This is a genomic window from Pseudomonas reactans, assembly GCF_013387025.1.
In the GTDB taxonomy this organism is placed as follows: domain Bacteria; phylum Pseudomonadota; class Gammaproteobacteria; order Pseudomonadales; family Pseudomonadaceae; genus Aquipseudomonas; species Aquipseudomonas reactans.
This window is the reverse complement of sequence record NZ_JACAQP010000003.1, coordinates 1-56,577: the sequence shown is the minus strand read 5'-3', so window position 1 is coordinate 56,577 and position 56,577 is coordinate 1. Positions and strand designations below refer to the sequence as shown.

The window sequence follows — 56,577 nt, the reverse complement described above, 5'->3', positions numbered from 1 at the left end:
GCGCGCGTCAAGGCAACAGCGATGAAAAACGAAAGAACATGGGGTAATACATGAAGATTCTGGTCACCGGCGCAAGCGGCTTCATTGGCGGGCGCTTTGCGCGTTTCGCCCTGGAGCAGGGCCTGGACGTGCGGGTCAACGGGCGACGTGCCGAAGGTGTGGAGCACCTGGTCAGGCGCGGCGCCGAGTTTATCCAGGGTGATCTGAATGATGCCGACCTGGTGCGCGACCTGTGCCGCGACGTCGAAGCCGTGGTGCATTGCGCCGGCGCCGTCGGCTTGTGGGGCAAGTATCAGGACTTTTACCAAGGCAACGTGCAGGTGACCGAGAATGTCGTCGAAGCCTGCCTCAAGCAGCACGTCGGGCGTTTGGTGCATCTGTCGTCGCCCTCCATTTACTTCGACGGCCGCGACCACCTGGGCCTGACCGAAGAGCAAGTGCCCAAGCGCTTCAAGCACCCTTATGCCGCCACCAAATATCTGGCTGAGCAGAAGGTGTTCGGTGCCCAGGAGTTTGGCCTCGAAGTGATTGCCTTGCGTCCGCGCTTTGTCACGGGGGCCGGCGACATGAGCATCTTCCCGCGCCTGCTGAACATGCAGCGCAAGAACCGCCTGGCCATCGTCGGCGACGGCCTGAACAAGGTCGACTTCACCAGCGTGCACAACCTCAACGAAGCCTTGCTCAGCAGTTTGCTCGCGCCGGGTTCCGCGCTGGGCCGGGCCTACAACATCAGCAACGGTGCGCCGGTGCCGGTGTGGGATGTGGTGAATTATGTGATGCGTCAAATGGAGTTGCCCCAGGTGACGCGTTACCGGTCCTACGGTTTGTCCTACAGCGTGGCGGCGCTCAACGAAGCGTTTTGCGCGATGTGGCCCGGGCGTCCGGAACCGTCGCTGTCGCGCTTGGGCATGCAAGTGATGAACAAAGATTTCACCCTCGACATCAGCCGTGCCAGGCATTATCTGGACTACGAGCCCAAAGTCAGCCTGTGGACCGCCCTCGACGAGTTTTGCAGTTGGTGGAAAGCCCAGGATCCTGGGTTCAAGTAAGCACACAAGCGGCAACACTTCGGGAACCGAATCTGGCGTTCCGGGTCGATCAGTGCGCCGGGAACGCGGTTTATACTCCCGTCGCTCGCCACTTCACCGATTCAGGGTTGATACATGCGCAACGATGCTAAAGACGACTTCGACAACGTTCCCAGCCTGCGGGCCGATGTCGGGGATGACGATGATTTCGAACCGACCCCGGCCACCTCGGTGCGCTCGCGCAACCCCCAGGTGGTCAAGGTCAAGAGCGCCAGCACCGGGCCATTGTGGGCGTTGATCGGCGCGCTGCTCATCGCCTTTGCGGGCCTGGCCTGGTGGAGCTTCCAGCAGATCTCCCTGATGGGCCAGCAGTTGGTGGCTACCCAGGAAAGCTTCGCGCGCATCAGCGAGGAAGCGGCGGGGCGCCTGCAGGACATTTCCGGCAAGGTCGTGGCCAGTGAGGCCAGCGTCAACAACGGCAGCGAAGCGCTGAAACTGCAGATCAAGCAGCTTGAAAGCCAGTTGCTGGAGCAGGGCAAGCAGCAGGTAGGTGTGGCCGGGCAAGCCACCGAGTTGGATAAGCGCCTGGCGCAGATGACCGCCAGCACCACCGACCTGTCCAACGCCAACAGCAAGCTGCAGGGCCAAGTGCAGGCGTTGACCGACGCCGTGGCGACACTTAAAGCGTCGCAAGGTGATGTCGGCAAGCGTGATGGTGAAATCAAAGAGCTTTCCGCTGACGTGGCCGCCTTGAAGAAACAGGGCAACCCGGGTGCCGCCATTGCCCGTATCGAGCAGGACCTTGTGGTGCTCAAGAGCGCCCAGGAGAACCAGCCGGCCAACAGCGATGCACCGACCAATAAAGAGTTCGACGTGTTCCGCATCCAGACCACGCGCAACATCACCACGTTGCAAAGCCAGGTGCAGAACCTGAACCAGCAACTTAACGCGCCGGCGAAGATCACCCCTCTCGGCCAATAAGGGTGTAATGGGAATGTCACCACTTGGTGACATTTCCCATCCCCTTCGTTACTTGCCGTCACCGCGCCCTTGTTTAGACTCCGGTCATCCCACAAAAAACAATAAGGGCTACCCATGACCACGCAACCACTGCCTGCCAGCAGTTGGCTGAACGCGCCTGCCCATCACGCCTGGCTCGCCGCAGAAGGCCAGCGCCTGCTGGCATTTGCCAAGGCGTCCCGACTGCCCGACGGCTTTGGCAACCTGGACGACAAAGGCCAATTGCCAGCCGATGCTCACGCCGAAACCATGAACACCGCCCGCATGACTCACAGCTTCGCCATGGCCTACGCCCTGGGGTTGCCGGGATATGCCGATCTGGTTGCACATGGCGTTGCTGCCCTCAGTGGCCCGTTGAGGGACGCTGAACACGGTGGCTGGTTTGCCACGCCCCACGCCCTTGATGGCAACCGTGGCAAGGCCGCCTACCTGCATGCGTTTGTTGCCCTGGCCGCCAGCTCGGCGGTGGTGGCTGGCGCGCCCGGCGCGCACACTCTTCTGACCGACGCCGTCCATATCATCGACCAGTTTTTCTGGAGCGAGGAGGAGGGCGTAATGCTCGAATCGTTCGCCCAGGACTGGAGCGGCGTTGAAGCCTATCGCGGCGCCAACAGCAACATGCACGCCACCGAAGCCTTCCTTGCGCTGGCCGATGTGACGGGCGATACGCGCTGGCTGGACCGCGCCTTGCGCATCGTCGAGCGGGTTATCCACACCCACGCCGCCGGCAATCAGTTCATGGTGATCGAGCATTTCGACACACACTGGCAGCCTTTGCTCGGTTACAACGAAGACAACCCCGCCGACGGCTTCCGCCCCTACGGCATCACCCCCGGCCACGGTTTTGAGTGGGCGCGGCTGGTGTTGCACCTGGAAGCCGCGCGCCTGCAAGCCGGGCTCGCCACCCCCGAGTGGCTGGTGATCGACGCCAAGGGCCTGTTCGCCAGCGCCTGCGAATATGCCTGGTCCGTGGATGGCGCCCCTGGCATTGTCTACACCCTCGACTGGAACCAGCGCCCGGTGGTGCGTGAACGCCTGCACTGGACCCACGCCGAAGCCAGCGCCGCAGCCCAGGCCTTGCTCAAACGCACTGGCGAGTTGCACTACGAAACCTGGTACCGGCGTTTCTGGGAGTTTTGCGAAACCCAGTTCATCGACCGTGTTCACGGCAGTTGGCACCACGAACTCAGTCCACACAACCAACCCAGCAGCAATATCTGGGGTGGCAAGCCGGACCTGTACCATGCCTGGCAAGCGGTATTGCTGCCTGCGCTGCCGCTGGCGCCAAGCATGGCCAGTGCCATCGGGGCTGGGCGCTATGTCACCAGATGGTGACATTTGTGCATCCCTTTGTTACCTGCGCCTGAAAAATCCATGTTTAAACTCCGTGCAGCGCAAGCCTAAGACTTGCATGCATAACAACAAGAAAAGGTACTCAGATGAACGCGATTAATCGCCTCGCCGTTGCTATTTCCATTGCCTCGTTGTTTCCCCTCAGTGCATTTGCCGCCGACTCGAAAGGGACGGTTGAAGTTGTGCATTGGTGGACCTCGGGCGGTGAGAAGGCGGCCGTAGATGTCCTGAAGGCCCAAGTTGAGAAAGATGGCTTCGTCTGGAAAGACGGCGCCGTCGCAGGTGGCGGTGGCGCCACCGCCATGACCGTGCTGAAAAGCCGCGCGGTCGCCGGCAACCCGCCCGGTGTTGCCCAGATCAAAGGCCCTGACATTCAGGAATGGGCGTCCACCGGCCTGCTCGACACCGACGTGCTCAAAGACGTCGCCAAAGAAGAGAAGTGGGACTCCCTGCTCGACAAGAAAGTCTCCGACACCGTGAAGTACGAAGGTGACTACGTCGCCGTACCGGTCAACATCCACCGCGTGAACTGGCTGTGGATCAACCCGGAAGTCTTCAAGAAAGCCGGTATCACCAAGAACCCGACCACCCTCGAAGAATTCTACGCAGCCGGCGACAAGCTGAAAGCCGCGGGCTTCATTCCGCTCGCCCACGGTGGCCAGCCTTGGCAGGACAGCACTGTGTTCGAAGCAGTCGTGTTGTCGGTGATGGGTGCCGATGGCTACAAAAAAGCCCTGGTCGACCTGGATAATGGCGCGCTGACCGGTCCAGAAATGGTCAAAGCCCTGACCGAACTGAAGAAAGTCGCGACCTACATGGACGTCGACGGCAAAGGCCAGGACTGGAACCTCGAAGCGGGCAAGGTCATCAACGGCAAGGCCGGCATGCAGATCATGGGTGACTGGGCCAAGTCCGAATGGACCGCCGCCAAGAAAGTCGCCGGCAAGGACTACGAGTGCGTAGCCTTCCCAGGCACCGACAAAGCCTTCACCTACAACATCGACTCCCTGGCGGTGTTCAAGCAGAAAGACAAAGGCACCGCTGCTGGCCAGCAGGACATTGCCAAAGTCGTGCTGGGTGAGAACTTCCAGAAAGTGTTCAGCATCAACAAGGGTTCGATCCCTGTTCGCAACGACATGCTGAACAAAATGGATTCCTACGGCTTTGACTCGTGCGCCCAGACCGCTGCCAAGGACTTCCTGGCAGACGCCAAGACCGGCGGCCTGCAGCCAAGCATGGCGCACAACATGGCCACTACCCTGGCGGTGCAAGGTGCGTTCTTTGATGTCGTGACCAACTACATCAACGACCCGAAAGCCGACCCGGCCGACACCGCCAAGAAATTGGGCGCTGCGATCAAGTCTGCCAAGTAACACAACCCATCTGTAGGAGCGAGCTTGCTCGCGAAAAACTCAAGATCACCGCGTTCATCCTGTATGCACGCGTTATCGTTGAAGTCCTTCGCGAGCAAGCTCGCTCCTACAGGGGACGGTTCATCTGCTAGTCCTTTTTCCCTGTACTGGATTTCCCCATGAGTTCTGTTGCTGTGTTCAGCAAAGCCTCGCCGTTCGATGCACTGCAGCGCTGGCTACCCAAGCTGGTGCTGGCGCCCAGCATGTTCATCGTGCTGGTTGGCTTCTACGGCTACATCCTGTGGACGTTTGTGCTGTCGTTCACCAATTCCACGTTCCTGCCCACCTACAAATGGGCGGGCCTTGCGCAATACGCGCGGTTGTTCGACAACGACCGCTGGTGGGTAGCGAGCAAGAACCTGGCGGTGTTTGGCGGGATGTTCATCGGTATCACGCTGGTTATCGGCGTGACCCTGGCGATCTTCCTCGACCAGAAAATCCGTCGTGAAGGCTTTATCCGCACCATTTACCTGTACCCGATGGCGCTCTCGATGATCGTCACCGGTACCGCCTGGAAATGGCTGCTCAACCCAGGCATGGGCCTGGACAAACTCCTGCGTGACTGGGGCTGGGAAGGCTTCCGTCTCGACTGGCTGATCGACCCGGATCGCGTGGTCTACTGCCTGGTGATCGCTGCTGTCTGGCAAGCCTCCGGCTTCATCATGGCGATGTTCCTTGCAGGCCTGCGCGGTGTGGATCAGTCCATCGTGCGCGCTGCACAGATCGACGGCGCGAGCCTGCCGCGCATCTACTGGAGCGTGGTGCTGCCAAGCCTGCGTCCGGTGTTCTTCAGTGCGGTGATGATCCTGGCGCACATTGCGATCAAGAGCTTCGACCTGGTAGCAGCGATGACGGCTGGCGGCCCGGGCTACTCGTCCGACCTGCCGGCGATGTTCATGTACTCGTTCACCTTCAGCCGTGGCCAGATGGGCATGGGTTCGGCCAGTGCCATCCTGATGCTCGGTGCGATCCTCGCGATCATCGTGCCTTACCTCTACTCCGAGCTGAGGACCAAACGTAATGACTAGTCTCGCCTCAAAATCACCTATCAGCCTGAGTCGCATCGCGATCTACGCGGTGCTGATTCTTGCCGTGCTGCTGTACCTGGTGCCGCTGGTGGTGATGCTGCTCACCAGCTTCAAGACCCCGGAAGATATCAGCTCCGGCAACCTGCTGAGCTGGCCGACCGTGGTTACCGGCATTGGCTGGGTCAAGGCCTGGGCCACTGTGGACGGTTACTTCTGGAACTCGATCAAGATCACCGTTCCGGCCGTACTGATCTCCACCGCCATCGGTGCATTGAACGGTTATGTGCTGTCGTTCTGGCGCTTCAAAGGCTCGCAGCTGTTCTTCGGCCTGCTGTTGTTCGGCTGCTTCCTGCCGTTCCAGACCGTGCTGCTGCCGGCGTCGTTCACCCTCGGCAAGATGGGCCTGGCCAGCACCACCACCGGCCTGGTGTTCGTGCACGTGGTCTACGGCCTGGCGTTTACCACGCTGTTCTTCCGTAACTACTACGTGAGCATTCCGGATGCGCTGATCAAGGCCGCGCGTTTGGACGGTGCAGGTTTCTTCACCATCTTCCGTCAGATCATTCTGCCGATGTCGACCCCGATCATCATGGTCTGCCTGATCTGGCAGTTCACCCAGATCTGGAACGACTTCCTGTTCGGCGTGGTGTTCTCCAGTGGTGACTCCCAGCCCATCACCGTGGCGCTGAACAACCTGGTCAACACCAGCACCGGGGCCAAGGAATATAACGTGGATATGGCGGCGGCGATGATCGCCGGGCTGCCGACCCTGCTGGTCTATGTGATCGCAGGCAAGTATTTCGTGCGCGGCCTCACGGCCGGCGCGGTCAAGGGGTAATCATGGCTACGCTTGAACTTCGCAATGTAAACAAGACCTATGGCGCCGGCCTGCCCGACACCTTGAAGAACATCGAACTGTCGATCAAGGAAGGCGAATTCCTGATCCTGGTCGGCCCTTCGGGGTGCGGCAAGTCCACGCTGATGAACTGCATCGCCGGCCTTGAGACCATCACCGGTGGCGCGATCATGATCGGCGACCAGGACGTCAGCGGCATGAGCCCCAAGGACCGTGACATCGCCATGGTGTTCCAGTCCTACGCGCTGTACCCGACCATGAGCGTGCGCGAGAACATCGAGTTCGGCCTCAAGATCCGCAAGATGCCCCAGGCCGATATCGACGCCGAAGTGGCGCGCGTGGCCAAGCTGCTGCAGATCGAACACCTGCTCAACCGCAAGCCGGGCCAACTCTCCGGCGGCCAGCAACAGCGCGTGGCCATGGGCCGTGCCCTTGCGCGTCGGCCGAAGATCTACCTGTTCGACGAACCGCTGTCCAACCTCGACGCCAAGCTGCGCGTCGAGATGCGCACCGAAATGAAACTGATGCACCAGCGCCTCAAGACCACCACGGTCTACGTGACCCATGACCAGATCGAAGCAATGACTCTGGGCGACAAGGTTGCGGTGATGAAGGACGGCATCATCCAGCAATTCGGTACGCCGAAAGAAATCTACAACAACCCGGCCAACCAGTTCGTGGCGAGCTTTATCGGTTCGCCGCCGATGAACTTCGTGCCGCTGCGCCTGCAACGCAAGGACGGTCGCCTGGTGGCCCTGCTCGACAGCGGCCAGGCCCGTTGCGAACTGGCGCTGAACACCACTGATGCCGGCCTTGAAGACCGTGACGTGATCCTGGGCCTGCGCCCGGAGCAGATCATGTTGGCGTCGGGCGAGGGCGACAGTGCGTCGAGCATCCGTGCCGAAGTGCAGGTCACCGAGCCGACCGGCCCGGACACCCTGGTGTTCGTGCAACTCAATGACACCAAGGTCTGCTGCCGCCTCGCGCCTGACGTGGCACCGCAGGTGGGCGAGACCCTGACCCTGCAATTCGATCCTTCCAAGGTATTGCTGTTCGACGCCAACACCGGCGAACGACTGGGCACTGCTTCTTCATTGCCCGCACAGGGGCATGCCGACAATGTGGCCCAATTCAAAGGCCGATGAAGCAGGTAGGAGCGAGCTTGCTCGCGAAGGTCGTTAACGATGACGCGCGCTTTCTGGACGAAAGCGGTGGCCTTGAGTTCTTCGCGAGCAAGCTCGCTCCTACAGGGTAGTAATTTGGATTTAAGTTGTTGTTTTAGATAAAAAAAGTAAACCGCGTTAGATAAAAACAGTTTAATAACAATAAAGACGAGGATGTAGGGATGAAAAAGCAACACAACAACACTCGGCTGATCTGCCAAATGTCAGCTGCAGCAGCCCTGGTATTGTCCGCCAATGCGATGGCGGCCGATGCATTCAGTGCTGATTCGAAATGGATGACCGGCGATTGGGGTGGTGAGCGTACCAAGCTGATCGAGCAAGGTATCGACATCAAGGCTGACTACGTTGGGGAGATGGGCTACAACGCCAAAGGTGGTTACAACAACGACAAGACCGGTCGTTACTCCGATCAATTCGGTCTGGGCGTAGCACTGGACCTGCAAAAGTTGTGGGGTTGGGATAACACCCAAGCCAAGATCCAGTTGACCAACCGTAATGGCCAGAATATCTCCAATGACCGTATTGGCGACCCGCGTGCCGGCACCTTGAGTTCGTCTCAAGAAGTCTACGGGCGTGGCCATATGGTGCGTCTGACCCAGTTCTGGATCCAGCACCAGATGTTCGACAACAAGCTGGACGTGAAACTCGGTTACTTCGGTGAAGGCGAAGACTTCAATACCTTCCCGTGCGACTTCCAGAACCTGTCGTTCTGCGGCTCGCAAGTGGGTAACTACGTAAACACCTGGTACAACTGGCCGGTCAGCCAGGCTGCAATCCGCGTGAAGTACAACATCACGCCTGAGCTGTATGCGCAGATCGGTGCATACAACCAGAACCCGTCGCAGCTGGAGCACGGCAACGGCTTCAAACTCAGCGGCAGCGGCACCAAGGGCACCGTAATTCCGGTGGAATTGGTCTGGTCGCCGAAGGTCAACAACCTGCCGGGCGAATACCGTGTGGGTTACTACAAAAGTGCCGCCGATGCTTCGGACGTTCGTGAAGACATCAACGGCAACGATGCAGCGACCACTGGCGCGGCTTACCGTACCCGCAGCAGCAAGAAAGGCTACTGGTTCGTTGCCCAACAGCAACTCACCACGCATAACGGCGATGCCTCGCGCGGTCTGAACATCGCGGCCAACGCCACCTTCCACGACAAGGAAACCAACCTGGTCGACAACTATCAGTCGATCATGCTGGTGTACAAAGGACCATTCGACGCGCGTCCAAAAGATGACGTTGGTATCGGTGTCGCTCGCCTGCACGTCAACGATGACGTGAAGAAGAACTCTGAGTTGCTCAACGCCGCCAATGGTGTGAGTGACTACGATAACCCGCTGTACACGCCGATCCGTGAGACTGAGTACAACGTCGAACTCAACTACGGTTTCCACGTCACCAACTGGCTGACCGTGCGTCCAAACCTGCAATACGTTGTGCAACCTGGCGGCGTAGATAAAGTCGACAACGCGTTGGTAGCCGGCCTGAAAATTCAGTCTACGTTCTAACGCTGTTGCGATAAGCTCCTTCTCTCTGTGCGCATTTTGCGGGTAGCCATGGCTACCCGCTTTTTTTGGGCAGCACCGTGAAGACATTCAGGACTGTGGCACATGCATGAGCAACCGCTGCAACGCTTTTTCAAATCCCTGCGCGAGCGTCCGGTGTTCGCCTGGGAACGCTTCCAGATGCGTGACGTGTTGGTGATCGACCATCCGCTGTGCCAGGCGGTGTTCAGCCGCCAGGGCGCGCAATTGCTGCACTTTCAGCCCACGGGTCAGAAACCTTGGCTGTGGTGTGCAGCCAAGTGGCCGCAAGTCGGCGCCATCCGGGGCGGCATACCGGTGTGCTGGCCGTGGTATGGCCGTCACCCCAGCGAAAATGCCTGGCCTTCCCATGGCTGGGCACGGCTGATCGACTGGAAACTGCTCGACAGCAGTACCGACGACGACGGCGTACGCCTGCACTGGCAATTGCAGTTGTGCGACTGGCAAGTCGACCTGCACGCGCATCTGGGCGAAACCCTGGAACTGCGCCTGAGCACCGAGCATCAGGACGAGCTGCCGTGCCAATTGAGCCACGCTTTGCATGCTTATTGGCGTATTGGTCACGTTGATGAGGTAGCGCTGTCTGGGCTTGAAGGCGCGCAGGGTTACGACCAGCTCAATCGCCAGGTTTGCCAGCAGGAAGGCGAGCTGCGGGTAGACGGCGGGTGCCAGCGGGTGTTCCAGCACGAGGGCGAATTACAGCTTAAGGACCACGCCTGGCAGCGTGAGCTGTGCATCGACACCGGCGACAGCGCCGACACGGTGGTATGGCATCCGGGCAGTCGGCCGTTGCTGGGCGTGAGCTTCAATGAGGCATCGGGGTTTGTGTGCGTGGAGTCGGCGATGGCCGGGGCCAGTCTGGCGCCGGGAGAGAGGGCGCATCTCAGCCTGCAGGCGCGGGCTGGGGTTTAGCGGTGCTGGTCTCTGTGGCGAGGGAGCTTGCTCCCGCTGGGCTGCGAAGCAGCCCCAATAAGGTCACCGCATTCTTTCAGTAAGGACTCGGTTGCCTGATTTAGGGCCGCTTCGCGCCCCAGCGGGAGCAAGCTCCCTCGCCACAGGGGGAGACTTATTAGTTGAACTCATCCCCCACCGGATACCGGCTGTCATTCAAACTCTCTTTGATCTTGCGCAGATGCGGCTGGAAATCCACTCCACGACGCAAGGTCATGCCGGTCGCCAATACATCCAGCACCGTCAGTTGGATGATCCGCGAGGTCATCGGCATGTAGATGTCGGTGTCTTCCGGCAACGGGATGTTCAGGCTCACCGTGCTGGCCTTGGCCAGCGGCGAGTTTTCGGCGGTCACGCCCAGTACGGACGCGCCATTCCCACGTGCAATACGCGCCACTTCCACCAGCTCACGGGTACGCCCGGTGTAGGAAATGATCACGAACAACTCGCCCGTATGGGCCACCGACGCGATCATGCGCTGCATCAGCACGTCGGCGTGGGCGGTCACCGCCAGGTTGAAGCGGAAGAACTTGTGCAGCGCATCCATCGCCACCGGGGCCGAGGCGCCCAGGCCGAAGAAGTGGATCTGCCGCGCCTGGATCAACAGGTCCACGGCTTTACTGATCAGGTTCGGGTCCAGTGCCTGGCAAGCACTGTCCAGCGATGCAATGGCGCTGCCAAAGATCTTCTGGGTGTAGGCCTCAGGGTTATCATCGGCCTCGACTGCGCGGCTGACATACGCCGCGCCACTGGCCAGGCTTTGCGCCAACTGCAATTTCAGTTCAGGGTAGCCGCTCACGCCGAACGAACGGCAGAAACGGTTGACCGTCGGTTCACTGACCGAAGCGGCCTGGGCGAGGGCGGCGATCGAGAAGCGGGTGGCCTGCTGTGGGTTGAGCAGGATGACTTCGGCGACTTTGCGCTCGGCCTTGTTCAATTCTTCGAGGCGGTTCTGGATCTGTTCCAGAAGATTTCGCACGCGGTCCATTCAGTCTTTCCTTCGGGCGACGATGCAAATTAGGGTGGCAACCAATCGACGAGTGGCCTTTTGCGGTGGCCTATCCTACTGAGGGTAGCTGAACACCACCACTCGGAATGCGTATTTCGGGAAAATGTTGTGGTTATTACTACATTTTTCCTTGAGTGATGCCTTGAAAAAAGGTATTTGTAGCTTAACTTGATAAAAGAACAAACATCATGCCTTCGATAACCGTAGAACCCTGCACCTTTGCCCTGTTTGGCGCCTTGGGTGATCTGGCGCTGCGCAAGTTATTTCCTGCCCTCTATCAACTCGATGGCGCCGGGCTGCTGCACGACGACACGCGCATCCTGGCCTTGGCCCGTGAAGCCGGTTCCGAGCAACAGCATCTGGCGCACATCGAGCAAGCACTGCGCGAATTCGTCGGCAAGGAGCTGGATGAAGCCATTGCCCAGCGTTTCCTGGCACGCCTGACCTATGTGCACGTCGATTTCCTGAAAGCGGATGACTACGTGGCCCTGGCGGACATCGCCGGCACCGAGCAACGCCTGATCGCCTACTTCGCCACCCCGGCGGCGGTGTATGGCGCGATCTGCGAGAACCTGTCCAAGGTTGGCCTGGCGGAAAACACCCGCGTGGTGCTGGAAAAACCCATCGGTTCGGACCTGGAGTCCTCGCGCAAGGTCAACGACGCCGTGGCGCAGTTTTTCCCGGAAAACCGCACCTACCGCATCGACCACTACCTGGGCAAAGAGACGGTTCAGAACCTGATCGCCCTGCGTTTCGCCAACAGCCTGTTCGAAACCCAGTGGAACCAGAATTACATCTCCCACGTGGAAATCACCGTGGCCGAGCAGGTCGGTATCGAAGGCCGTTGGGGCTACTTCGACAAGGCTGGCCAACTGCGCGACATGATCCAGAACCACTTGCTGCAGCTGCTGTGCCTGATCGCCATGGACCCACCGGCCGACTTGTCCGCCGACAGCATCCGCGACGAGAAGGTCAAGGTGCTCAAGGCCCTGGCGCCGATCAGCCCGGACGGCCTGACCACCCAAGTGGTGCGCGGCCAGTACATCGCTGGCTACAGTGCCGGCAAGCCGGTGCCGGGGTACCTGGAAGAAGAGAACTCCAACACCCAGAGCGACACCGAGACCTTCGTCGCCCTGCGTGCCGATATCCGTAACTGGCGTTGGGCCGGAGTGCCGTTCTATCTGCGTACCGGCAAGCGCATGCCGCAAAAGCTGTCGCAGATCGTCATCCACTTCAAGGAGCCGTCCCACTACATCTTTGCCCCTGAGCAGCGCCTGCAGATCAGCAACAAACTGATCATCCGCCTGCAACCGGACGAAGGTATTTCCTTGCGCGTGATGACCAAGGAGCAGGGCCTGGACAAGGGCATGCAACTGCGCAGCGGCCCACTGCAACTGAATTTTTCCGACACCTACCGCAGCGCCCGGATCCCGGATGCCTACGAGCGGTTGTTGCTGGAAGTGATGCGCGGCAATCAGAACCTGTTTGTTCGCAAAGATGAAATCGAAGCCGCGTGGAAGTGGTGTGACCAGCTGATCGCCGGGTGGAAGAAATCCGGTGATGCGCCCAAGCCGTACGCGGCGGGGTCCTGGGGGCCGATGAGCTCCATTGCACTGATCACGCGGGATGGGAGGTCGTGGTATGGCGATATCTGATTTGAAACTGCCCCAGGGCGTAACCCCCCACGAGTACCGCACCCCGGTGCTGTTGGCGGAAGGCCTGGCGACTGACGTGGCCGAGCAACTGCGCACGGCCATCAGTGCCCGTGGCGAGGCGACCCTGGTGGTGTCCGGTGGCCGCAGCCCGGTGGCGTTTTTCCAACACCTGGCCAAACAGGCGCTGGATTGGTCCAAGGTCACCATCACCCTGGCCGACGAGCGTTGGGTGCCGGTGGAACACGCCGACAGCAATGCGGGCCTGTTGAAGCAGCACCTGCTGCAAGGCCCGGCGGCCAAGGCCAAGTTCCTGAGCCTATACAGCGCTGCCGCCAACCTCGAAGACGCTGCCGAGCAGGCCGATCGCCTGCTGGCCGAATTGCCAGCCATTGATGTGCTGGTGCTGGGCATGGGCGATGACGGCCACACCGCGTCGCTGTTCCCCAACAGCCCGAACCTCGCCGAAGCGCTGAAGGCCGACGGTACCCGCCGTTGCTGGCCGATGCTGGCGCCGACCGTACCGCACCAACGCCTGACCATGAGTCGCGCGTTGCTGGCCACGGCGAACTACACCGTGCTGTCGATTTCCGGCAGTTCGAAATTGACCACCTTGAGCGCCGCGCTGGCCAGTGACGACGTTGCTGCCATGCCGATTCGCGCGTTTCTGCAACCTACATTAGAGATTTACTGGTGCCCATGAGCCAAGGATCAGCCGCTATGAAAAGCCCTCAACCGACCGTGTCCATGGCGGATAAAGTTGCCTTGATCGACAGCCTCTGCGCCAAGGCGCGGATCCTGCCGGTGATCACCATCGCCCGCGAACAGGACATCCTGCCGCTGGCCGATGCCCTGGCAGCCGGCGGTTTGACCGCATTGGAAGTGACCCTGCGTTCCGAGTTCGGCCTCAAGGCCATTCAGGTGCTGCGCGAGCAACGCCCTGAACTGTGCACCGGTGCCGGCACCGTACTCGATCGTCACATGCTCGAAGCCGCCGAAGTGGCTGGTTCGCAGTTCATCGTCACCCCGGGCATCACCCGCGACCTGCTGGAAGCCTCGGTACACAGCCCGATCCCGCTGCTACCGGGCATCAGCAATGCCTCGGGCATCATGGAAGGTTATGGCCTGGGCTATCGCCGCTTCAAACTGTTCCCGGCCGAAGTCAGCGGCGGCGTGGCCGCGATCAAGGCCCTGGGTGGCCCGTTCGGCGAAGTGAAGTTCTGCCCGACCGGCGGCGTCGGCCCGGCCAACATCAAAAACTACATGGCGTTGAAAAACGTGATGTGTGTGGGCGGTAGCTGGATGCTCGACCCTGAGTGGGTCAAGAACGGCGACTGGGCCCGCATCCAGGAAGTCACCGCCGAGGCGCTGGCGCTGCTGGATTGATCTGATTTACCGAATCGTTGTTGCTGTGCTTAACGGCATTTTTGCGGTGCACTTGGTCGGTGTACCGCTTTTTTTTGTCTGTTGAAAAACTCAAGAACACTGATGTTCAAATGTGGGAGCTGGCTTGCCTGCGATAGCGGTCTTTCGGCTAATGCAAGGGTGACTGGCCCACCGCCATCGCAGGCAAGCCAGCTCCCACAGTTCTAATCGGTGCTCATTTCGGTGATGGCGTGGACCAGTACGTTGATGTCCGCTGCTGACGTCACCAACCCCGGCGTCACCCGGATACAGGTACCAAACGACGCACCCACACGCGTCGTGGTGAACAGGTTGTAGTCCTTGAGCAAACGCTCCGCCATCACCTGCTGATCCCGCCCAATGAACTTGAACGCCGTGATCCCACAGTACAAGCGTGGATCATCCGGCGTCAGCACCTCGATCCCCGGCAGTGCCCGCACTTGGCTGACCCACAAGTCCCGCAAGTAATTCACGCGCGCGCCCTTGGCCGCCGCGCCGCCCAGTTGCCGATGTTCTTCAAGCACCAGCGGCAAGGTCATCAGCGCCGGGAAATTCGGCGTGCTGTAGGGCGTACGTGCACGAACGTCGGTGGCGGGGTAGTGGAACTCGCCCATGTCCGGATCAATGTCTGCCAGACGTTCCGGGGCGATGTACAGAAAGCCCAACGTCAGCGGGGCGCCAATCCATTTGTGCAGGTTGAAACCGGCAAACTGGATCCCCAATTCGGCCAGGTTGAATTCGATCTGGCCCAAAGCATGGGCGCCATCGAGAATCACATCGATACCCTGCTCGCGCGCCGCCTGGGCAATCGCGGCCACGGGCATGACCAGCCCGGTGCGGTGGGTCACGTGGGTCAGTGCCATCAGCTTTAAGCGTGGGTACTGCACGAATGCATCGCGATAGGTCCGCACCAGGCTGTCGAAACTTGCCGGGTGCACGTGGGGCAGTTCGATGACTTCCACGCCGCGATAGCCCGCCAACCAGCGCATGGCGCCTTTCACCGTGTCGTACTCCAGGTCGCTGATCAGCACCTGATCGCCCGGTTGCAGGCGGTTGTAGTTGCGGATCAGCGATTGCAGGGCTTCGGTGGCATTGCGGGTGAAGGCCACGGCGGCGGGGTCGGCATCGATCAGCCCGGCCAGTTGGCGGCGGATCGCGTCGTTGTCACCGCGTTCGAATTGTTGGCGTATATGCAGCGAGTTGCTGCGGTTGATAAACGCCACGTGCTCCAGGTACTGCGCCTGTACCGCTTGGCTCATGCGGCCGAAGTAACCGTTTTCCAGGTTGATCGGGCCGGGCTCCAGCGCATAGCGCTGGGCGATGGCGTGCCAGTGGTTTTCGTTGTCTGCATTCCTTGGCATGGCATGACTCTTTAATGGCGGGGGGCGGGTTTGCCGTGTTTGGCGCGCAGCGGTTCGAGCAATTCAGACAGGCCGTTGCTGTCGATTTCCTGCATCAGGGCCAGCAGACCGCCCAACTCGCCGTGGGGGAAACCTTCGCGGGCAAACCAGTTCAGGTAGGGGCCGGGCAGGTCGGCGATGATCCGTCCCTTGTATTTGCCGAAGGGCATTTCGCGGGTGATCAGCAGTTCGAGTTTTTCGGGATTCATGAAGGCTCAGGTGTTTGTATCGAGAGCTTGGAAAATACAGGCATTCTGCATGAAGGCCAAATGACAGATCATGCAAATAACGTACATACAGATGGTTCAATTTATCGTAAGTTATTGAAATATAAGATTAATTACATTTTTGAAAACCTGGCACGGGCGCTGCAACCACTAAGACAACCTTCTAACCCGTACAAGGAATTGAAAAATGACTGACATCAATAAAGAATCGATCTCCGTACTGAACGACCTGATCGAGACCAGCATCGACGGCCAAAAGGGTTTCAAGGAGTGCGCTGAAGACATCAAGCACCCAGAACTCAAAGCCCTGTTTGCCAAGCGTTCCGCTGACTGCGCCACCGCCGCTGCTGAACTGAAAACCGCCGTACGTGCCTTGGGCGGTGATCCTGAAGATTCCGGTAGCGTTGCTGGTGCTCTGCACCGTGGTTGGGTCGACGTCAAGTCGATGCTCACCGGCAAGGATGAAGAGGCAGTGCTGAACGAAGCCGAGCGTGGTGAAGACCATGCCCTGAAGGCTTATAAAGAAGCGATCGAGAAGATCAACAAGCACAACCTGCTGGGCATTCGTGACCTGGTTGAGCGTCAGTACCACGGCGTACAACGCAACCACGACCAGGTGAAAGCCCTGCGTAACCAGGCTCGTGCTCAGTCTTGAGTCGTCGCTGAATAGAAAAAGCCCCGCCGATGCGGGGCTTTTTTATGCGCCAGGATCAGCCAATGCTGATCGGCGGCAATTCGGTCAAGGTCACGACTTGCTGCTTACGCGGTGCAAGGATCTCCGCCTCACCGTCCACGACCAACTCATCACGCTGGTTGAACACACGGGTGGCGATGCGCACGCGGAATTTCGGCAGCTTTTCGAGGATTTCCAGGCGCACGGTCAGGGTGTCGCCAATCTTCACCGGCTTCTGGAAGCTCATCTGCTGGCCGATGTAGATGGTGCCCGGTCCAGGCAACTCGCAGGCAACGGCCGCGCTGATCAAGGCGCCGCTGAACATGCCATGGGCGATACGCTCCTTGAACATGGTCGCCTTGGCGTACTCGGCGTCCAGGTGCACCGGGTTGTGGTCACCGGACATCGCGGCGAACAGCTGGATATCGCGTTCTTCCACCAATTTGCTGTAGCTGGCGGTCTGGCCGACTTCGAGGGCTTCGTACGGGGTGTTGGTTACCTGGGTCATCTAAAGGTGCATCCTGTGGCTAATCGGTAATTTAATTGACTGATTTTAAACGAAAAATTATTCGCAGCGGGTCGGCCTGCGTAATGTCAGCGCCTGGTCGAGCCACGCCAGCACATCCGCTGTGACAGCGTCGCGGTTGGTTTCGTTGAACACTTCATGACGCGCCTGCGGGTAGACAGCCAGTTGCAGGTGCTGGCAGCCAGCGTCGCGCAAGGCGTCGGCCAGACTGTTGAGACGCTTGCCCTCACTCACCGGATCACATTCGCCGCCCATCACCAGGATCGGCAGGCCCGGATCAATCTGCGCGAGATTGGACGCTTTGCTGATCTGCTGCAAGCCGCCGAGCAGGTCGATCCAGAGCTGGTTGGTACAGCGGAACCCGCACAGTGGGTCGTTGATGTATTTGTCCACCTCATCGGGGTCACGGCTGAGCCAATCGAACGCGGTGCGATTGGGTTTTAACGCTTTGTTGAATGAGCCAAACGACAGGAATTCGATCAGCGCACTGCGCCCGCGCAACCCCTGGCGCAGGCGCTCTATGCGTGCAATCACCCGAGCGGCGCGATAGAGCGCCACGGGTTGGAAGTTCGAGCCGCTGAGAATCGCCCCATGCAGGCTGGCGCTGTGGTGCAGCAGGTAGGCCTGGGCGATGTAACTGCCCATGCTGTGGCCCAGCAGAATGATCGGCAACCCCGGCTGCTGCTGGCCGATATGCTGGTTGAGGCTGGCCAGGTCGCCTACCACTTTGTTCCATCCATCCGTTTCGGCGTACAGGCCCAGGGTGCCTTCATCGGCGGTACGGCCATGGCCGCGCTGGTCCAGCGCATACAGGCCGTAGCCGGCGCCGCACAGGGCCTCGGCCAGGCGTGCATAGCGCCCGCTGTGTTCGGCCATGCCGTGGGACAGCATCACCACGGCCTTGGCTGGGCCCTCGGGCATCCATTGATTGACGTACAGGCGGCTGCGGTCATTCGCGGTCAGCCAGAAGGTGCTGTGGTTCATGGCGCTTCCTTTGCTCGGGGTCGTTGCAGTGTATAGCTCATCTGTTGATAGGCCGCGTATCTGTCTATGCATCCTAGGCATCAGCGGCAAGATTCATACAATCAATGACACGATTTAGCGTATTTGCCTGTTTGGCCATAGCTGCTAACGTCCCCAAAGCTCCGCTTTTTATAGCGTCAGGAAAGCGGCCGGACACACTCAGGTAAGAGGACAAGAATAATGCAACCTGATTTCTGGAATGACAAACGCGCGGCGGGCGTTCCCAATGACATCGACCTCTCTGCCTACAAATCGGTGATCGAGGTCTTCGAGCGCTCCTGCAAGGCTTTTGCCGACCGTCCGGCATTCAGCAACATGGGGATCACCCTGACTTACGCCGAGCTTGAACGCCAGAGTGCGGCGTTCGCCGGCTATCTCCAACAGCACACCGACCTCAAGCCGGGCGACCGCATTGCGGTGCAGATGCCCAACGTGCTGCATTACCCGATTGCCGTGTTCGGTGCCTTGCGCGCCGGGCTGATCGTGGTCAACACCAACCCGCTGTACACCCCGCGCGAGATGCGTCACCAGTTCAAGGACGCCGGTGTACGTGCGCTGGTCTACCTCAACCTGTTCGGCTCGCGCGTGCAGGAGGTGTGCAGCGACACCGAGATCGACTACCTGATCGAAGCCAAGATGGGCGACTTCATGCCCGCCGCCAAAGGCTGGCTGGTCAACACCCTGGTCGACAAGGTCAAAAAGATGGTCCCGGCCTACAGCCTGCCGCGCGCGGTGTCGTTCAAGCGCGCACTGCGCATGGGCGCGGGCCTGGGCGTGACGCGTCACCCGGTGACCCTGGACGATATCGCCGTGCTGCAATACACCGGCGGCACCACCGGCCTGGCCAAGGGCGCGATGCTCACCCACGGCAACCTGGTGGCAAACATGCAACAGGTGCGCGCCTGCATGTCCCAGACCGGTGAGGACGGCCATCCGTTGATCAAGGAAGGGCAGGAGGTGATGATCGCGCCGCTGCCGCTGTACCACATCTATGCCTTCACGGCGAACTGCATGTGCATGATGGTCTCGGGCAATCACAACGTGCTGATCACCAACCCACGGGACATCGGCGGCTTTATCAAGGAGCTGAAAAAGTGGCGCTTCACCGGGTTGTTGGGGCTCAACACGCTGTTCGTGGCGTTGATGGACCATCCTGATTTCAAGTCCCTGGATTTCTCCCATCTCAAGCTCACCAACTCCGGCGGCACCGCATTGATCAAGGCCACCGCCGAGCGCTGGGAGCAGATCACCGGTTGCGCGATTGGCGAAGGCTACGGCCTGACGGAAACCTCGCCGGTGGCCAGCACCAACCCCTACGGCAATAAATCCCGCCTGGGCACCGTGGGCATCCCGGTGCCGGCCACGGCGATGAAAGTGATCGATGACCAGGGCGTCGAGTTGCCACTGGGCGAACGCGGCGAGCTGTGCATCAAGGGTCCGCAGGTGATGAAGGGTTATTGGCAGCAGCCGGCCGCCACCGCCGAGGCGCTGGACGACGAAGGCTGGCTCAAGACCGGTGACATTGCAGTGATCGACGAGGATGGCTTTGTGCGCATCGTCGACCGCAAGAAAGACCTGATCATCGTCTCGGGCTTCAACGTCTACCCCAACGAGATCGAAGACGTGGTGATGGCTCACCCGGCGGTGGCCAACTGCGCGGTGATCGGCGTGCCGGACGAGCGCACGGGGGAGGCGGTGAAGCTGTTTGTGGTGGCACGTGCCGAAGGGGTGAGCCTTGAGGAGTTGAAGGCCTACTGCAAGACCAACTTCACCGGGTACAAGGTGCCCAAGCATATTGTGTTGCGGGAGTCGTTGCCGATGACGCCGGTGGGCAAGATTTTGCGCAGGGAGCTGCGCGACATCGCTTGATGTGAGATGCGGTCAAGAATGTGGGAGGGGGCTTGCCCCCGATAGCGGAGAGTCAGTCACCAGATGTATCGACTGGGGCACTGCAATCGGGGGCAAGCCCCCTCCCACATTTGTTTCAGGTTGGCCTGAAGAGCTTGTTCCAGAGCCTTTTATAGAGGTATTTAAGCTATGTTTAAAGTGTGACCGAATATTGTAGGACAGTCGCGTTTATGACCACGGGGCACACCTTTGGCTCTAGGCGACCTTTGGCAAAGCTGCTACTCTCGGCGCGCTTTGTGACGTCTCGGCCTGCTTGAAAGCGCCAGATTCACCTAAAAAAACATACACCAATAATAATCGCATCAAATGCGATGATGAATTCGCGTCGCTGACGTCGCTGAGGAGTGGGCTTCCATGAACGAAGACTTTTGGAAGGATAAGTACCCCGCCGGGATTGCTGCACAAATCAATCCAGACGAGTATCCGAATATTCAGGCGGTACTGAAGCAGTCCTGCCAGCGCTTCGCCAACAAACCGGCTTTCAGCAACCTGGGCAAGACCATCACCTACGGTGAGTTGTACGAATTGTCCGGCGCCTTCGCCGCGTACCTGCAACAGCACACCGACTTGAAGCCCGGCGATCGCATCGCCGTGCAACTGCCCAACGTCCTCCAGTACCCGGTTGCCGTGTTCGGTGCCATCCGTGCCGGGCTGATCGTGGTCAACACCAACCCGCTGTACACCGCGCGGGAAATGGAACACCAATTCAACGACTCCGGTGCCAAGGCCCTGGTCTGCCTGGCCAACATGGCGCACCTGGCGGAAAAGGTCGTGCCCAAGACCGCCGTCAAGCATGTGATCGTCACCGAAGTCGCTGACCTGTTGCCGCCGCTCAAGCGCCTGCTGATCAACAGCGTCATCAAGTACGTGAAGAAAATGGTTCCGGCCTATCACTTGCCCAACGCGATCAAATTCAATGACGTGCTGGCCAAGGGGCACGGCCAACCGGTCAACGACGCCAGCCCGGCCAGTGGCGATGTCGCGGTGCTGCAATACACCGGCGGCACCACCGGCGTGGCCAAGGGCGCGATGCTCACTCACCGCAACCTGGTCGCCAACATGTTGCAGTGCAAGGCGCTGATGGGCTCCAACCTCAACGAAGGTTGCGAGATCCTGATCACCCCGCTGCCGCTGTACCACATCTATGCGTTCACCTTTCATTGCATGGCGATGATGCTGATCGGCAACCACAACATCCTGATCAGCAACCCGCGCGACCTGCCGGCGATGGTCAAGGAACTGTCGAAGTGGAAGTTCAGTGGCTTTGTCGGCCTGAACACGCTGTTCGTGGCGCTGTGCAACAACGAGGCGTTCCGCAAGCTGGACTTCTCCGCGCTGAAAGTCACCCTGTCCGGCGGCATGGCCCTGCAATTGGCCGCCGCCGAGCGCTGGAAGGCCGTGACCGGCTGTGGCATCTGCGAAGGCTACGGCATGACCGAAACCAGCCCGGTGGCCACGGTGAACCCGATCCAGCACATCCAGATCGGCACCATCGGCATTCCGGTGCCGTCCACCGTGTGCAAAGTCATCGCCGACGACGGCACTGAACTCGCCCTGGGTGAAACCGGCGAGCTGTGCGTCAAGGGCCCGCAAGTGATGAAAGGCTACTGGCAGCGCCAGGACGCCACCGACGAGATGCTCGACAGCGAAGGCTGGCTCAAGACCGGTGACATCGCGATCATCCAGCCCGACGGCTACATGCGCATTGTCGACCGCAAGAAGGACATGATCCTGGTCTCGGGCTTCAACGTGTACCCCAACGAGCTGGAAGACGTGCTGGCGGGCCTGCCGGGCGTGCTGCAATGCGCAGCCATCGGTGTGCCGGACGAGAAGTCCGGGGAACACATCAAGCTGTTTATCGTGGTCAAGCCGGGCGCGACCCTGACCAAGGACCAGGTGATGGAGCATATGCGCGCCAACGTCACCGCCTACAAGGTGCCCAAGGCCGTGGAATTCCGCGATGCATTGCCGACCACCAACGTGGGCAAGATCCTGCGCCGTGAGTTGCGCGATGAAGAGTTGAAGAAGCTGGGCGTTAAAAAGTAAATTTCCCACCGTTTCAGCCAAACCCGTACTTCGATGAAGTACGGGTTTTTTATTGGCTGCTGTTTGATTGACGGCCTGTTCTGATTGGTTGCATATAGCCACTAGTGCGGCGAAAAGATACACAATTGGGTCTTTTCTCGCAGCAACGCGTGGTTGGCCTGAATGACTTATTTACCGACCCGCCGCCAGTCCTGTTGGACTTGCGCGGCACCTAAACTTATTTACCCCAATCAACCTACCAAATCTTGTAGTTGAGCGTCGTCGCCCTGTGCTCTAAAACTCTCATGGCTGTTTCAGGGGTGACAGAATGTCGCATTTGTTCATCAAGTGCGTCAGCCCCCGAAAAGTGATAGCCGATAACGGCATTCCATTATTCGAGGAAACGAGTATGAATAACGCAACTAACGAAACTTTCGCACTTGACGCTTCTGCTGTAGATGCCTTTGCTGACATCCTGAACGATGAAGGCCAAATGCGTGCAGGCTTCGTTATTCACGAATCCAACAACAATATCTCCGCTGATATTGAAGACGCCGGTAAGTAATACACTGCGTGCTATTCGATCGCTCGGATAGCACGCAACTAGCGATCAGTATTTCAACGGGCTACTTTATGTATCGCATGACCTCAAGTTTGCGTAAGGCCTCATTGTCCGACACCTTGGCCCATGCCAGGAAACTTGCCGTGGAGTTGGGTATCACGCGTGTGACCAATACCACTTGGCTGGACAAGATTGGTATTCCGGTATTCGCCAGTATTCGGCCCGATGCCGTTGAGGGCTCGCTCTGCGTCAGCGCCGGGAAGGGCATGCGCATGGAAGAGGCACGTGTCGGTGCCTATATGGAGGCCATCGAGTTTGCGATCGCCGAATACCGCAATAGAAACATCGAGGTATTTGTCTCCACACCGCGCAAGGTCGCGGCACAAGCCGGCTTTGCCCACGATTTCGTTGATTTCTGCCCGATCCTCGGTGCGCCGATCGACCCCGATGGACCCTTGGCGTGTGTCCATGCGCAAGACATTGCCACCGCGCAGACGTTTGCCGTGCCGGCCGAACTGATTTTTTCGCCGTTCAGCGAAAACCAGGGGCAGCGTATTTTCGGTACCAGTACAAACGGCTTGAGTTCTGGCAATAACGTCGACGAAGCCAGCGTGCATGGCATCGCCGAAATCGTCGAGCGTGACGTGCAAGCCTTCAACTTCATGAAAGACACTTCGCGCCTGATCTTGCGCGATTGCCCAGTGGAAACCCTGGATCCGCTGTTTACCCGGGTCGAGGCTGCCGGGTTGAGCGCCGCCGTGCGCTACACCCCCAGCGTGATTGGGTTGCCGTATGTCCAGGGGTTCATCATGGAGCCGTCTGACGACGCGCCGATTGCGATCTCCTGCGGCTCCGGCTTGCACCTTTGCCGTGACATTGCCGCCGTCCGGGGCCTCGCCGAGGCTGCGCAGTCTCGGCTTTCCTACATCCACGGTGGTCGGGATGATCTGATCGAGCGCTTCAAGTACTTCAGCGCCAGTGATCGCCAGGCCGAGCTGGACGCGGTTGCGCGCTTGCGTGCCCACGTTAACGACGCACGCCAGGCCGTTGCCTACTCCGAAATCGAAGACGCCAACGCGCAGATCCATAGCATTGATTCTGCGTTGGAATGTCTGCTTGAGCGTCTGCGCGGTGCAGGGTTTCGCCAGGTCCTGCGAGTGGTGCTGAGTAAAAATGATTCACCGCTGGCGGTGGTCAAGATTGTTATTCCAGGCATGGAATCGTTCCAGCCGGCACTCAAGCGTGCAGGTCCTCGCCTGTCCCGCTATATCGCACGCTAGGGTAGGAGCACGCATGAAGCTGCATTTATTCGTAGGGCCGACCGCGTCCGGTTTGGAGCAGGTCCTGGCCGGATACCGCGAGGTGGTGATGCACGCGCCGGCCAGGCGCGGCGACATCCAGGCACTGGTTGCGCAATACCCGGAGCCTGGCTGTATCGCCATTGTCGATGGCACGTTCCACAGCTTTCCGTCCGTGGGGCATATCGAGATCCGTCGTGCCATCCAGGGTGGCTGGAAGGTATGGGGCCTGGCGTCCATGGGGGCGATCAGGGCGGCCGAGATGCGCTTTCTGGGTATGCAGGGCTACGGGGTTGTCTATGGTCATTACCGTGACGACCCGGAGTTCGACGACGATGAGGTCACACTGGTGCATGAAATTGACGCGCCGTATCGCGCCATGTCAGAACCGCTGATCCACCTGCGGGGTTTCGTCCGTGACTTGTACGAACAGCAGAAACTCTCCGGGGATCACGCACAGGCCATCATTCAGGACCTTAAGGAACGCTGGTACGCCGAGCGCACGCTGTCCCGGTTGAAAAAAAGGTTGCTGGCCACCGGTCAGATGACGCGTCAGGAGGTGGATGAGGCGCTGGGTGGCTTCAATGGATTTCGCGTCAAGAGCCAGGACTTGCAAGGCTTCCTTGCGTCTCGGTGCTGGCACGCCGAGGTGATGGGGTGAACGGCCGATGACCCCGGATACGTTTTTCCACACCATTGGCGGCCTCCCTTTCATCGATGAAGGAGTGCGACCGGCGACGTTGTTGAGCGCCGTTGCCTGTAGCCGGCGCAACGCGGCGCCGCAGGCCCATGAGGCCTTGACCGATTACCTGGATCCGGTCAATGCGCGTGCGCTGTTTAAGCGATTGGCCACCAGCCAGGTCGAGGAATTCGACGCCACTGAGTGTTCGGCTGTGGAGCAACAGCGCATCCAGACAGCCACGGCGCGGATCTGCCAAGTGAGCCCGGCGTGGCGCAGCTTTTTCAACATTCCCATTCGCTATCGCAAGCTGTTGCAACCCATGAGCAGCTCGACCAGTGCGTTGATCCCCCAGACCCTTTACCTGGGCGAACAAGCCTTCGATTCAGCCATTCCCCTGGAAGAAACCCTCGTGCACGAGCATGCGCATATCTGGCTGAACTTCGTGATGGAGGTCTATGACCTTCAAACCTCGCAGGCGCCCAGAGACTATGTGCTGCCTTCGGGCACGCGGGGCAAGACGCTGCGGGGAGTAATGGCGGCCGCGCATTTTGCCGCGGCAGCGTTGAAGTACTACCGCCATCTGCCCGATCCGGTGGCAGACACCCCGCGCCAGGTGTACCTGCAACGGTACTTGGCCGGTTGCCTGGAGATGGCCGCCGAACGCCCGTATTTCACGCCGATGGGCCGCTTGGTGTTCAACGCACTGACCGACTGCCATCACGACCTGAATCTGTACCCGCAAGGAAACCCGCCATGCCTCAAATCATTATCGCCAGCCAGTTCGCCGACCTGACCAACGGTCGAAAGTCCTGGTCGCTACCCTGTGCAAATGCTCTGCAACTGATGGAGGGCCTGCGTGTCGACGAGCCCTTGCTGTACAGCGCCATTGTTGAAGGCGAATACCGCCTCAAGCCGTTTATTAGCCTGGTGATCGATGACATTCCCTACGCGGATGAAGAGCAGTGGAGCGAGATTCCCCTCAGCGCGCATTCCACGGCACTGATCATCAGCGCTGTGGCGGGAGGCTGACATGAGCGATGAACGTTTCAGCGGGGACGAACAGGCGCACTATGCGCGGCATTTCCTGGTCAAGGGCTTTGGCTCCGCTGGCCAGGCCCGTCTCAAGGCTGGCAAGGTGCTGGTGGTGGGGGCCGGAGGGCTTGGCTGCCCGGCGCTGATGTACCTGGCGGCCGCCGGTGTCGGCCACATCGGCATCGTTGAGGATGACACCGTGGACGTCAGCAACCTGCACCGTCAGTTATTGTTCGGCGTTGGCGACATCGGTGCGCCCAAAGGCGCCGTGGCCCGGCAGAAGCTGCTCGACAACAACCCGCATATCGACATCCGGCATTTCGCCGAGCGGCTCAGCCAAAGCAACGTGCTGGCATACGTGCACGCTTATGACGTCATTGTCGACGCGACGGATAACTTCACCACCAAGTACCTGCTCAACGATGCCTGCTACCTCGCTGGCAAGCCTCTGGTGTATGCCTCGATCAGTCAGTTCGAAGGTCAGGTCGGGGTGTTCAACCTGCCGGATGCCGAGGGGCGGCGCTCGACCAATCTACGCGATATTTTCCCCGAACCGCCGCCGGCCGGCCTTGCGCAAAACTGCGGCGAGGCCGGTGTACTGGGCGTGTTGCCGGGTATTGTCGGCTCAATCCAGGCGCTGGAGGCGATCAAGATTCTCGCCGGGGTGGGCGAGCCTGCGGCCAACCGCTTGATGTTGTTCGATGCCTTGGGCCTGCAGTTGCGCCAAGTGTCTGTACGTCATCGCGCGAGCAACCCCTTGAGCGGCGAGTGGCCGTCGATCCACCAGCCCCACGCGATTGAGGCGAGCTGCGCTGTGGCCGTCGGCGAGCGCTATGCCATTTCCCCCCTGGCGTTGGAGCAACGGTTGCGCAGTGACATGCCGTTGCAATTGATCGATGTGCGGGACGAGCATGAGCACCTGGCGATTTCCCTGGGAGGGCTCAACATTCCCTTGAGTGAGCTGCCACAGCGCCTGGCTCAGGCGACGCGCGCCGTCGACACGGTGGTCTACTGCAAAAGTGGTGTGCGTAGTTTGAAAGCCCTGCACGCGATTAACGCCCTCATCGGTGACGGGCAATGTCGCAGTCTGACCGGGGGGCTGGATGCCTATATGGCCGCCGGTTGCCTGGAACGCTTGAGCCGTGACGGAGCGCCGCAATGAGCAGCTCGTCCCTCAATGGCTTGGGACGTGATTTCTACCTGATCCAATGGGCGGCGTTCCTCAACGCGGTCGGCACGCGCTGTGGGCAGTTTGCAATCGCGTGGTGGGTACTGGGCAAGACCGCAAGCCCGGTCGCCTTCGCCGGTTTTGTCGCGGTTGCCACCCTGGCGGATGTGCTGTCGCGTGCCGTGTTCGGCTGGCTGGGCGACCACTATGATCGCCATCGCCTGCTGGTGGGCTGCTACGCCATCAGCGCCGCCACCACGCTGGTGTTGGCGGGGCTCGGGACACTGGACCTCTATCAGCCGTGGTTGATCGCCGCTTGCCTGGCGGTTTCCGGTATTGCCATCGGCATCCGCGATCCGCTGCAGATGAGCCTTACGCCTGCCCTGGTTGCCACGCACAGGGTCAGCGATGCGGTGCGCCTGAGAAGCATCGTCGGCTCCTCGTCGGCACTGATGGGGCCACTGGCCGCCGGCATTCTGCTGGGGCCGCTGGGGGTATTGGGCACGCTCTGGCTCAACGCAGTGGCGGTGTTGCTGGCGCTGGTGCTGATCGTCATGGTCAGGGCGCCAACCGCGAACCTTGCGCAGGGCGCGCGCCAGCTTTCCTATCTGACGGCCTGGTACACACGCACCCGTGAAGGGTTCACCGCCCTTTATCGGGTCAAGCCCGAATGGAATTTGAGCCTGCTGGCGTTCATCGTCAATTTTTCGCTGTACCCGCTGTTCGCCGTGCTGTTCCCGGTGTTGATCAACCGCTATTTTCCCCAGGACCTGTGGCTGATCGCCGTGACGGAAGGTGCCTTCGCGGTGGGGCTGCTGGTGGGCAGCCTGTTTCTGGTCAAGCGCGCCAACGGGCGCTGGGGCAGGCCCAATGTGGTGTTTGCCGGTTTCCTGCTGGTCGGGCTGGCCATGCTGGGCTGCGGGCTGTTCAGTCAGTTTTTCCACGCCCGGCCCGGGTGGTTCGCCAGCGTCACGGTGCCTTTGCTGTTTATCGGCGGCGTAGGCCTGGTCATGGTCACGGTCAACACATCAACGGTGCGGATGCTCGCCACGCCCGACAACTACCGCAATCGGATCGGTTCGGCGACCTCGTTTGTTTCCGGCTTGATCATTCCCTTTGGCGCACTGGTCGGCGGGGCATTTTCTGGCGTGCTGGGCGTGAGCTATGCCATGGCCGCCTTGGGTTTGCTCATTATCCTGGCCGTTGTCCCGTGCATGTTCAGTGCCGTACTGGTGCGTGTCCTGGGCATGAGCGATGACCAGATCAAAGACGTCTACAAGGATTTTTACCCTGATGCTTTCCCGGACTGAAGGAAACGAAAGATGACTGTCACGACCCGCGCACGTTTGTGTAACGCTCGCAACACGCCGACGGTGCCGGCCGCGTTCTGGGAGCACTTCGTCAGTCTCTCCCAGGACAAAACCCAGCCGGTGGTGATGGGGCAGGATGCGCTGAACGAGCCACTCATGTGCCTCGAGGACGTTTTTGAACTGGCGCGTAACGTTGTCGAGTCAGGCGACATGACCGTCAATGCGGACGGCCAGATGCTCAAGCAGCCGGCTGTGCCTGGGTTTCCCCAGGCATTTGACGGTTTCGAGCAGTTTGTCCGCGATTTCGCCGCGCTCAATGACGCCGAGGGCATCACCTTTACCCGCGACTACTGTCTGAAGCATTCCGGTACCGTGGCCACCCAGCTGCGTGCGTTCACCCACGGTTACATCGAGCGCTACGGCATGCCTTATCCGGGGGCCAACGCAGTCTTTATCGGAGGGCGCTACCGTTCGACATGGATCGGCCTGCATAACGATTCGTGCGATACCTTCCTGTTTCCGTTGTATGGCCGCAAACGCATGATGATCTGGCCGCCGGCGTACTTCGATGAAATGGCCCTGGAGAAAAAGTCAGCCCTGAATGGTGTCTGCTTCGGGCATATCGATGTCAGCCCCTATGTCGCCGATGCCACGATTTATGAAGTGGAGGCCGGTGAGATTTTCTTCATTCCCGCTGGCTGGTGGCATTACAACAAGCTGGAGGCGTTGGAAACGACCCTTACCGTGTCGGTGGGCATGTTCAGCCACGGCACGGCGCAGGGCTTCTGTGAAAACCCGATCAAGGCGGCGATTGCCTCGAACGCGGGTAGCGCACAGACCGGCGCTATCGCTCCGGTGCCAAGTGGCGTGTTTGACTCGCTCGCCGACGTCGAGCTGCCGTTGCAAGTGGCGAGGTTTGTCGACACGATCCGGGATAACAGCAAAATCCAGATGCTGCTCAAGTTGTCGGCCAACGGCGTTATTCGTGATCGCGCCTTGGCACGCTCGCAGGTGCTGGACTTTTCGCAAACAACGATCCAGGCCAGGGCCGATAGCCCGTTGTATCTGCTGGCACTGAACGAGCAGGCAGGGCTGCTGTTTGCGGCCGGGGCGATGTTGCGCGTGCAGCAACTGAGCGCAGTGCGTGCGTTGATCACTGGGTTGCTGGGCGGGGCGCCTGTGCCGGTACACACCGCTGGGGATGAAGTACAGAGCGTGGTGCGCTGGCTGTACGACCAGGCCGCCATCGACACCTTTGCGTGACGGGCGTGTGGGCGTAGCGGCTGTGGGCAGCTACGCCGCTATGCCTTATATGTGGCCTTGGGCAACTGCATAGGTGACGGCCTGGACCCGATTGCAGGCGCCGATTTTCTTTTGGATATTGCGCAAGTGGAAGTTCACCGCGTCGGCGGTCACATTTAATATGCGACCGATTTCTTCCGAGGTCTTTCCATCCGCAGTCCAACGCAGCACTTCTTTTTCTTTTTGGCCGAACTCGAGATCCAGCGTGTTCATGAGTGCATCTTCCAATTCGAAGATGCGATAACCCACTGTTTCAGAGAATGCTTTGATTAACGGTTTGAGTGTTTCCCACTCGGCATCATCAACCGCATTGTTTTTTCTGGCCAGGGACAGCAGCGCAATATACCCGCGGGCATTGAAAGAAGGTTGGGTAACTCCAATATTGAGTTGGACGGCTTTTGCATCAGCCCATAATTGTGGGCACTCTTCAAAAAGATCCTCATGCCAGCGCACAGGCTCGGACGAGACTTTGCAATGGCGTATAGTCGGATCAATGACCGCATGGTTCTGCTCTTTGTATCGATGCAGCCACTCAGTGGGGTAGTTGCCGAATACATGAATCTTGGGTCGAGTGAACGGCGTGGTTTCACACACTGTATAGGAAAAAAAGTCAAACCCCAGTGTGTGGCTGAATAACGTGGCTGATTCAATAAAACCCTCGCGGGTTTGAGGGGGGGCACTGCACTGAGTGAATTGTCTGATCCATGACAAGTACCGCTCCATATACCCTGATCTCCATTTTCAAAAAAAATGCAGGTCAGTATAGTTACATTTTGAAATATATGTAAACGCTAAGGTCGCGCGACGGCATTAATACAATCGCACGATCCTTTCAGGTATTTATTAGTTGCGCAGGGGCCGCGGCAAATTGCTATTAATGAGCGAACTGCGCGAAGCTTACGCCTGCACCGGCTGGACGCACGTCCTTCAAGAACGAATCCTTGTCCGCGCTCAGTTCCAGGGTGATCTCTGGTTTGCGCTTGCCTGCGTTGCGCACCACCAGCCCTTCGATGTGTTCACGCAAAAACGCCGTCGGCACCTTCAGGTGCAGCAACTGGTCGGTCTCGGCGTTGTGCATCAACAGGTGGATCCACTCGTACTGGCCCACGGCAATCCGGCCCACCGGCAGGTCGAACCACCAGATGTTGCGTTTGCGGTCCAGGTCGGTGAAGTGGCAGTTGTTGACGCCGAGTACGGCACCGCCCAGTTCGGTGTTTCGGCGGGCGATGGCCTGTGCTTTATTGAGTTTCATAACCTTCCTACGGGATCTGTTATTCAGCGTTTGAGCCTGAATGTGCCGGGCATTCTCAGGGGTTGGCGGCAAAACATAAAGCCAAACCTGCGGCCGGCGATGAAATGCGTGGGCAAAAATAATTGAAACTCTGCCGAACGGCCTTGGGTCAATCTCTAGGTAATGACCAAAACCCTTGATTGTTCTCAGGAGAAATACCATGGGCAGCACAGCGGATAAGGCAAAAGGTTTGAAAGACGAAGCCGTCGGCAACATCAAGCAAGGCATCGGCAAAGTCACCGGTAACGACAAACTGCGCGCTGAAGGCGTGGTGCAGGAAAAGAAAGGCCAAGTCGAAAAAGCGATTGGCGACACCAAGGACGCCGTGAAGAAAGCGACCAAGTAAGCGCGTTTTCAAGCAGTCCAAACGGCCATCCACGGATGGCCGTTTTTGTGTCACCTGTTGCAGTTAAAGTTTCGAAATTGTTTCAGGGTCGCCAAATAGGCTACCTTGATGTAGAAAACGGCCCCTGAGTCGCCCACGAACTCAACCTTTTTGCGGCGAAAGGAGACGCTATGATTTTTCCGGTTCTCGATGGTCTCAAGCTGCACAAAGTGCTGCTGCGCACCGTCAAGGAATTCGTCGATGACGAAATGCCCACCTACGCCTCGGCACTGGCCTACCAGATGCTGTTCTCGCTGTTTCCCTTCCTGCTGTTCCTGATTGCCCTGATCGGTTTCCTGCACCTGCCGGACTTCTTCACCTGGCTGCGCCTGCAGTCGGAACTGGTGCTGCCGCCCCAGGCTCTGGAGCAGGTCAACCCGGTGATCGACCAGTTGCAGCAATCCAAGGGTGGCCTGCTGTCGGTGGGTATCGTGATCGCGCTGTGGACGGCCTCTGCCGGCGTGCGCCTGATGATGAGCGCGATGAATGCCGCCTACGACGTGGTTGAAGGCCGGCCGATCTGGAAGCGCTTCCCGCTGTCGATTTTCTACACCGTCGGCATCGCCGGCATGCTGCTGGCCGCCGCTGCGCTGATGGTGCTGGGCCCGCAAGTGATGGAGTGGCTGGCCGGGCAGATCGGCATGCAGGAGTTCGTGGTCACCCTGTGGACCATCCTGCGCTGGCCGTTGATTGTGATTCTGCTGATGTTCGCTGTGGCCCTCATGTACTACGTGATGCCCGACGTCGAGCAGAAATTCCGTTTCATCACCCCAGGCTCAGTGCTGGCGGTGGTGGTGTGGATCGTCGCGTCACTGGGTTTTGGCTACTACGTCAAAACCTTTGCCGACTACAACGCCATGTATGGCAGTATCGGTGCAATCATCGTGTTGCTCCTGTACTTCTACATTTCCGCCGCCGTGCTGTTGCTGGGCGCGGAGATGAATGCGGTGATCGAACACATGTCCGCCGAGGGCAAGGACCCGGGTGAAAAAGAGTTCGATGAGCCCGGCCACACCGATGAAAAACAGCACGTCTCAGGCCTCGGCCGGGACCACTCCAAGCCCACTGCCGATGAAGTCTGATCGATGATCCGTGAAATTCTGAAAATGGGCGACGAGCGCCTGCTGCGTATCGCGCCTCCGGTTCCGCCGGAAATGTTCGACAGCCCCGAGCTGTGGCAATTGATCGATGACATGTTCCAGACCATGGAGCACGTGGGCGGCGTCGGCCTGGCCGCACCGCAGATCGGTGTCGACCTGCAATTGGTGATCTTCGGTTTCGAGGCCAGCGAACGCTACCCGGACGCGCCGCCGGTGCCGCAGACGATCCTGATCAACCCGCTGATCACGCCGTTGAGTCCGGTGCTGGAGGAGGGCTATGAAGGTTGCCTGTCGGTGCCGGGTTTGCGGGGTGCGGTGGATCGCTATCAGCAGATTCGTTATGAGGGCTTCGATCCCAAGGGCGAGCCGATCGTGCGCATTGCCGAGGGCTTTCATGCGCGGGTGGTGCAGCATGAGTGTGATCACCTGATCGGCCGGTTGTACCCGTCGCGGATTACCGACTTCACCAAGTTCGGGTTTATCGAAGTGATGTTTCCGGACATGGATCCCACGGCCGACGACTAACTCTCAGACATACTGAGATCAACCTGTGGGAGGGGGGTTATTGGCTCGGTTTAATGAACCGCAGCGTCATCCGATCCGACTCCCCGATCGCCACATACTTCGCCTTATCCTGCTCGCCCAATCTCAGCGTCGGCGGTAGCGTCCACACGCCAGCCGGGTAATCCTTGGTGTCCTTCGGATTGGCATTCACCTCGCTCTGTCCCGCCAGCTTGAACCCGGCATCGGACGCCAGCTTCACCACCTGCGCCGTTGTCAGGTAACCGCTGTCCTTGATCGCTTCCAGATCCGCGCCGTCCTTGGCCCGGTGATCTTCCACGCCCAGCACGCCGCCCGGTTTCAGTACCTTGTAGAACGCACTGAACGTGGCCGGCGCAGTACCTGCCTCGACCCAGTTATGCACATTGCGGAAGGTCAGTACGGCATCCGCCGAAGCCGGCTTGCCGAACACCGGCGCCTTGGGGTCGAACTCGACCACCTCGGCCTTGGTGTAGTGAGCCGGATCAGCCGCGAATTTCTTCTTCAGGTTCTCTTCGGACGTCCGCGCGTAAGCACTGCTGCTGGCGGCCTGCACGGCGGCAATGTACTGCCCGTGATCCTTGAGCAACGGGGCCAGCACTTCGCTGTACCAGCCGCCACCGGGGGTGATCTCGATCACCGTCTGCTTGGCGCCCAAACCGAAGAATTCCAAGGTCTGCTGTGGATGCCGATAGCCGTCGCGGGCGCTGTTGGCCGGGTCGCGCCAACTGCCGGCGAGCACGCTTTGGTACTGCTTGGCGGTAATGGGCGCGTCGGCTGCCTGGCTCAAGACTGGAACGAGCAGGGCGGTGAGGGAGAGGGCTGCAAGCGTCGTTTTCATGATCATCCTGTAAAGGGCCACTGTGCCGCCGAGGCTAGCATGGGCCCTGCAGGCGTCGATCACACATTATCTGCGGTCGACCTTACCAAACGATCTAAGCCCATCGCGATCATGGGTTTGTTGCGCTTGTAGCGTACCCAGCGTTCGCTGAGGGATTGCGGCAGCACGGTGTCCTGGGTGAAGCCCATGCGTTGATACAACCCTTCCAGGTCTGGATGACACAACAACCACAGGGTGCCGTCGACATCGGCAACCGCTGCCGCGATCACCCGCGCCGCCAGCCCTTGGCCGCGATAGGCAGGGTCAACGAAAACCCCGGTCAACCATTGCCCTCCCACCACGGGCGTCAGGCACAACCCGGCGACGATCTCATCGTCCCGCGCGACCCACAACCGCCCACCCTTGAGCGCCTTCATCGACGAATTGTGGTTGCGGTAAAACTTGTTCAGCAGCGGCCACAGCGGCTCTGCCAGCGGTTCGATGTTCAATTCGGGCATGGTGTTCAGGCAGCGTTATCCAGGGCTGGGGATTATAAGCGCCTTCTGCCGGGCAATAGGTGGTATACCCAGTGCTACATCCCCTGTTAGTGGAGCATGCATCATGGCCAAAGGTATGGATTCAAAGAAAGCCGCGAAGAAAAAACCGGCAAAGACCGCCGATGAAAAACGCGCAGACAAAAAGGCCAAGAAGTCTGAAACAGGCCTGTTCGGTCACTGAGTTACAAGCTTAGAACCAAACGATCTGCAAGATTTTCCCGCCCCATTGCACAGAGCAGGAAACACCTGCTCTGAGCGGCTGATGGCCAACTACCTTGATCTGACCCAACGCCGGGAAATCGAAGCCCTGGCCAGCACCTTTACCGCAAGAACCGAATGGCCGACCTGGCTGTTGTTGATCGGCGTGTACGCCGGTTGGTTCGCCGTGATCCTCGGCAGTCAATGGCTGGGCCTGGGGTTGAGCCTCTTGCTGCTGATTCCGATCGTGACGCTGTGGTTGTCGTTGCAACACGAATTGCTTCACGGCCATCCTACCCGTTCGTTGCGACTCAATAAGCTGCTCGGCTATGCGCCCTTTGCGGTGTGGTACCCGTACACGCTGTACCGCGACAGCCACCTGCTACACCACAACGACGAAGACCTGACCCTGCCGGGCATCGACCCGGAAAGCCGTTACCTCAACCAGCAGCAATGGGACAACAGTTCGCTGTTCGAGCGTGGCGTGCATTGGCTGACCAAGACTGTGCTCGGTCGCTTTGTGTTGGCCGCACCCTTGGCAATCGGCCGTTTGGCCCGTGATGAATTCCAGCGCCTGCCCCAGGTGTGGCCGATGTGGCTGAGCCACGGCGCCGTCACCGTATTGATGCTGGGTTTCATCGCTCATTACAGCGCGCTCTCGGTGTGGCATTACCTGCTGCTGGTCAGCGTGCCGGCCTTGTCCCTGGCGTCGATCCGTTCCTACTATGAACACCGCCCGCACCCGCAGCCGGAGCAACGTACAGTGCTTAACGAAGCGTCCTGGCCGTGGACCTGGCTGTTCCTCAACAACAACCTGCACCTGGTGCACCACGACTTGCCGAAACTTCCCTGGTACTTGCTGCCCACGGTCTACCATGCCCGCCGTGAACAATGGGTGGCGCGCAGCGGTGGGTTCCTGGTGCCGGGTTACGGCCAGTTGATCAGTCGCCACGGCCTCAAGGCCATCGATAGCCCCCGGCACCCTTTTGCGTGAGAGATGACCATGAGTGACCACTACGCCGAGCTGCTGATGTATGTCGCGCCCGCGCCGATCGATCAGGCCAACCAGCAATGGATTGCACGCATCCTCCAACACCTGAACCTGGGTCGGCGCAACGCCGATCATCTCGATCTGCACAGCCTGTGGCTTGCGCCCGAATTGGTCGTGACCCAGACCTGCGGTTATCCGTTGATGACTCAACTGCGCGGCCAGGTCCGCGTCATCGGCCGCCCGCGCTACGAGTTGCCCCATAGCAGCCAAGGCGAGCATTGCAGCTTGCTGCTGACCCGCGATGACAATCCGCGCCGCACGTTGGAGGATTTCTACAACAGCCGTGGCGTAATCAACGGCCACGACTCCAACAGCGGCATGAACCTGCTGCGCGAACGCCTGGCACCCTTGCAACGCGACGGGCACTTCTTCGCCAGCGTCGCCATCAGCGGCGCCCACCGCGAAAGCCTGCGTTGGCTGCGCGAAGACCGCGCCGACCTGGCGGCCATCGACAGCGTCACCTACGACTACCTGGCCCGTTTCGCGCCGCAGGAAGTGGCGGGGCTGCGCATCGTCAGCCGTAGCGCGCCGAGCCCGACCTTGCCTTACATCGGCCCCTTGGGCTTAAGCGATGAGCAGGTCATTCAACTCCGCCAGGCCATGAACCAGGCGTTGCAGGACTTGCCACAAGTCGCCGAGACGCTGGGCCTGCAGGCCGTGATACCCGCCAGCGAAGACGACTACGAAGTGCTCCTGGGCTACCAACGACAGGCCATCAGCGCTGGCTACCCAATACTTCAATAAGGTTATATAAAAATACCTTTTAAATATTATTAAAGAATAAGCAGCCTTGCTAGGATCGCTCCACCGGAACACCGGACATAACGCGCAACCTACTCAGATGGAGCCACTATGTCCGGCGCCGACACATCTCACAGCGATTACGTGGGCGGATTGTTCCGCAGTCATTACGACTGGCTGTGCAGCCGTTTGCACCGCCACCTCGATTCCCGTGCCCACGCCGAAGACATCGCCGCCGACACCTTCGTCCAGCTGCTGAGTGCGCCGGGTGTCGTGCCCATTCGCCAGCCGCGTGCGCTGCTCACCACCATCGCCCAGCGGCTGATGTATCAACTGTGGCGGCGTCGTGATCTGGAACGGGCCTACCTCGACGCCCTCGATAACGACGAAACCTCCACTGCGCCATCTCCCGAAGAGCTGGCGCAAATGCTTGAAGCCCTGCAAGCCATCGACCAGTTGCTCGACGGCTTGCCGGCCAAGGTCAAGGCGACCTTCTTGCTCTCGCAGCTCAATGGCCTGACCTATCCGGAAATTGCCAGCGAACTGGGGATTTCCCAGCGCTCGGTCAGCGATTACATGACCCGCGCCTTCAACCGCTGCCTGCGGCTGTGCCTGGAATGAGTGACGAGTTGATCGACAGCGCCACGCGCTGGTACGTGCTGTTGCGCTCCGGCCAAGCTTCGACGGGCGACTGGCAACGCTATGAACAATGGCGCGCCGCCGACCCGCGTCATGACGCCCTGTGCCGACAGTTGGAAACCCGCTTGGGCGTGTTCCAGGTTCCCCAGGCGCAAGGGGTGAGTGGCAAGGTGTTGCAGCAGGCGCTGGAGGCACCGTCCAGTCGACGGCATGTGTTGCAGGTCGCGCTGGCCGGTGCTGGTGTGGCAGTTGGCGCGGTGTTGTTGGCCAAGCCGCTGGGCCTGCCATTGACTGAACTGACGGCGGATATCCGCACCGGTACCGGCGAGCGCCGTACCGTCGCGTTGGACGATGGCAGCGAATTGCTGCTCAACGCACAAAGCGCGGCCGACATCCAGTTTGATCCGAAACGCCGGCTGATACGCCTGCGCGAGGGCGAGTTGCTGGCCAAGGTCGCCAGCGACCGCATCCGACCGTTTTTGATCCAGACCGACCAGGCGCGTCTGCGCGCCTACGGCAACCGTTTTTTACTGCGCGAACGGGAAGGGCAGGGCCAGGTCGTCGCGCTAAACGGCGCGGTGGAAATCGACGGTCAGAACGGCGAACGCCTGCAACTCGCCGCTGGCCATGAAGTGCATTACGACCGCGCCGGATTCGGCCCGGTGCAGGCCAGTTCCTCCGGAGCCACGGCCTGGGTCGATGGCTTCCTGCAAGTGCGCGACCGGCCGCTGGCTGAAGTCATCGACGCGCTGCGGCCCTATCACAATGGCGTGCTGCGCCTGGACCCCGCTGTGGCGGGCCTGCGCGTCAGCGGCTTGTACCGGCTCGACAACCCACAGCAAATCCTCGACACCCTGGCGCGCACCTTGCCGATCCACATCACCCGCCGCAGCGGTTTTTGGGTGACTGTCAGTGCGGTCTAGCAGGTTCACGCGGTGCCTGTGGGAGCTGGCTTGCCTGCGATGCAGGCGACTCGGTCCATCAGCCCTACCGAGGCGATTTCATCGCAGGCAAGCCAGCTCCCACACTGATCGGGTTCTCACTTCAAGTGTGGGTTCTAAGGACATAACCAAACGATCTGCAAGTTTTCCCTCCGCTGTCCCACATCACTCCCGTAAGCGCTGCGGGGAGCAGCGCCGTCGAGTTTCCTTGGGGGGAGCCAAAGTGAATCAGTTCAACCGTGTGCCGCTTCGAACCTTTGCCCTGGTGCCGTTTGCCAGCCTGTTGTTCTCGTTTGCGGCCAGTGCAGAAGAGTCGCGCCAGGTCTATCACATCGCACCTGGCCCGCTGGATGAAGTGCTGCTGAACATCAGTCGCCAAAGCGGCCAGGTGATCTCGTTTACGCCGCAATTGGGCAACTATTCCTCGGCCAGCGTGGACGGTTCTCTGTCGGCGCAGCAGGCCGTAGACGCTGCGCTCAAGGGCACCGGCCTGCAAGTCCAGGTGAGCCCGGACGGCGCGTTCATCATCAAGGAAGGCGCGAGTAAAAATGCGACCAGCAACGTCAACGCGCAAACCCGTGCAGCGCAAGCGCCGACCCTGGACCGCGTGGTCGCCATCGGCACCCGGCGCAGTGACGCCACCGCCTTGACCAGCGCCGCGCCGGTGGATGTGATCAACGCCGAAGAACTCAAGCAGACCGGCGCCACCAGCCTCAACCAGGCGCTGTTCCAACTGCTGCCGTCGTTCAACTTCCCGCAGAACCAGAGCGCCACCCGTGGCCAGAACCCCAAGGGCGCGTCCCTGCGTGGCTTGGCGCCGGACCAGACGCTGGTGCTGATCAACGGCAAGCGCCGCCATGCCTCGGCGGTGGTGAACATCTCCGGCGGCGTGCCGTTCATTGGCGCACAGCCGGTGGATCTGGACATGATCCCGATCAGCAGCATCGACCACGTCGAAGTGCTGCGCGATGGCGCCTCGGCGCAATACGGCTCGGATGCGGTGGCGGGCGTGGTCAACATCGTGCTCAAGGAGCGTGACAGCGGTGGGCAGGTCAACACCCAACTGGGCAAATACGCCCAGGGCGACGGCTTCAGCAAAACCACCGACGGCTGGTACGGCCTGGGGTTGCCGGGGGATGGCTTCCTGACCCTGAGCTTCAACACCCTCAATAACAAACCCACCGACATTGGCGACAAATACGTCGCCGACGGCCAGTTGCAAGACCCGCGCTGGGGCGGGGCCGGGCGCGATAAATTCAACCTGGCGGCCAACGCCGAAATCGGCCTGAACGACCAGTGGCGTCTCTACAGTTTCGCTACTTTCGGCCAGGACAAGTCGGTGAACAACACGCCGCCGCTGCTGGCGAACAATCCGAACAACGTGCCGGGCATTTACCCCAACGGCACCATTCCCAAATACCGCTACCGCTATGAAGACGGCGCGCTCACCGTCGGCACTCGCTATGAAGACGAGACCCTAGGCCGCTTCGACCTCAGCGCCACCTACGGTCGCGACAAGCACGATGAGTTGGCCTTCAACACCGTCAACCCGAGCTACGGCCTGAACAGCCCGACCAAGTTTGATGTGGCTACCCTGGTCAACGAGCAGACCAACCTTGGCCTGGATTACGCCAAGGATCTGGACGTCAACTGGTCGAGCCATCCGCTGACCGTCTCGGCAGGCATTGCCTACCGCCATGAGCAGTATCGTCTGGAGGAGGGCGACTACGAGTCCTACTCCTTTGGCGGCATCAACGGTGTGCAGGTCGGCGCGGTCCAAGCCTCGGGCCTCACGCCAGACGACGCCGGTACCTACAAGCGGGATGTCGGCGGCGTGTACTTCGGTCTGGAGCACCAGCTCACCGATAAATTCCAGGTCGGCCTGGCCGGGCGCACCGAGCACTATTCGGACTTCGGATCGGCCACCACCGGCAAGCTCTCGGCGCGGTATGACTTCACGCCGCAGGTGGGCTTGCGTGCCACGGTGAACAACTCCTTCCGTGCGCCGACCCTGGGGCAGATCGGCACGTCGTGGACCACCACCACCAACGTCGACATCAACGGCAACCCGGTGCTGACGCGCATGTTGCCCGCCGACAACCCGGCCGCCCGAGCCTTGGGCGCCGAGCCGCTCAAACCGGAAAAATCCACCAACTACTCCTCGGGCCTGGTGTTGCGTCCGGTCGAAAACGCTTCATTGACCATCGACGCCTACCAGATCTCGATTCGTGACCGCCTGCTCTACAGCGGCGGCATTTCCGGGCCGCGCGCCGAGCAGATCCTGCAGCAAGCCGGGTTTGGCCAGTACACCTGGGCGCAGTTCATGACCAACGCGGCCAACACCCGCACCCGTGGCGTCGACATCGTCGGCAAGTACAACCTGGACCTGGCGCAGTACGGCGCGTTGAGCCTGTCGGCCGGCTACACCAAGGCACGCACCACGATCGAGAAGGTCCACGAAAACCCCAACGGCTTCGACATCCTCACCCGCGAAGCCCGTGGCTTCCTGGAGCACGGTTACCCCGAAGACAAACTGGTGCTCGGCGCGACCCACCGCATCGGCGCGTGGACCATCGCCCTCAGCGAAACCCGCTACGGCGAATACCGCAAATACGCTGCCAGTGAAGCCAACGCCCAGTACGACCAGACCTTCGCCGCGCAGTGGAACACCGACCTGGACGTGAACTACGCCTTCACCAAACAACTGCGCTTGTCGGTCGGCGCCAACAACCTGTTCGACAGCAAACCCGACGACTTCAACACCCGCCTGCGCCAGACCCCGGGCCAGCAGTACAGCTACCTGTCGCCGTCGGCGCCGGAGGGAGCGTTCTATTACACGCGGCTCAGTTATGACTTTTAACCGATCTTGAATCCGCAGAGATCAAATGTGGGAGCGGGCTTGCTCGCGAATGCGGTGGGTCAGTTGATGCAAGTGTTGACTGACCCAATGCCTTCGCGAGCAAGCCCGCTCCCACACTGGATCGTCTGTGCTCTGGAAATTGATTCACCACGAGGTTCTGCATGAAAACACTTAAACACCTGCTCGGTGGCTCGCTGCTGGCACTGGCCGTTTTGGCGCAGCCAACAACGGCGGCCGAAGCCGTCAAACCCATTCACTTCGGTGACATTACCTGGGAAAGCGGCAGCCTGATCACCGAGGTACTGCGCCTGATCGTCGAGAAAGGCTACGGCCTGCCGACTGACACTTTGCCCGGCAGCACCGTGAGCCTGGAAGCCGCCCTGGCCAAGGACGATATCCAGGTGATCGGTGAAGAGTGGGCCGGGCGCAGTCCGGCGTGGGTCAAGGCGGAAAATGAAGGCAAGGTGTTCGGCCTGGGCGACACGGTCAAAGGCGCCACCGAAGGCTGGTGGGTGCCGGAGTTCGTGATCAAGGGCGATGCCGCGCGCGGTATCAAACCCCTGGCGCCGGACTTGAAGTCGGTGGCCGACCTGCCGCGCTACAAGGACGTGTTCCGCGACCCCGAAGACCCGAGCCGTGGGCGCTTCCTCAACAGCCCCACCGGCTGGACCTCGGAGATCGTCAACAGCCAGAAACTCAAGGCCTACAAACTCACTGACAGCTTCGTCAACTTCCGCACCGGCTCTGGCGCGGCGCTGGATGCCGAAGTGGCGTCGTCGATCCGTCGTGGCAAGCCGGTGCTGTTCTACTATTGGTCGCCGACGCCGCTGCTGGGTCGGTTCAAGCTGGTCAAGCTGGAAGAACCGCCGTTCAACGCCGAGGCCTGGAAGACCCTGTCCGACGCGAAAAACCCCAACCCCATCGGCACTCGCTCGATGCCGGCGCGTCTGGCGATTGGTGTGTCGGCGCCGTTCAAGGCGCAGTACCCGCAACTGGTCAGCGTGTTTGAAAAGGTCGACCTGCCGATTGATCTGCTTAACGGCATCCTCGGCGAAATGAGCGAGAAACGTACACCGCCGCGCCAGGTCGCTGAAGCGTTCCTCAAGAGCCATCCAGACATCTGGCAACAGTGGGTGCCGGCTGATGTGGCTGCCAAGCTGAAGGGAGCGCTCTGATGCTTAAAATCTTCGCTGCTGCGGTACTTTCGCTGGTCGCCGGTCAGGTGCTGGCGGCCGAACCTGCCACGTTACGCATCGGTTACCAGAAAAGCTCGGTGAGCATGGTATTGGCCCGTGAGCACAAACTCTTCGAGGACGCGTTGCCCGGCACCCAGGTGCAGTGGATCGAATTCCTCGGCGGCCCGCCGCTGATCGAGGCGCTGAACGGCGGCAGCCTGGACATCGGCAATATCGGTGACATACCGCCGATCTTCGCCCAGGCCGCTGGCATCGACTTGCAGTATTTCGCTGTCGAACCCAACGAAGGCAAGACCGAAGCGGTGTTGGTGCCCAAAGCCAGCAGCGTGCACAGCGTGGCCGAACTCAAGGGCAAGCGCGTGGCGCTGCTCAAGGGCTCCAGCGCCCACAACCTGTTCCTGAAAAGCCTGCTGCGCGCCGGTTTGCAATGGAAGGACGTGAACGTGGTGTACCTGTCGCCGTCCGATGGCCGCGCTGCGTTCGAGCAAGGCAAAGTCGACGCGTGGGTGGTGTGGGACCCGTACTACTCCGCGGCCGTGGTCGACGGTTCCGCCCGCGTCCTGGGCGATGGCCAGGGCCTCAATCCGGCGGGCAGTTTCTTCGTGGTGAGCAGCCCGTTTGCCAAGCAATATCCGCAATCCATTGGCGCGATCATCCAGACGCTGGCCAAGGCGCAGCGCCTCTCCCTCGACCAGCCCGAAGCGAGCATCGCGCTGATGGCCAAGACCCTGGGCCTGCAACCGGCGGTGGTCAAGAGCTACTTCGAACACCGCTCGCCCGCGCCGATTCGCCCGCTGGAAGCGGTCGACGTCGGCAACCAGCAACGCACTGCCGACCTGTTTTTTGCCAACGGCCTGATCCCGAAAAAGGTCGATGTACAGCAAGCTGTCTTCAAGGCGCCATAACCATGCAACCAATCTACATCGACTTTCTCAACGGCCTGGACATCGACGAACTGGGGCTCACCAATGATGAAATTCTCACTGCCATCGAAGCCAGCCTGGCGATCCAGGGCCGTGGCGAGGCGGTGATCGAGCCGCGTACCCACCTGATTCCCGGCGGCGAGATCAACGGCCACTTCAACGTATTACGCGGTGTGCTGGGCGGCGATATCGGCTATGCCGGCGTCAAAGTGGTGGGGGATTTTGTCGACAACTATCGCAAGGGCTTGCCCTCGGAATTGGCGATCCTCAACCTGCTGGACCCGGCCAGCGGGATTCCCAAGGCGATCCTGGATGCCTCGGCGATCACCGATATGCGCACCGGTGCCATCACCGCCATCGGCGCCAAATACCTGGCCCGGCCCGACAGCAAAGTGCTGGCGCACATTGGCGCGCGTGGCACGGCGTATTGGAACGTGCGCTTGCTGGATCACCTGTTCGACTTCGACGAAATCCGTGTGCACTCACGCCGCAGCGAAAGCCGTGAAGCCTTCGCCGAGCGCCTGCGCAAGGACCTGGGCAAACCGGTGATTGTTACCGACGATTGGGAATCCACCGTACGTGGCGCTGACATCGTGGTCGAGGCGTCGCGCCTTGATCAGCCCGAACCCTTATTGCGCACCGACTGGATCAAACCCGGTGCTTTCGTGGTGCCTTACGGCACCATGAGCGCGGTGGAGTTGTCGCTGACCGACATCATGAGCAAGCTCGTGGTGGATGATTGGGGCCAGTGCAAAGGCGGGCTTTTTGGCTCGCTGCGCGCCCACGTCGACGCCGGAAAACTCAGCGCCCAGACCCTGCATGCCGAACTGGGCCAGATCGTGGCCAGCTTGAAAACCGGCCGGGAGAACCCCGAGGAAACCATCCTCTTCTGGCACCGTGGGCTGAGCCTCAGCGATATCGCGTTGGGCCATGCGCTGCTGGAAAAAGCCGGGCGCCTGGGGATTGGCCAGCGGTTGCGCTGGGCATGATTCACTTCGACCCTCAAGGTTTGGCCCTTACCGATTTACTGGCGATTGCCCGGCAAGACGTACCGGCGGATTTCTCTGCGCAGGCCCGTCAGCGTATTGAAGAAGGCCACCAGTTGTTGGTGAAACTGGCGGCTGAAGGCACGCCGATTTATGGCGTGAATACCGGCCTCGGTGCCGCGGTGGATACGGCGGTGGTGCCCGTACAGGCGAACATTCCGTTGGGGCGCGCGGTGGGTGTTGGACGCCTGGCCAATCGTCAGGAGCTGCGCGCCATCACCGCCGCGCGCTTGGCCGGATTGGCCCAAGGGCGTTCGGGCATTTCGGGGCAAGCAGCGCAGGCGTTGCTGGATTTACTCAACGCCGGTGCCGAACCGCAAGTGCCGTTACTCGGCTCGTTGGGCGAGAGCGACTTGGCGCCATTGGCGCACCTGAGCCTGGCACTGTCGGTGCCGTTGACCGGCAAGGACGGGCTGGCGCTGGTCTCGGCCAATGCTGCCAGTGTCGGGCTCGGCGCGTTGCTGGTCGCCGAGGCGCAGCAAGTGTTGGCGGCGGTGCTGGCGGCGCTGGCGTTGTCGTGCGAGGGCTATCGGGCCAACCTGAGTCCGTTCCAGCCATGGGCTTCGCGCCTGCGGCCGGCACCGGGGCAAACCGAACAGTCGGCGGCGTTGTTGCAGTTGCTGGCGGGCGGTGAGCTGGCGGACAGCCCGCGTCGTCTGCAGGACCCCTTGAGCTTCCGCTGTGCCACGGTGGTCCAGGGTGCGGCGCAGCAGGCGTTGCGACAGCTGCATGAGCTGGTCGAACTGGAATTGCGCAGCGGTGCGGATAACCCGGCGTTGATCAGCGAAGAGGCGTTGGTGTTAGCCACGGCGAATTTCGACAGCACGCATTTGGCGCTGGCAGCTGAAGGCTTGGGCCTGGCGCTCAATCGAGTAGCCGCATGCAGCGCCGAGCGGATTGCCAAATTGCTATCGCCGGCTTCGAGTGGTCTGCCGCGCTTCCTCATCACTCAACCCGGTCATGTCGGCCTGGCCGCCTTGCAGCGCACCAGTTCGGCGTTGGTCGCAGAAATCGGTCACTTGGCCAATCCACTGCCGGCGGTGAGCGTGCCGGTGGCGGACCGTGTTGAAGACTATGCGGGCCAGGCGCTGGCCGTGGTCGACAAGACCCGTCGCTTGACCGAGCGGGTGTTGTGGCTGGCCAGTATTGAACTGATCGTCGCCGCGCAGGCAGTGGACCTGCGCGGTGAGCTGCGTCTGGGGGACGGCGCTCGGCAGATCCATGAAACCGTGCGCAGCCAGGTGGCCCATCTGGATAAGGATCGTGCGGGTTCGGTAGATGTGCTGGCGCTAAGCGCCTTCATCTCGACTCATGGGTTTTCGGCGGCCAACGCCGCAATCACCGCCGGCCGCTCACCCACCCGCTGCTGAAACGCCGCCAGCGCTGGCCAGTCGCCCAGATCCATCGCGTGAAACGCCGCCCAGCGCAGCACCACGAACAGGTAGGCATCCGCCACCGAGTACTGCGCGCCCAGCAGGTAGTCCTGACGCTCCAGCGTGTGCACCAACACCGCGAAGCGCTTGAACAGCGTGGCCTGGAATGAGGCTTTTACTTCGCCTTGAATCGCGTTGTTGAAGAACACCGCCAAGCCGCCATGAATCTCGGTGGCAATGAAATTCAGCCATTCTTGCAGGCGCACGCGCTCCCAGCTGCCATTGGCCGGCGCCAGGCCTGCGGCGGGTTTCAGGTCGGCCAGGTATTGCAGGATTGCACTGGCTTCGGTCAGTACCTGGCCATTGTCCAGTTTCAGCGCCGCGACGTAGCCCTTGGGGTTGATCTGCAGGAAGTCTTCGCCGTCGGCGGTGGTCTTGGCCTGGTTATCCACCAGTATCAGATCGAACGGCAGCGCCAATTCGCGCAGCACGATATGCGGGGCGAGGGAACAGGCGTGGGGGAAGAAGTACAGTTTCATCTGGGGCAGCTCCGTTGAATTTGCGCCAGTCTCGCGGGCGTGGCACCGTGCGTAAAATTAAACGTTCAGACCCCTGCCATAAGGACAGCTACTGCGATGATGAACCTGATGCACTGGCGCTTGCTGGTGGCCGTGGCCGATCACGGCAGCATCACCGCCGCCGCCGAGCGCGTGGGCATGACCCAATCTGCCGCCAGCCAGGCCATGGCCGGTATGGAAGCGACGCTGGGCGCGCAGCTGTTTACCCGTGAACCGCGCAAGACTTTGCCCACCGCCCTCGGTTTGAGTGTGATCGAGCAGGCGCGGGTGATGCTTGGGGCCTTGCAGACGATTCGTAGCACCGTGGACGAAGCCCGGCCCATGTTGCGTGGGACGATTCGCATCGCCAGTTTCCCCATGGTGCTGGCGACGTTTCTGACACCCGCGTTACAGCGTTTTGCGCAGCTTTATCCCGGGATAGAGGTCACTACCCTGGATGTCACTGACAACGAGGTGCTCACCTTGCTCGACACCGGGCTCATCGATTTGGGCGTGGTGCTCAATCCCAAGCCGGAGCGCAATGCGACGGTGCTGGGCCGTGACTTCTGGATGGCCGTGCTGCCTGTGGACCATACGCTGGCCCAGCGCCCGGTGGATGCCACGGTGTCGCTCGAGGAACTGCTTGAGCAGCCTTTCGTGCTGGCTACCGGTGGGTGCACCGCCAATGCTCGCAGCCTGGGCGCCGCCGCAGGGCTGACGCTGCGCGATATCCGCGTGGAAGTGCGTGAGTGGAGCAGTGCCTTCAGCCTGGTGCGTGAGGGCGTGGGCGTTACGTTGGTGCCGGAAATGGCCTTGCCGGCCCAGCGCAAGGGCTTGCGCGTGATGGCGTTGGATGTGCCGCTGCACCGTGAATTTGCCTTGGTCGGTGCGCCGGATCGCCCACCGTCTGCCGCCGCCCTCGCATTGTTAAAAATGCTGGATGACTAGTGGCCTTGCATAGCGCCAAGCCCTGTCTATGCTCATCCAGAACCGTTGATGACGCTTGGCATATAAAGCGATTCGGATGGTTGTTCCCATAAAGATCTGCCAGCAATATTCAATCCGTGAATGGAATGCGCCTCGCCGGGCGCTGGTAATTGAAGGGTGATCCGAACATGTTCAACCGCCATCACAAATCCGACCTGCAAGAAATCGAACGTTTCTCCTGCGCCCTCACCGAATCCAACGCCAAACTGGCCGCCATCAGCCGTTCCATGGCCATGATCGAGTTCGACCCCAGTGGCGTGATTCTCGACGCCAACGACAACTTCTGCAAAACCATGGGCTACAGCGCCGAGGAGATTCGCGGCAAACATCACCGGCTCTTTTGCGAAGAGGCCTACACCCACACCGACGCCTACGCCAAGCTCTGGCGCGACCTGGCGCGAGGCGAGGCCCTCAGTGGCACCTTCATGCGCCTGAACAAGCGCGGCCAGGAAGTGTGGCTGGAAGCCAGCTACATGCCGGTGCTGGACAAGGACAACCACGTGCAGAGCGTGATCAAAGTCGCGTCGGACATCACGGCGCGGGTCCATCACGAACATGAAAACCAGAGCCTGATCGACGCCATCGGTCGTTCCATGGCGGTGATCGAGTTCACCCCGCAGGGCCAGATCCTCAACGCCAACGACAACTTCCTGAAGACCGTGCAGTATTCCCTGGATGAAATTGTTGGTCAGCACCACAGCATGTTCTGCCACCGCAACGAAGTGGAGTCGCCGGCCTACAAGGCGTTCTGGGCGTCGCTCAATCGCGGCGAATACCACTCGCACCGCTTCGAGCGCAAAAACAAGTACGGCAAGACGCTGTTTCTGGAAGCGTCCTACAACCCAATCTTCGACACCAATGGCCGGCTGTACAAAGTGGTGAAGTTCGCGAGTGACATCACGGACCAAGTCACCACCCTGCGTAATGCCGCCGACTCGGCCCACGCCACCTCGGTGCAAAACGACGCCTGCGCCCGCAAGGGCTCGGAGGTTGTGCAGCAAACCGTGCAGATCATCGAAGAAATTTCCCACGACCTGAACCAGGCGGCCGTGAGTATCGACGCGGTCAGCAAGCAATCGGACATCATCGGCGCGATCGTGCAGACCATCCGCAGCATTGCCGAGCAGACCAACATGCTGGCGCTCAACGCCGCGATCGAAGCCGCAAGGGCGGGTGAACACGGACGCGGTTTTGCGGTGGTGGCGGACGAGGTGCGCAGCTTGGCGGCGCGGACCAGCCAGGCAACGGTGGAAATTGTCGATGTGGTGCGCAAGAACCACGACCTGTCGCTGAGTGCGGTGTCGAGCATGCAGTCAAGCTTGAGCCGCACGGGCTTGGGAGTGGAATTGGCGAATGAAGCGGGGCAGGTCATCCTGGAGATCCAGGAAGGGTCACGGCATGTGGTGGATGCGATCGGGCAGTTCAATTCGACGCTGCAACTGCAATAATCTGTAGGAGCGAGCTTGCTCGCGAAAAAACTCACAGGCGACGCGTTCATCCAAGATGCCCGCGTTATCGTTGACGTTCTTCGCGAGCAAGCTCGCTCCTACAGTGGCGGGTACCGTCAGATCGCAGCCAGCGTCTCTTTCACCGCCTGCGCCTGCGGGTCAACGGTCTTCGCTGCTACCTGCTGCTCTTGTTGCTGCTTCAAGCGTTCAGCGACTTCCTTGGCAATGGCGTCCTGTTTTTCCTGCGGCAGCGCCTGCACGTCTTCCTCGGTCAAACCCTGTTCCTTGAGCAATTGCTCACGGATACGCTCGGCCGGGGATTTGCTCATGTAGTCCGTGAACTCGGAGCGTGCGGTGCTGGCAGTCGCACCGGTCTTTGGCACGTCCGGGGTTGCGGTAGCGGCAGTGACGGCTTCTGTGCTGGTCTGCAATTGCACGCGGGTCTTGGCGAAGGCCTCGTCGATGCGGTCGTTGGCCTTGTCCAGTTCCTTCTGCGCGGCCGGCACGGTCACGCTTTGTTGCGCGGCTTGCAAGGCACCGCTGTACAGCGCGCTGGCAGCGGCGTTGGCGGGGTCCATGTCGGGCCGTTTGAGTTGTTGAACGGTCGACACGGCTTGGGTGTTGTTGTTAACCAGCATGATCGGTCACCTGGGGGAATGTTCGGTGCCACAGGTGGAGCAAATAGCGTGCCGGGTGTGAAGTGCCCGGTTCTATTGGGGATCGCCTGGCCGCTGCGGCAAACATTGTCCCGCATGCGGCCAACCATTGCCGTCAGTGGGCGATGTTTTCCAGCGCCAGGTTCCGCGTGCGCGGCCCGAACCAACTGATGGTGATCATCACGATCAACATGCTGCTGGCAATGAACGCCAACACGCCCGGTGTGCCCAGGTGTTCGAGGATAAAACCGATCAGCAAACTGCTGAACACTGTGGACAAGCGGCTGAACGAGTAACAGAAACCTACCGCCCGTGCGCGGATGTTGGTGGGGAACAATTCACTTTGGTACGAGTGATAACTGAAGCTCAGCCAGGCGTTGCAGAAGGTGATCATCACCCCGCAGATCACCAGCCCCACCGCCGTGGTTTGCAGGGCAAACAGACTGCCGAAGATCATCGCGCCCAAGGCCGAGCCGACGATCTGCCATTTGTTTTCAAAGCGGTTGGCCACCCTCACGAACAGCAACGGCCCCAACGGGTAGGCGAGGGTGATGATGAAGGCGTAGAGCAAGCTGTGGGTCACGCTGACGCCCTGGCCGGATAGTAACGCCGGTAGCCAGTTGCCAAAACCAAAGAAACCGATGGCCTGGAACACATGGAACACGATCAGCATCAAGGCGCGGCGGCGATACGGTGGTTGCCAGATATCGGCAAAGCGGCCGTTGCCCTGCACGCTGACGGCTTCGGGCTCGGGCTCATCCAGCGGTTTGCCATGGTCCTTCTGGCAGCGTGCTTCAAGGTTGTCCATGATCGCACCGGCCTCTTCGAAACGACCTTTTTGCGCAAGCCAACGCGGCGACTCCGGCAAACGCTTGCGCAATTGCCAGATAAACAGCGCAAACACGGCGCTCGACAGCACCACCCAACGCCAGCCGGACACGCCGAACGGCGCTTGCGGCACCAGCCACCATGACATCAACGCCACCGCCGGCACTGACAGGAACTGGATAAAAAACGCAAAGGCAAACGCCGAGCTGCGCATGCGCTTGGGCACTAGTTCCGAGAGGTAGGCGTCGATGGTCACCAGTTCAATGCCCAGGCCAATGCCGACCAGGAAACGCATGCAGATGATGCCCACGGCGGAGGTCTGGATACCCATCAATACCGTGGCGACGGTGTACCAGATCAACGCAAAGGTGAAGATCGCCCGCCGTCCGAAACGGTCGGCGATAGGGCTCAGCAGGCTGGCGCCGAGGAACAGGCCGAGGAAGGTTGCCGAGGCAAAGGCGGCCTGGTCCGAGAAACCGAACACGCCCTCGCTGCCGGTGTGGAAAATCCCGTCACTGATCAGGCCGGGGCTGATGTAGGCGGTCTGGAACAGGTCATACAGCTCGAAAAAACCACCGATGGAGAGCAACGCCACCAGGCGCCAGACCGTGGCGACGGCAGGCAGGCGATCGATGCGTGCGCTGATGTGGGCGGCGCGGATTGGATCGATGCCGTCGGTGCTAGAGAGTGCGGGCATGGGGAAACTCAATAAGTGATCGGAATCTCAAATGTTTGAAACGCGTCATCCTGGGGATGGTAACCCAGCACCCGTGTGGTTTCGCTCAGGTCCAGGCGCTTGAAGCGGTTATTGGAAATACCATGGGCAATCAAGTGCTTCACGCCCTCGGCTTCCACCGAACGTTGCAGCAACTGCACCGCATCACGCGGGCTGAGCCAGGCGCTGAGGTCGCGGGCGTTGTTGAGGTCGTGGGTTTCGGGGAATTCGAAGGCACCGATGCGCAGGGCAATGGTCGACAACGGGGTTTTCGCGGCGTAGTAGCCACACAGCGCCTCGCCGTAGCATTTGCTCACACCGTAGAGGTTGGCGGGCATGACCGGCATGCCGGGCGTGATCTGGCGGTCTACCGGGTAGCCTTCGATGGTTTGCGCGCTGCTGGCGAATACCAGGCGCTTTACCCCGGCCGTCACGGCCGCTTCGAACAGGTAGGTGGTGGCGAGGATGTTATTGGGCAGCAACTCATCGAACGTCGCGCTGGCGTGGGGAATGCCCGACAAATGCACGATCACGTCGATACCGTCGAGCAGGGCGGCCAGGCTGGATTTGTCGCTGAGGTCGGCGTGCACGAAGTGGTGTTCGCCCAAGTCGAAATCCGGCGCGATGCGGTCGGTGAGGGTAAAGCGGTAACGGTCTTTGGATGCGTCGAAAAACGTCTTGCCGATTCTGCCGCAGGCGCCGGTGAGCAGTACGTTGAGTCCTTTCACAGTGGGGTCCTTGTGTTTAGTTATGGCCGTCGAGGGCGAAGGTTTTAAAGCCAGGGCGCTGGCTGAGGCGCTGGTAATACGCCTCCACCGCAAGGTAGGGCGGATGTTCCAGCGGAGCGTTGCGCCAGCGGTGTACCGAGAGGCCGACGAGGATGTCCGCCAGGGTGAATTCAGCGCCGGTGACGTAGGCTCCGGTCTTGATCAGCTGTTGTTCGAGCAGGCCCATCTTGTCGTTCCAGCCTTGCACGCCCGCCTGGATGCGTTGTGGGTCCTGGTAGTCCGGGTTCTGGCGCACCAGCGCATGGAACGCGTAGCCCCAGGACGGGTTGAGTTCGGTGGCTTGCCAGTCCATCCATTGCTCGACCCGGGCCCGTGGGGCGGGTTCGGCGGGGAGCAGGTCGTGGCGTTGGTAGAGGCTGACGAGGTAACGGCAGATGGTGTTGGATTCCCATAGCACGCCGTGGTCATCGATCAACACCGGCACCTGGGCGTTGGGGTTCAGGGCGAGGAATTCGGGAGACTGGGTGGGCGTGTAGCCGATGCCCCAGTCTTCCCGTTGGTAGTCAATGCCCAGTTCCTGGCAGGTCCAGAGCACTTTGCGCACGTTGATGGAGGACGTGCGCCCCAAGATTTTCAGTGAATGTCCCATGGTGCTTCCCTGGCAGTGGCGATGACCCTGGGAATTTAACAGCGGTGCCCGGTTGAAGCTACGCAGATGTTGCGGGCAACGCCGAGGCGGGCAAGCCGAAAGTGCGATCGAACAGCCAGTTGAACGCAAAGGTATAGCAGGGGATGAACAGGATCAGTGCCAGGTCGAGCAGGAACGCTTGCACCAGGCTGACGTTCATCCACCAGGCGATCAGCGGAATCAGGAACACGATCAGTGTCAGTTGGAACCCCACAGCATGGGCGATGCGGCGTTTGACCGTGCGCGTGCGGTCGCGCTGGCGGCTTTCCCAGCGTTCGAAAAGCGAGGTGTAGATGAAGTTCCAGGTGACCGCAATCGTGGTGATCGCTACGGCCAATGGCCCAGTGCTGGAGGGATGAGCGCCCGACAGCAACGCTAGGCCGATGGCTGAAAAGGTCATGCCGATCAGTTCAAACAGTGACACATACACCAACTTGCGTTTCACACCTTGCATCGCCACTTCCTCATTTCCAGGTGACAGGACCGTCTGTTGGCAGGGAAGATAGCGTCACTATGGCTGACATAAAAAGTCAGAAGCTTTCAGTTTTTTTGACAGGTTGCGTATGAGCTTTTCAAGCGACAGCGTTGAATTATTCCTGGCGGTGATTGAGTCCGGCTCATTTTCGGCGGCCGCGCGGGCATTGGGCAAAGTCCCTTCCGCGGTGAGCATGGGGATTGCCAACCTTGAGGCCGAGCTGGGTTACCCGTTGTTTGATCGCAGTCATCGTGAACCGGTCCCCACGGATCTTGCGTTGGCGTTGATTCCCCACGCACGGCTGATGGCCGAGCAACTCAAGCAGTTGCAGGTGCATGCGTTGCAGCTGTCCCGCGGCCTTGAGAGCAAGCTGTCGATCGGCGTGGGGGTGGATATCAACACACGCCGCCTGTTGGCCGCCATCGGTGAAATCGGCGAGGCCTTTCCATTGTTGGAAATCGAAGTGCTGACCGCCCCGCAGGATGATGTGCTGCAACTGTTACATCTCGGGCGCGTGCAGGTGTGCGTGGTTTTTGCGGGGCTTCGCGTCAATGTGCTGGAACGCTTTCAGTTTGTTGACAGTGAACAATTGATCGCCTGTATCAGCCCGCAACATCCGCAGGCGGGCGGTGAGCCTTTTCTGGAAGACCTGGTGCGAGTACGGCAGATTCTGGTGGCCGGTCGGGATATTCCCCTCAGTGACCGCCGGCCGCTGGTGGGGCAATCCTATTGGCGTACCGACAGCCTGGGCATGGCCCTGGATATGGTGGAAGCGGGCTTGGGCTGGGGGAATTTCCCGCTGTCGGCAGTGGCGCCGTTGCTTGAGGCAGGCCGATTGCGGCGGTTGAACTTCAAGAACATCGAGAACGGTTTGGCGATGGTGGTGAATGCGGTGTGGTTGAAGAACCAACCGCTGCACAAGGGGGCGTCTGCATTGGTACAGGCGCTCGCTGACGCGGCTCGGTAAATGCAGGCGCCCCGCAGATGGCGTCCTACGTACTCTCCCGCACCTGCAACTCAAACCCCATGTCCACCACCGGCTTGGCGATCTTGTTGCCCGCCATGATCGTCAATAGGTGCTCCGCCGCCCGCCGCCCAATCGCTTCTCGCGGAGTGCTGATGCTGCTCAGGCGCGGCACCATGAAAGACGAGGCAGGCAGGTCGTTGAAACCGAGCACCGCGACGCGCTCCGGCACTTTGATGCCATGGCGCATGGCTTCCAGCAAGGCTCCCTGGGCCAAGTCATCGTTGCCGAAGAAGATTGCATCCACGTCGGGATGGGCGGCCAGCAGTTGCAGGAAGAGTTCGCCGCCCAGGCCGACTGAGGAGGGGCGCGGCGTCAGCAGTTCCAGTGCCGGGTCGTACAGGCCAGCCTGTTGCAGCGCACGACGGAAACCTTCGCCGCGCAGCAACGTGCGTTGGTCCAACTGCGCACCGATGTACGCCAGGCGTTTGTACCCACGGGACAACAGATGCGCCGCCGCCGTTTCGCCCGCGCTCAGTTGTGAGAAACCCACGCAGTTCACCCCGGCGTTCGGGTCCAAATCCATCATGTAGACGCAGGGCACATTGCTGGCCTCGACCATCCGTCGGGCGCTTTCGGTGCGATCAAACCCGGTCAGCAGCAAACCCCGTGGCTGGTAGGCCATGTAATTGCGCAGCAGGTTTTCTTCTTCATCGCGCGAATAGTGGAAGTTGCCGATCAGCACTTCGAAGCCCTTGGGCCGCAGCACCTGATGGATGGCTTCGAGGGTTTCGATAAACAGCAGGTTGGACAGCGACGGCACCAGCACCACCACCGAATGGCTCTGGGCCGAGGCCAAGGCGCGGGCGGCGGGGTTGACCACGTAGTTGAGTTCGGCGGCGGCCTGCTGCACTTTTTCCACCAGTTCGGTGGCGACGGTGCTGATACCGCGCAGGGCGCGGGAGGCGGTAATCGGGCTGACGCCGGCCAGGCGGGCGACTTCGTTAAGGGTCGGGCGACCCGTGGTGCGCAATTTTTTATCGTTCTTGGAGGTCATCAGGCGGCTTGCCAAACAAAAATCGAGGCACTAAGGTAGCGCTGTCTCCAAAAGGCTGCAAATTCTTGAACAAAGGGTTGCCTGATCCTGTTCAAAGCGTTGGAGCGGATGCACGCGTCACTCCATAAAAAAAGACAAGACGGCGCGGGAAAAGCCTGTTTTTGCACTAGCCTTACAGCGTGCAAAGGTAGCGCTATCTGCGTCCTGAGGTGTTTCATGAGTCAACCTGTTACCGCCCTGGTCATCATGGGTGTTTCCGGCTGTGGCAAGTCCAGCGTCAGCGAGGCCCTGTGCCGCCTGAACGGTGCCACCGCCATTGAAGGCGACAGCTTTCACCCTGCCGCCAACATCGAAAAGATGAGCGCTGGTCACCCCCTCAACGACGACGACCGCGCCGGCTGGCTCGACATCCTCTGCGATGAACTGCGCCGTTCGCTCAAAGCGGGCGAGCATCCCGTGCTCACTTGTTCCGCCCTGAAAAAGAAATACCGCGACCACCTGCGCGAAGCCGCGCCGGGCCTGGGTTTTGTCTTTTTGGAGCTGACCCGCGCCGTGGCCGCCGACCGCGTGTCCCATCGCCCTGGGCATTTCATGCCAGCCAGCCTCATCGACAGTCAGTTTGCCACCCTTGAATCGCCCAAAGGCGAACCGCTGACCCTGGCCCTCAACGCCAGCGAAGACAGCATCGAGGAACTGGCCGAGCAGACCAACGCCTGGTGGCTGCAACACGGCTTTGAACCTACTCATTAATTTTTTGCCGGAAAAGATAGCGCTATCCCCGGCAGGAAATTCAACACCCGCTTTAATAACAACAACAAACAGGAGAGACCCCCCATGTTTGGCATGTCCCACGAGTCTTATCTGCTGCTTGATGCAGTGGTCACTATCATCGGGTTGATCGTTCTGATCACCAAGTTCAAGGTGCATCCGTTTATTGCACTGATCATCGCGGCCGGCTTCCTCGGCCTGACCTCGGGCATGCCCGTGGACAAGATCATCAAGGCGTTCCAGGACGGCTTCGGCGGGGTGCTCGGCTTTGTCGGCATCATCCTCGCGCTGGGCACGATGCTCGGCAAGATGATGGCCGAATCCGGCGGTGCCGATCAGATCGCACAAACCCTGATCCGCGCCTTCGGCAAAGAGAAGGTCCAGTGGGCCATGATGTTCGCCGCGTTCCTGGTGGGCATCCCGCTGTTCTTCGAGATCGGCTTTGTGCTGCTGATTCCGCTGGTGTTTATCGTGGCGCGCCGTACCGGCGTGTCGCTGATCAAGATCGGCATTCCGCTGCTGGCCGGCCTCTCGGCAGTACACGGCCTGGTGCCACCGCATCCGGGCCCGCTGCTGGCCATCGGCGTATTTGGCGCCGACATCGGCAAGACCATCCTCTACGGCCTGATCGTCGCACTGCCGACGGCCATCATCGCCGGCCCGATCTTCGGTACGTTCATTGCCAAGTACATCCCGGGCAACCCGTCCCAGGAACTGGTCGATCAACTGGCGCGCGAGTCGGAACACAAGAACCTGCCGAGCTTCAGCATCACCCTGATTACCGTGCTGTTGCCGGTGTTCTTGATGCTGCTCAAAACCTTCGCTGATATCGGCTTGCCGGACGGCCACATTGTGCGCAACTGGATGGACATGATCGGTCACCCGATCTCCGCCCTGTTGCTGGCGCTGCTGCTGTCGCTGTACACCTTTGGCCATCGCCAAGGCATCCACTCCAAGCAGATCCTCAAGTTGCTCGACGCCAGCCTGGCGCCGACCGCTGCAATCATCCTGATCATCGGTGCCGGCGGTGGCTTCAAGCAGATGCTGGTGACCAGCGGCGTGGGCGACGTGATTGGCCATATGGCGGTGAACGCGCAGATCAATCCGATCCTGCTGGCGTGGCTGGTGGCGGCGGTGATTCGCGTGGCAACCGGTTCGGCCACGGTGGCGACCATTACCGGCGCAGGCATTGTGGTGCCGGTGGTGGGGATGATTCCGGGGGTTAACCGTGAGCTGCTGGTGTTGGCGACGGGCGCGGGTTCGTTGATCCTGTCTCACGTCAACGATGCGGGGTTCTGGCTGGTGAAGCAGTACTTCAACATGACCGTGGCGGAGACGTTCAAGACGTGGACGGCAATGGAGACGATTCTGTCCGTCGTGGCGTTGATATTCATCATGCTGTTGTCGCTGGTGGTGTAACAGATACACCACAAAACAACTGTGGGAGCGAGCAAGCCCGCTTGTGTCT

Annotated in this window: 56 protein-coding genes and 1 pseudogene; 41 read left to right on the top strand and 16 right to left on the bottom strand. The window is 60.4% G+C overall.

Annotation, left to right across the window (positions count from 1 at the left end; genetic code table 11):
* The first annotated feature begins 50 nt into the window (after positions 1–50).
* The 9 genes from HX793_RS02275 (at position 51) to HX793_RS02235 (ending at position 10,337) form a co-directional block, all read left to right on the top strand.
* Positions 51–1,049 carry an NAD-dependent epimerase/dehydratase family protein gene (locus HX793_RS02275; RefSeq protein WP_177053473.1) on the top strand — a complete coding sequence of 333 codons (999 nt, stop codon included), beginning with the start codon at positions 51–53 and terminating at the stop codon, positions 1,047–1,049.
* Between the two features lie 114 nt (positions 1,050–1,163).
* A complete protein-coding gene (locus tag HX793_RS02270; RefSeq protein WP_016975401.1) occupies positions 1,164–2,009 on the top strand; it encodes a hypothetical protein in 846 nt (281 codons plus the stop codon).
* Positions 2,010–2,123: 114 nt separating this feature from the next.
* Entirely contained in the window at positions 2,124–3,383 is a 1,260-nt protein-coding gene (locus tag HX793_RS02265; protein WP_177053475.1) for a D-mannose isomerase, read from the top strand.
* Between the two features lie 104 nt (positions 3,384–3,487).
* Complete coding sequence (locus tag HX793_RS02260) at positions 3,488–4,774, top strand: ABC transporter substrate-binding protein (protein ID WP_061449338.1); 1,287 nt, start codon at positions 3,488–3,490, stop codon at positions 4,772–4,774.
* A 158-nt stretch (positions 4,775–4,932) separates the two neighbouring features.
* Complete coding sequence (locus tag HX793_RS02255) at positions 4,933–5,841, top strand: carbohydrate ABC transporter permease (RefSeq protein ID WP_033896325.1); 909 nt, start codon at positions 4,933–4,935, stop codon at positions 5,839–5,841.
* Positions 5,834–6,679, top strand: a complete 846-nt coding sequence (locus HX793_RS02250; protein ID WP_016975397.1) for a carbohydrate ABC transporter permease — start codon at positions 5,834–5,836, stop codon at positions 6,677–6,679. Before HX793_RS02255 ends, HX793_RS02250 begins: the two co-directional genes overlap by 8 nt.
* Positions 6,680–6,681: 2 nt before the next feature.
* Positions 6,682–7,842: an ABC transporter ATP-binding protein gene (locus tag HX793_RS02245; RefSeq protein ID WP_016975396.1), complete on the top strand. Its 1,161-nt coding sequence runs from the start codon at positions 6,682–6,684 to the stop codon at positions 7,840–7,842.
* A 200-nt stretch (positions 7,843–8,042) separates the two neighbouring features.
* Positions 8,043–9,389, top strand: coding sequence for a carbohydrate porin (locus HX793_RS02240; RefSeq protein WP_016975394.1), 1,347 nt, complete (start codon positions 8,043–8,045; stop codon positions 9,387–9,389).
* A gap of 102 nt (positions 9,390–9,491) precedes the next feature.
* The gene (locus tag HX793_RS02235; RefSeq protein WP_177059712.1) at positions 9,492–10,337 is read left to right on the top strand and encodes a D-hexose-6-phosphate mutarotase; all 846 of its coding nucleotides are present in this window, start codon (positions 9,492–9,494) and stop codon (positions 10,335–10,337) included.
* Positions 10,338–10,494: 157 nt separating this feature from the next.
* Here the strand turns inward: HX793_RS02235 and HX793_RS02230 are convergent, their stop codons facing one another.
* Positions 10,495–11,355: a MurR/RpiR family transcriptional regulator gene (locus HX793_RS02230; protein WP_174890969.1), complete on the bottom strand. Its 861-nt coding sequence runs from the start codon at positions 11,353–11,355 to the stop codon at positions 10,495–10,497.
* Between the two features lie 218 nt (positions 11,356–11,573).
* Here HX793_RS02230 and zwf point away from each other — a divergent pair, with 218 nt between their 5' ends.
* From zwf to HX793_RS02215, 3 genes are read left to right on the top strand one after another with little or no spacing between them, the layout of a single operon-like run.
* On the top strand, positions 11,574–13,040 hold the full coding sequence (gene zwf, locus HX793_RS02225) for a glucose-6-phosphate dehydrogenase (protein ID WP_095017399.1): 1,467 nt from the start codon (positions 11,574–11,576) through the stop codon (positions 13,038–13,040).
* The gene (pgl, locus tag HX793_RS02220) at positions 13,027–13,740 is read left to right on the top strand and encodes a 6-phosphogluconolactonase (protein WP_177053477.1); all 714 of its coding nucleotides are present in this window, start codon (positions 13,027–13,029) and stop codon (positions 13,738–13,740) included. The genes zwf and pgl overlap by 14 nt, the downstream gene beginning before the upstream one ends.
* 17 nt (positions 13,741–13,757) lie before the next feature.
* On the top strand, positions 13,758–14,423 hold the full coding sequence (locus tag HX793_RS02215; RefSeq protein WP_025858441.1) for a bifunctional 4-hydroxy-2-oxoglutarate aldolase/2-dehydro-3-deoxy-phosphogluconate aldolase: 666 nt from the start codon (positions 13,758–13,760) through the stop codon (positions 14,421–14,423).
* A gap of 203 nt (positions 14,424–14,626) precedes the next feature.
* Here the strand turns inward: HX793_RS02215 and HX793_RS02210 are convergent, their stop codons facing one another.
* Both HX793_RS02210 and HX793_RS02205 read right to left on the bottom strand, forming a co-directional pair.
* Positions 14,627–15,802: an aminotransferase class V-fold PLP-dependent enzyme gene (locus HX793_RS02210; RefSeq protein WP_177096744.1), complete on the bottom strand. Its 1,176-nt coding sequence runs from the start codon at positions 15,800–15,802 to the stop codon at positions 14,627–14,629.
* 11 nt (positions 15,803–15,813) lie between these two features.
* Positions 15,814–16,050 (bottom strand): DUF3820 family protein, encoded by a 237-nt coding sequence (locus HX793_RS02205; RefSeq protein ID WP_010208204.1) that lies wholly within the window; start codon positions 16,048–16,050, stop codon positions 15,814–15,816.
* Positions 16,051–16,255: 205 nt separating this feature from the next.
* Here HX793_RS02205 and HX793_RS02200 point away from each other — a divergent pair, with 205 nt between their 5' ends.
* Positions 16,256–16,723 carry a ferritin-like domain-containing protein gene (locus tag HX793_RS02200; protein WP_010208206.1) on the top strand — a complete coding sequence of 156 codons (468 nt, stop codon included), beginning with the start codon at positions 16,256–16,258 and terminating at the stop codon, positions 16,721–16,723.
* Between the two features lie 55 nt (positions 16,724–16,778).
* On the opposite strand, the gene HX793_RS02195 is transcribed toward HX793_RS02200, so the two are convergent.
* Entirely contained in the window at positions 16,779–17,249 is a 471-nt protein-coding gene (locus HX793_RS02195; protein ID WP_010208208.1) for a MaoC family dehydratase, read from the bottom strand.
* Positions 17,250–17,306: 57 nt separating this feature from the next.
* Positions 17,307–18,251, bottom strand: coding sequence for an alpha/beta hydrolase (locus HX793_RS02190; RefSeq protein ID WP_177096745.1), 945 nt, complete (start codon positions 18,249–18,251; stop codon positions 17,307–17,309).
* A gap of 219 nt (positions 18,252–18,470) precedes the next feature.
* Between HX793_RS02190 and fadD2 the strand changes: the two genes are divergently transcribed.
* From fadD2 to HX793_RS02140, 10 genes are all read left to right on the top strand, one after another.
* The gene (fadD2, locus tag HX793_RS02185) at positions 18,471–20,159 is read left to right on the top strand and encodes a long-chain-fatty-acid--CoA ligase FadD2 (RefSeq protein ID WP_177096747.1); all 1,689 of its coding nucleotides are present in this window, start codon (positions 18,471–18,473) and stop codon (positions 20,157–20,159) included.
* A 393-nt stretch (positions 20,160–20,552) separates the two neighbouring features.
* Positions 20,553–22,244: a long-chain-fatty-acid--CoA ligase FadD1 gene (gene fadD1, locus HX793_RS02180; protein ID WP_177096749.1), complete on the top strand. Its 1,692-nt coding sequence runs from the start codon at positions 20,553–20,555 to the stop codon at positions 22,242–22,244.
* Between the two features lie 307 nt (positions 22,245–22,551).
* Positions 22,552–22,788 carry a hypothetical protein gene (locus tag HX793_RS02175; protein WP_016975961.1) on the top strand — a complete coding sequence of 79 codons (237 nt, stop codon included), beginning with the start codon at positions 22,552–22,554 and terminating at the stop codon, positions 22,786–22,788.
* Between the two features lie 77 nt (positions 22,789–22,865).
* Entirely contained in the window at positions 22,866–24,065 is a 1,200-nt protein-coding gene (locus tag HX793_RS02170; RefSeq protein WP_177096751.1) for a YcaO-like family protein, read from the top strand.
* A gap of 13 nt (positions 24,066–24,078) precedes the next feature.
* A complete protein-coding gene (locus HX793_RS02165; RefSeq protein WP_016975963.1) occupies positions 24,079–24,744 on the top strand; it encodes a TfuA-like protein in 666 nt (221 codons plus the stop codon).
* A gap of 7 nt (positions 24,745–24,751) precedes the next feature.
* Entirely contained in the window at positions 24,752–25,558 is an 807-nt protein-coding gene (locus tag HX793_RS02160) for an aKG-HExxH-type peptide beta-hydroxylase (RefSeq protein ID WP_016975964.1), read from the top strand.
* Positions 25,519–25,794 (top strand): MoaD/ThiS family protein, encoded by a 276-nt coding sequence (locus tag HX793_RS02155; RefSeq protein WP_016975965.1) that lies wholly within the window; start codon positions 25,519–25,521, stop codon positions 25,792–25,794. Before HX793_RS02160 ends, HX793_RS02155 begins: the two co-directional genes overlap by 40 nt.
* Position 25,795: 1 nt before the next feature.
* Positions 25,796–26,959, top strand: a complete 1,164-nt coding sequence (locus tag HX793_RS02150; protein ID WP_177053481.1) for a ThiF family adenylyltransferase — start codon at positions 25,796–25,798, stop codon at positions 26,957–26,959.
* On the top strand, positions 26,956–28,275 hold the full coding sequence (locus HX793_RS02145; RefSeq protein ID WP_177053482.1) for an MFS transporter: 1,320 nt from the start codon (positions 26,956–26,958) through the stop codon (positions 28,273–28,275). Before HX793_RS02150 ends, HX793_RS02145 begins: the two co-directional genes overlap by 4 nt.
* A 12-nt stretch (positions 28,276–28,287) precedes the next feature.
* Complete coding sequence (locus tag HX793_RS02140) at positions 28,288–29,538, top strand: cupin-like domain-containing protein (protein ID WP_016975968.1); 1,251 nt, start codon at positions 28,288–28,290, stop codon at positions 29,536–29,538.
* Between the two features lie 45 nt (positions 29,539–29,583).
* Here the strand turns inward: HX793_RS02140 and HX793_RS02135 are convergent, their stop codons facing one another.
* On the bottom strand, positions 29,584–30,288 hold the full coding sequence (locus HX793_RS02135) for an autoinducer binding domain-containing protein (protein ID WP_177053483.1): 705 nt from the start codon (positions 30,286–30,288) through the stop codon (positions 29,584–29,586).
* 163 nt (positions 30,289–30,451) lie between these two features.
* On the bottom strand, positions 30,452–30,829 hold the full coding sequence (locus tag HX793_RS02130; protein ID WP_016975969.1) for a hypothetical protein: 378 nt from the start codon (positions 30,827–30,829) through the stop codon (positions 30,452–30,454).
* Positions 30,830–31,028: 199 nt separating this feature from the next.
* On the opposite strand from HX793_RS02130, the gene HX793_RS02125 reads away from it, so the two are divergent.
* The 3 genes from HX793_RS02125 (at position 31,029) to def (ending at position 32,878) form a co-directional block, all read left to right on the top strand.
* Entirely contained in the window at positions 31,029–31,214 is a 186-nt protein-coding gene (locus HX793_RS02125) for a CsbD family protein (RefSeq protein ID WP_016975970.1), read from the top strand.
* Positions 31,215–31,384: 170 nt separating this feature from the next.
* Complete coding sequence (locus HX793_RS02120) at positions 31,385–32,335, top strand: YihY/virulence factor BrkB family protein (RefSeq protein WP_016975971.1); 951 nt, start codon at positions 31,385–31,387, stop codon at positions 32,333–32,335.
* Between the two features lie 3 nt (positions 32,336–32,338).
* Entirely contained in the window at positions 32,339–32,878 is a 540-nt protein-coding gene (gene def / locus HX793_RS02115; RefSeq protein WP_016975972.1) for a peptide deformylase, read from the top strand.
* Between the two features lie 37 nt (positions 32,879–32,915).
* Here def and HX793_RS02110 read toward each other — a convergent pair whose 3' ends face one another.
* Entirely contained in the window at positions 32,916–33,734 is an 819-nt protein-coding gene (locus HX793_RS02110) for a class I SAM-dependent methyltransferase (RefSeq protein ID WP_177053484.1), read from the bottom strand.
* A 59-nt stretch (positions 33,735–33,793) separates the two neighbouring features.
* Positions 33,794–34,231, bottom strand: coding sequence for a GNAT family N-acetyltransferase (locus HX793_RS02105; RefSeq protein ID WP_177096753.1), 438 nt, complete (start codon positions 34,229–34,231; stop codon positions 33,794–33,796).
* A 301-nt stretch (positions 34,232–34,532) separates the two neighbouring features.
* Between HX793_RS02105 and HX793_RS02100 the strand changes: the two genes are divergently transcribed.
* From HX793_RS02100 to HX793_RS02060, 9 genes are all read left to right on the top strand, one after another.
* Positions 34,533–35,462, top strand: coding sequence for a fatty acid desaturase (locus HX793_RS02100; RefSeq protein ID WP_177096755.1), 930 nt, complete (start codon positions 34,533–34,535; stop codon positions 35,460–35,462).
* A gap of 9 nt (positions 35,463–35,471) precedes the next feature.
* Complete coding sequence (locus HX793_RS02095; RefSeq protein ID WP_177096757.1) at positions 35,472–36,263, top strand: phosphate/phosphite/phosphonate ABC transporter substrate-binding protein; 792 nt, start codon at positions 35,472–35,474, stop codon at positions 36,261–36,263.
* Positions 36,264–36,371: 108 nt separating this feature from the next.
* The gene (locus HX793_RS02090) at positions 36,372–36,881 is read left to right on the top strand and encodes a sigma-70 family RNA polymerase sigma factor (protein ID WP_016975977.1); all 510 of its coding nucleotides are present in this window, start codon (positions 36,372–36,374) and stop codon (positions 36,879–36,881) included.
* A complete protein-coding gene (locus tag HX793_RS02085) occupies positions 36,878–37,822 on the top strand; it encodes a FecR domain-containing protein (RefSeq protein WP_177096759.1) in 945 nt (314 codons plus the stop codon). The genes HX793_RS02090 and HX793_RS02085 overlap by 4 nt, the downstream gene beginning before the upstream one ends.
* 241 nt (positions 37,823–38,063) lie before the next feature.
* A complete protein-coding gene (locus HX793_RS02080) occupies positions 38,064–40,700 on the top strand; it encodes a TonB-dependent receptor (RefSeq protein WP_177096761.1) in 2,637 nt (878 codons plus the stop codon).
* A gap of 161 nt (positions 40,701–40,861) precedes the next feature.
* Positions 40,862–41,875 carry an ABC transporter substrate-binding protein gene (locus HX793_RS02075; RefSeq protein ID WP_177053490.1) on the top strand — a complete coding sequence of 338 codons (1,014 nt, stop codon included), beginning with the start codon at positions 40,862–40,864 and terminating at the stop codon, positions 41,873–41,875.
* Positions 41,875–42,801: an aliphatic sulfonate ABC transporter substrate-binding protein gene (locus tag HX793_RS02070; protein WP_177053491.1), complete on the top strand. Its 927-nt coding sequence runs from the start codon at positions 41,875–41,877 to the stop codon at positions 42,799–42,801. Before HX793_RS02075 ends, HX793_RS02070 begins: the two co-directional genes overlap by 1 nt.
* Positions 42,802–42,803: 2 nt before the next feature.
* On the top strand, positions 42,804–43,808 hold the full coding sequence (locus HX793_RS02065) for an ornithine cyclodeaminase family protein (RefSeq protein ID WP_177096763.1): 1,005 nt from the start codon (positions 42,804–42,806) through the stop codon (positions 43,806–43,808).
* Positions 43,805–45,235 (top strand): aromatic amino acid lyase, encoded by a 1,431-nt coding sequence (locus HX793_RS02060; protein WP_177096765.1) that lies wholly within the window; start codon positions 43,805–43,807, stop codon positions 45,233–45,235. The genes HX793_RS02065 and HX793_RS02060 overlap by 4 nt, the downstream gene beginning before the upstream one ends.
* On the opposite strand, the gene gstA is transcribed toward HX793_RS02060, so the two are convergent.
* A complete protein-coding gene (gene gstA, locus HX793_RS02055; protein ID WP_177053493.1) occupies positions 45,175–45,777 on the bottom strand; it encodes a glutathione transferase GstA in 603 nt (200 codons plus the stop codon). The genes HX793_RS02060 and gstA overlap by 61 nt on opposite strands.
* A 96-nt stretch (positions 45,778–45,873) precedes the next feature.
* Between gstA and HX793_RS02050 the strand changes: the two genes are divergently transcribed.
* From HX793_RS02050 to HX793_RS31920, 3 genes and pseudogenes are all read left to right on the top strand, one after another.
* The gene (locus HX793_RS02050) at positions 45,874–46,743 is read left to right on the top strand and encodes a LysR family transcriptional regulator (protein WP_177096767.1); all 870 of its coding nucleotides are present in this window, start codon (positions 45,874–45,876) and stop codon (positions 46,741–46,743) included.
* Positions 46,744–46,910: 167 nt separating this feature from the next.
* Positions 46,911–47,687 (top strand): annotated as a pseudogene (locus HX793_RS31925) (PAS domain-containing protein); the annotation flags it as partial.
* Positions 47,661–48,230: a methyl-accepting chemotaxis protein gene (locus HX793_RS31920; protein WP_371858026.1), complete on the top strand. Its 570-nt coding sequence runs from the start codon at positions 47,661–47,663 to the stop codon at positions 48,228–48,230. The pseudogene HX793_RS31925 and the gene HX793_RS31920, both read left to right, overlap by 27 nt.
* A gap of 116 nt (positions 48,231–48,346) precedes the next feature.
* On the opposite strand, the gene HX793_RS02040 is transcribed toward HX793_RS31920, so the two are convergent.
* The 5 genes from HX793_RS02040 to HX793_RS02020 form a co-directional block, all read right to left on the bottom strand.
* Positions 48,347–48,868 carry a hypothetical protein gene (locus tag HX793_RS02040; protein WP_016975987.1) on the bottom strand — a complete coding sequence of 174 codons (522 nt, stop codon included), beginning with the start codon at positions 48,866–48,868 and terminating at the stop codon, positions 48,347–48,349.
* Between the two features lie 133 nt (positions 48,869–49,001).
* A complete protein-coding gene (locus tag HX793_RS02035) occupies positions 49,002–50,411 on the bottom strand; it encodes an MFS transporter (RefSeq protein ID WP_177053495.1) in 1,410 nt (469 codons plus the stop codon).
* Between the two features lie 8 nt (positions 50,412–50,419).
* Entirely contained in the window at positions 50,420–51,157 is a 738-nt protein-coding gene (locus tag HX793_RS02030; RefSeq protein ID WP_177096770.1) for an NAD-dependent epimerase/dehydratase family protein, read from the bottom strand.
* A gap of 16 nt (positions 51,158–51,173) precedes the next feature.
* Positions 51,174–51,806: a glutathione S-transferase family protein gene (locus HX793_RS02025; RefSeq protein ID WP_177053497.1), complete on the bottom strand. Its 633-nt coding sequence runs from the start codon at positions 51,804–51,806 to the stop codon at positions 51,174–51,176.
* 58 nt (positions 51,807–51,864) lie between these two features.
* Positions 51,865–52,299 (bottom strand): PACE efflux transporter, encoded by a 435-nt coding sequence (locus tag HX793_RS02020; protein WP_016975991.1) that lies wholly within the window; start codon positions 52,297–52,299, stop codon positions 51,865–51,867.
* 109 nt (positions 52,300–52,408) lie between these two features.
* Here HX793_RS02020 and HX793_RS02015 point away from each other — a divergent pair, with 109 nt between their 5' ends.
* Positions 52,409–53,287: a LysR family transcriptional regulator gene (locus tag HX793_RS02015; protein WP_177096772.1), complete on the top strand. Its 879-nt coding sequence runs from the start codon at positions 52,409–52,411 to the stop codon at positions 53,285–53,287.
* A 25-nt stretch (positions 53,288–53,312) separates the two neighbouring features.
* On the opposite strand, the gene gntR is transcribed toward HX793_RS02015, so the two are convergent.
* A complete protein-coding gene (gene gntR, locus HX793_RS02010; protein ID WP_177004864.1) occupies positions 53,313–54,344 on the bottom strand; it encodes an HTH-type transcriptional regulator GntR in 1,032 nt (343 codons plus the stop codon).
* Between the two features lie 213 nt (positions 54,345–54,557).
* Between gntR and HX793_RS02005 the strand changes: the two genes are divergently transcribed.
* Positions 54,558–55,091, top strand: a complete 534-nt coding sequence (locus HX793_RS02005; protein ID WP_016975994.1) for a gluconokinase — start codon at positions 54,558–54,560, stop codon at positions 55,089–55,091.
* A gap of 84 nt (positions 55,092–55,175) precedes the next feature.
* Positions 55,176–56,528, top strand: coding sequence for a GntP family permease (locus HX793_RS02000; RefSeq protein WP_017738791.1), 1,353 nt, complete (start codon positions 55,176–55,178; stop codon positions 56,526–56,528).
* The last annotated feature ends 49 nt before the right edge of the window (positions 56,529–56,577 follow it).

Coding starts and splice junctions, on each gene's coding strand:
- HX793_RS02275 (WP_177053473.1), top strand. CDS start 51: ATGAAGATTCTGGTCACCGGCGCAAGCGGCTTCATTGGCGGGCGCTTT.
- HX793_RS02270 (WP_016975401.1), top strand. CDS start 1,164: ATGCGCAACGATGCTAAAGACGACTTCGACAACGTTCCCAGCCTGCGG.
- HX793_RS02265 (WP_177053475.1), top strand. CDS start 2,124: ATGACCACGCAACCACTGCCTGCCAGCAGTTGGCTGAACGCGCCTGCC.
- HX793_RS02260 (WP_061449338.1), top strand. CDS start 3,488: ATGAACGCGATTAATCGCCTCGCCGTTGCTATTTCCATTGCCTCGTTG.
- HX793_RS02255 (WP_033896325.1), top strand. CDS start 4,933: ATGAGTTCTGTTGCTGTGTTCAGCAAAGCCTCGCCGTTCGATGCACTG.
- HX793_RS02250 (WP_016975397.1), top strand. CDS start 5,834: ATGACTAGTCTCGCCTCAAAATCACCTATCAGCCTGAGTCGCATCGCG.
- HX793_RS02245 (WP_016975396.1), top strand. CDS start 6,682: ATGGCTACGCTTGAACTTCGCAATGTAAACAAGACCTATGGCGCCGGC.
- HX793_RS02240 (WP_016975394.1), top strand. CDS start 8,043: ATGAAAAAGCAACACAACAACACTCGGCTGATCTGCCAAATGTCAGCT.
- HX793_RS02235 (WP_177059712.1), top strand. CDS start 9,492: ATGCATGAGCAACCGCTGCAACGCTTTTTCAAATCCCTGCGCGAGCGT.
- zwf (WP_095017399.1), top strand. CDS start 11,574: ATGCCTTCGATAACCGTAGAACCCTGCACCTTTGCCCTGTTTGGCGCC.
- pgl (WP_177053477.1), top strand. CDS start 13,027: ATGGCGATATCTGATTTGAAACTGCCCCAGGGCGTAACCCCCCACGAG.
- HX793_RS02215 (WP_025858441.1), top strand. CDS start 13,758: ATGAAAAGCCCTCAACCGACCGTGTCCATGGCGGATAAAGTTGCCTTG.
- HX793_RS02210 (WP_177096744.1), bottom strand. CDS start 15,802: ATGCCAAGGAATGCAGACAACGAAAACCACTGGCACGCCATCGCCCAG.
- HX793_RS02205 (WP_010208204.1), bottom strand. CDS start 16,050: ATGAATCCCGAAAAACTCGAACTGCTGATCACCCGCGAAATGCCCTTC.
- HX793_RS02200 (WP_010208206.1), top strand. CDS start 16,256: ATGACTGACATCAATAAAGAATCGATCTCCGTACTGAACGACCTGATC.
- HX793_RS02195 (WP_010208208.1), bottom strand. CDS start 17,249: ATGACCCAGGTAACCAACACCCCGTACGAAGCCCTCGAAGTCGGCCAG.
- HX793_RS02190 (WP_177096745.1), bottom strand. CDS start 18,251: ATGAACCACAGCACCTTCTGGCTGACCGCGAATGACCGCAGCCGCCTG.
- fadD2 (WP_177096747.1), top strand. CDS start 18,471: ATGCAACCTGATTTCTGGAATGACAAACGCGCGGCGGGCGTTCCCAAT.
- fadD1 (WP_177096749.1), top strand. CDS start 20,553: ATGAACGAAGACTTTTGGAAGGATAAGTACCCCGCCGGGATTGCTGCA.
- HX793_RS02175 (WP_016975961.1), top strand. CDS start 22,552: ATGTCGCATTTGTTCATCAAGTGCGTCAGCCCCCGAAAAGTGATAGCC.
- HX793_RS02170 (WP_177096751.1), top strand. CDS start 22,866: ATGACCTCAAGTTTGCGTAAGGCCTCATTGTCCGACACCTTGGCCCAT.
- HX793_RS02165 (WP_016975963.1), top strand. CDS start 24,079: ATGAAGCTGCATTTATTCGTAGGGCCGACCGCGTCCGGTTTGGAGCAG.
- HX793_RS02160 (WP_016975964.1), top strand. CDS start 24,752: ATGACCCCGGATACGTTTTTCCACACCATTGGCGGCCTCCCTTTCATC.
- HX793_RS02155 (WP_016975965.1), top strand. CDS start 25,519: ATGCCTCAAATCATTATCGCCAGCCAGTTCGCCGACCTGACCAACGGT.
- HX793_RS02150 (WP_177053481.1), top strand. CDS start 25,796: ATGAGCGATGAACGTTTCAGCGGGGACGAACAGGCGCACTATGCGCGG.
- HX793_RS02145 (WP_177053482.1), top strand. CDS start 26,956: ATGAGCAGCTCGTCCCTCAATGGCTTGGGACGTGATTTCTACCTGATC.
- HX793_RS02140 (WP_016975968.1), top strand. CDS start 28,288: ATGACTGTCACGACCCGCGCACGTTTGTGTAACGCTCGCAACACGCCG.
- HX793_RS02130 (WP_016975969.1), bottom strand. CDS start 30,829: ATGAAACTCAATAAAGCACAGGCCATCGCCCGCCGAAACACCGAACTG.
- HX793_RS02125 (WP_016975970.1), top strand. CDS start 31,029: ATGGGCAGCACAGCGGATAAGGCAAAAGGTTTGAAAGACGAAGCCGTC.
- HX793_RS02120 (WP_016975971.1), top strand. CDS start 31,385: ATGATTTTTCCGGTTCTCGATGGTCTCAAGCTGCACAAAGTGCTGCTG.
- def (WP_016975972.1), top strand. CDS start 32,339: ATGATCCGTGAAATTCTGAAAATGGGCGACGAGCGCCTGCTGCGTATC.
- HX793_RS02110 (WP_177053484.1), bottom strand. CDS start 33,734: ATGAAAACGACGCTTGCAGCCCTCTCCCTCACCGCCCTGCTCGTTCCA.
- HX793_RS02105 (WP_177096753.1), bottom strand. CDS start 34,231: ATGCCCGAATTGAACATCGAACCGCTGGCAGAGCCGCTGTGGCCGCTG.
- HX793_RS02100 (WP_177096755.1), top strand. CDS start 34,533: ATGGCCAACTACCTTGATCTGACCCAACGCCGGGAAATCGAAGCCCTG.
- HX793_RS02095 (WP_177096757.1), top strand. CDS start 35,472: ATGAGTGACCACTACGCCGAGCTGCTGATGTATGTCGCGCCCGCGCCG.
- HX793_RS02090 (WP_016975977.1), top strand. CDS start 36,372: ATGTCCGGCGCCGACACATCTCACAGCGATTACGTGGGCGGATTGTTC.
- HX793_RS02085 (WP_177096759.1), top strand. CDS start 36,878: ATGAGTGACGAGTTGATCGACAGCGCCACGCGCTGGTACGTGCTGTTG.
- HX793_RS02075 (WP_177053490.1), top strand. CDS start 40,862: ATGAAAACACTTAAACACCTGCTCGGTGGCTCGCTGCTGGCACTGGCC.
- HX793_RS02070 (WP_177053491.1), top strand. CDS start 41,875: ATGCTTAAAATCTTCGCTGCTGCGGTACTTTCGCTGGTCGCCGGTCAG.
- HX793_RS02065 (WP_177096763.1), top strand. CDS start 42,804: ATGCAACCAATCTACATCGACTTTCTCAACGGCCTGGACATCGACGAA.
- HX793_RS02060 (WP_177096765.1), top strand. CDS start 43,805: ATGATTCACTTCGACCCTCAAGGTTTGGCCCTTACCGATTTACTGGCG.
- gstA (WP_177053493.1), bottom strand. CDS start 45,777: ATGAAACTGTACTTCTTCCCCCACGCCTGTTCCCTCGCCCCGCATATC.
- HX793_RS02050 (WP_177096767.1), top strand. CDS start 45,874: ATGATGAACCTGATGCACTGGCGCTTGCTGGTGGCCGTGGCCGATCAC.
- HX793_RS02040 (WP_016975987.1), bottom strand. CDS start 48,868: ATGCTGGTTAACAACAACACCCAAGCCGTGTCGACCGTTCAACAACTC.
- HX793_RS02035 (WP_177053495.1), bottom strand. CDS start 50,411: ATGCCCGCACTCTCTAGCACCGACGGCATCGATCCAATCCGCGCCGCC.
- HX793_RS02025 (WP_177053497.1), bottom strand. CDS start 51,806: ATGGGACATTCACTGAAAATCTTGGGGCGCACGTCCTCCATCAACGTG.
- HX793_RS02020 (WP_016975991.1), bottom strand. CDS start 52,299: ATGCAAGGTGTGAAACGCAAGTTGGTGTATGTGTCACTGTTTGAACTG.
- HX793_RS02015 (WP_177096772.1), top strand. CDS start 52,409: ATGAGCTTTTCAAGCGACAGCGTTGAATTATTCCTGGCGGTGATTGAG.
- HX793_RS02005 (WP_016975994.1), top strand. CDS start 54,558: ATGAGTCAACCTGTTACCGCCCTGGTCATCATGGGTGTTTCCGGCTGT.
- HX793_RS02000 (WP_017738791.1), top strand. CDS start 55,176: ATGTTTGGCATGTCCCACGAGTCTTATCTGCTGCTTGATGCAGTGGTC.